The organism is Bacillus cereus group sp. MG16, assembly GCF_040459875.1.
GTDB lineage: Bacteria > Bacillota > Bacilli > Bacillales > Bacillaceae_G > Bacillus_A > Bacillus_A paranthracis.
In genome coordinates, this window is sequence record NZ_JARVHE010000001.1 from 2,857,167 (window position 1) to 2,914,837 (window position 57,671).

Here is a 57,671-nt window from a genome sequence, read left to right on the forward strand (position 1 = left end):
TTCTAACGCACTCCATGAGAAATCATAATTATGCGGTGTAAATTCATTTCCCGCATGACGAACAATAACAACTTTTTCAACAGTTGGGCAATGTTCACAAGCTTTATCTACTTCATCTTTTAATGAAACAACTTTACCTCGGCGTGAAAAACCATCTGCAGTAATAATCATCTTTGATCCTGCTGCTTGCACGCGTGTCATGACTGCATCAGACGCAAATCCTGAGAATATTGGTGAAATAATTGCTCCGATTTTCATTACAGCTAGCATCGCAACAACTGTTTCTGGAATCATCGGCATATAAATTGTTACACGGTCACCTTTTTCAATACCCGCATGTTTCAAACCGTTTGCAACACGACTTACCCAGCTGTCAAGTTCTTCATATGTAAATGACTTTGAAGTTCCATTTTCCCCCTCATACTGAAGTGCTGGTTGTGTTCTTGTTTCATCATCTGCAAGCCAGCGTGATAAAACTGATTCTACAACGTTACATGTTCCGCCATTATACCACTGTGCAAACGGCGTTCCATTTTTTAAATCTAGCACTTCTGTATAAGGTTTCATCCATTGATAGCCAACCGCTTTCTCAGCTTCTCCCCAAAACCAAGCTGTTTCTTCAATAGATTTATTATAAAACGTTTCATAATCTTCATAGCCCAATGATTTCATCCAACCATACAAACGCGTTTTTTCTTTATACTCTTCTGTTGGAAACCAAACTGCTTGTTTCAATGTTTTCCCCTCCTTGACTTTTTGAGCAAGAAAGCCCTAAATAGGGCTTTTAAACTGGATAAACCGGATGTTTACGATCCGTAAATACTTGATATTTACTCATATACATTTCGAATCGTCCTTTTAACTCTTCTCTTAAATTGTTTGGATGAACAATACCATCAATGACCATCTCTGATGCTAAATGGTAAATATCAATATCCTTCTTATACTCTTCTCGTTTTTCAGCAATGAAGCTATCACGCTCTTCTTCTGGTAAAGCTGCAATCTTATTTGCATATACAGCATTGACCGCGGCTTCTGGACCCATTACCGCAATAGAAGCTGTCGGTAATGCTAGGCAGCAATCTGGTTCAAAGGCTGGACCCGCCATCGCATATAAACCAGCACCATATGCTTTACGAACAACGATAGAAATTTTCGGCACTGTTGCTTCACTCATTGCAGAAATCATTTTTGCGCCGTGGCGAATAATACCAGCACGCTCTACTTTTGTACCAATCATAAATCCAGGTACATCTGCAAGGAATAATAATGGAATATGATATGCATCGCATAAATTAATAAACTTCGCTGCTTTATCAGCTGAATCGTGGAATAATACGCCGCCTTTCATACGCGGTTGATTTGCAATAATACCAACTGGCTTACCATCAATACGTGCTAAACCTGTAATAAGTTCTTGAGCAAATAATTTTTTCACTTCATAGAAAGAACCTTCGTCAATAACTCTATTAATGAGATCTTTCATATTGAAAGGAGCATTTTGATTTTCTGGAATGATTTGTTCTAACGTTTTATCGAATTGTTTCGGTTCTTGAGGTGTAAGCAATGGAGTCTTTTCTAAGTAGTTGTTTGGAAAATATGAAATGTATTGTCTTGCTTGTGTAATTGCATCTTCTTCTGTTTTACATAAAACATCTCCGCATCCTGATACAGAGCAATGCATACGAGCTCCGCCCATTTCTTCTAAAGTTACCTTCTCACCGATAACCATCTCAGCCATACGAGGAGATCCTAAATACATAGAAGCATTTCCTTCTACCATCATAACAACGTCACAAAAGGCTGGAATATATGCGCCACCAGCAGCAGAAGGTCCAAATAATAAGCATACTTGCGGGACTTTACCTGATAATTTCACTTGATTATAGAAGATTCTTCCTGCCCCGCGGCGCCCTGGGAACATTTCAACTTGATCCGTAATACGTGCCCCAGCAGAGTCAACTAAATAAAATAACGGAACACGTAATTTTTCTGCCGTTTCTTGAATACGTAAAATCTTTTCAACTGTACGTGCGCCCCATGAACCAGCCTTTACCGTAGAATCATTTGCCATTACGCATGCAGTACGACCATGTATTTTTCCCGTTGCCGTTATAACACCATCAGCAGGTAATCCTGTTTGTTCACAATTTGCAAATAATGCATCTTCTACATATTCACCATTATCAAATAAAAGAGCTAAGCGATCTCGCACAAATAGTTTACCTTTCGCTTTGTTTTGTTCATGATATTTTGGTGCGCCACCTTGTTTAATCGTTTCAACTCGTTCTTCAAATGTATTTGATTGTTGTTTTTGATCTATCATATTTACTCCCCCTTATACATTGGTGTGCGTTTTTCCTTGAATGCCTGTAATCCTTCTAATCTATCTTTCGTATGGATTACACCTTCATACGCTTGTTTTTCCATTTGTAATCCGGTATGTAAATCAACTTGAATACCGTTTGAAATTGCTTTTTTTGCTAATCGAACGGCAATAGGACCGTTACTCGCAATTTTCTCTGCTATTTCAATCGCTTTCTCTTCAAGTAAATGAGGTGGTACAACAAATTCTACTAGACCATATTCTTTTGCTTCTTGTGCTGAAATACGTCTACCTGTATAAATTAATTCTTTCGCTCTACCAACACCAATTAATCTTGGCAAACGCTGCGTACCACCTGCTCCTGGTATAATTGCAAGTGTAGTTTCAGTAAGCCCAAGACTTGCAGTGTCAGAAGCAAGTCTAAAATCACAAGCTAAACTTAATTCTGTACCACCACCAAGTGCGATTCCATTTATAGCAGCAATAACTGGCTGTGGTAATTGTTCAACCATTTCCATAGTAGTGCGAATCATACTAACAGCATGGCGAACTTGTTCTTCATTCATGCCAGCACGTTCTTTTAAATCAGCACCAGCACAAAACGCTTTTTCACCAGCACCTGTTAGAATAACTACACGAGTATTTGACTCTTCATTTATTTGAGTTAAAATGTTTTGTAACTCTTCTAATAAAGCTAAAGATAATGAGTTTGCTTGTCTTTCACGATCTAAGGAAATCTTTACAACGTGCGGTGTTACATAATCAACTGAAATGTTTTGTAATTGTAGCATCTTCTCACCTACTTATCGTTTTATGTTGAAGCGCTCTATACACATGACTCGGTAATTGGATATTTAATTTACTCTGAATAAATTGACTCGCTCTCAATAACTTCTCTTCATCAATATTCGTTTGGACACCTAACTTATGGAGCATATGAACTAAGTCATCAGTTGCAACATTGCCTGATGCTCCTGGTGCATATGGACAGCCGCCAAGACCACCACAAGAACTATCAAATGTTGTAATACCATATTCTAAAGACTTTACTACATTCGCAAGAGCCATTCCGTACGTATTATGGAAGTGCATTGCAAACTGCGAAGCATCATATTTCTTTAATAAATGCTCTAACACTCGCTCTACTTGTAACGGATTCGCTACTCCAATTGTGTCACCAAGAGACACTTCATAAATGCCGTATGAAAATAGTTGATCACATAATTCGTCAACTGCTATGACGCTTATATCCCCTTCATAAGGACATCCAAATACAGTAGACACATAGCCTCTTACCTTTTTACCTTCAAATAACGCCTGTTTTGTTATATCTTCAATTACAACTAATGCTTCTTTAATTGATTTATTAATATTACTTTTATTATGAGATTCACTTGCTGATAAAAAAACATTCACCTCATCTACATTTTGCAAAAAAGCTCGTTCCAAACCATTTTGATTTGGAACAAGCGCTGCATATGTAACATTTGGGTCCCTTTTCAGCTCTGAAAACACATCATTTGCATCTGCTAATGCAGGGACCCATTTAGGGTGAACGAATGAGGAAACTTCAACGTACGATAATCCCGCCTCTGTAAGTAGTTGAATCCATTTTACTTTATCTTTTGTGCCAACAATCTTTTTTTCATTTTGTAAGCCATCACGTGGCCCGACTTCTTTAATGACAGCAAAATTAGGTAGTTTCAATTCGCTTCCCCCTATATCTCCCTATTCAATTTCTAGTAATACATCTCCTTCATTTACAAAATCGCCTTCTTGCACATTAATTTTCATAACTGTGCCAGCTTCTTCTGAAGCGATTGGAATTTCCATTTTCATAGATTCCAAAATGACGACATCTTGTTCTTCCTCTACTGTATCCCCTACTCCTACAACAACCTTCCAAACGTTTCCTGCCATCGATGCATATACTTTCGTCATCATTTTTTCCCCCTTAGTATTGTTAAATCTTATTTTTTAACAAGTTGTTTCGTTACAAAACCCGTTGTATAAATACCACTTTTGAACACATCATCTTCCAATACTTGAAGTAGCATTGGCGTGTTTGTTTTAATACCTTCTACTTTTAATTCTTCTAAAGCATCATGTAATTTTGAAATTGCTTCTTCACGAGTCTCACCATGAGCAATGACTTTCGCAATCATTGGATCATAGAAAGGTGTAATCGTTACTTGATTCTCCAAAAAGTGATCAATACGTACGTTTGTTGGAAGCGTTAAATTTGTAATTTTCCCAGGTGATGGGAAGAAAGTTTTCGGATCTTCTGCATAAATACGTGCCTCAATGGCATGACCACTACGTTTTACATCATCTTGTGTAAAAGATAATTTCTCACCACATGCAATTAGAAGTTGTTGTTCTACAAGATCTAAACCTGTAATTTCTTCTGTAACTGGATGCTCTACTTGTAATCTCGTATTCATCTCTAAGAAATAGAAGTTCTTCTGATCATCTACTAGAAACTCAACTGTACCAGCATTTGTATACCCTAGAGCTTTGGCAGCTTGTACAGCAACTTCACCCATCGCTTTTCGTGTACCTTCATCTAAAAATGGTGAAGGTGCTTCTTCAATTACTTTCTGATTTCGGCGCTGTACTGAACATTCACGCTCCCATAAATACACTGTGTTACCATGTGTATCTGCTAAAAGCTGAATTTCAATATGATGTGCATCTGCAATATAGCGCTCTAAATACATTTCTCCGTTACCGAAGAAGTTTTGTGCTCTCGTTTTGTTGCTTTCAAATGCTTTGGTGAGCGTTTGCTCAGTTTCCATCAACTGCATTCCAATGCCTCCGCCGCCTGCGGATGCCTTCAACATTAATGGGTAACCAATTTGTTTAGCAATTTCAATTGCTTCTTCAGCAGTTTCAATATTTGTAGTAATACCCGGAACTACTGGCACATCTGCAGCTTGCATCGCAATACGTGATTCGATTTTACTTCCCATCTTCGTAATGATTTCTTCTGATGGACCGATAAATACGATTCCTTCTTCTTTACAACGAACCGGAAAAGATGGATTCTCAGATAATAATCCATACCCCGGGTGGATTGCTTCAGCATTTGTCTTCTTAGCTATTTCAATAATTTTTTCAAGGTTTAAATAGCTTTCTTGCACACGTGGCCCACCTACTAAGTAAGCTTCATTTGCCATTTTTACATGCAAGGCATTTTCATCTGCCTCAGAATAAATAGCAACAGTGCGAATGCCAAGTTTTTGACAAGTTTTCATAATACGAACTGCGATTTCCCCGCGATTAGCAATTAATATTTTTTGAAACATAGTGATTCCTCCTTTTTATCTACATCCTAAATGTCTAGCAATTACGAGACGTTGAATTTCAGAAGTTCCTTCACCAATTTCTAATAGTTTTGCATCACGAATATGTCGTTCTACTTCATATTCACGCATATAGCCGTATCCACCGTGAATTTGTACCGCTTGATTTGCAATACGACTAGCAGCCTCAGATGCGAAAAGTTTTGCCATAGCCGCTTCTTTACCGAAAGGTTTATCGTTATCTTTTAACCAAGCTGCTTTATGTACTAAATTACGCGCTAGCTCTACTTCAGTAGCCATATCAGCTAATTTAAATTGAATCGCTTGGAAATTAGAAATTGACTTTCCAAATTGTTGACGTTCTTTCGCATATTGCAATGCACGTTCAAATGCAGATTGCGCAATACCAACAGCTAATGCTGCGATTGAAATACGTCCTCCATCAAGTGTATATAAGAATTGTTTAAATCCTTTATTTACATCACCAAGAATATTTTCTTTCGGCACACGTACACCATCAAGTACGATTTCACATGTATTAGAAGCACGTACGCCCATCTTATCGTAAGGGCTTGAAATCGTTAATCCTTCACTAGTAGTCGGTACGATAAATGCAGAAATACGTTTTCTACCATTCTCTTCAACACCGTTGACAGCGGTTACAATAATTGTATTTGCATACTCTGCATTTGTAATCCAACACTTCTCACCACTAATAACATACTCGTCTCCGTCTAATATAGCTTTCGTTTGTGTGCCACCTGCATCAGATCCAGCATTCGGCTCAGTTAATCCGAAAGCACCTAAAGTTTTGCCTGATGCCATTGGAACTAAATATTTCTGTTTTTGTTCTTCTGTACCGAAATAATAAATTGGAGAAGCACCTAATGAAATTGTTGCAGCGTAACTTAATCCTGTTCCACCACAAGCACGACCAATTTCTTCAACTGCTAACGCGTACGATACTGTATCGCCACCTGAACCTCCATACTCTTCTGGGAATGGGATGCCTAATAATCCTAGTTCGCCCATTTTTTGAAATGTTTCATATGGAAACTCTGCAGTTTTGTCATAATACACAGCTTTCGGTGCGATTTCCTTTTCAGCAAAGTCACGTACCATTTCTTTAATCATTTGTTTTTCGCGAGTTAGAGTAAATTCCATTCCGCTACACACCCCTTATCGAATATTGAGTTTCGACAGCGTGCGAGTTTCTACTACAAACATTACGAATGAAAAGACAAGAACATTAGTTAGATAATTGTTATAATTCTGTCATAATTTAATTTTAAAACAGATTCTGTACTAATGCACAAAAAAATTCCTACATTGTTCTACAACAACATAGGAGTTTCCTTGTCGAATTATGTAATTTTATGTTTAATAATCTCTACCTTTACCTGAATCTGAAATCTCTACTAAAGCTTCAGGATATGGTTCGAAATATGTTTGTCTTAATAAATACTTTTCATCAAATCGAAGAGCCCATGATTTTAAAATTGCAAGTAAGCTACTAAGCGGAATTTTCTTTTCTATATACTTTTGTATTAAATTTAAAAAATGCTCTTTTTCTTGTTTTTTCAGCTTTGTTTTAAAGTATCCAAAAATATGCTCACATACATTTACATTTGATGTATAGCGGGGTGTGCGCATAAATAATTCATATAAAGTCTTCTCATAGTTTTCAAATACAACTTCGATCGTTTCATTTTTTTGATTTGCAATAATACGCCCTAATTCCTTTTGTTTCACCTGATTATATGCCATAAATAAATATTTATTATCCGACTGAAACGATACGAGGTCTTTCATATTTTTATTACGTTTAATCATCTTGTAATATGCGATTGTAAATAACCTTGTAAAGAAATGCTCTCTAATAATAAAATTCGACAATCTGCCTTCTTCTTCAATTGGAAGATGCGAAAATTTTTTTACTACTGCTCCGCCAAATAAGCCAGATCCTTTTCCCTTTGCTGGTGCTTTTTCAAAACCAGAATAAAATTTCACATCACGCATACCACAACTTGGTGAACGATTTTTTAAAATAAAACCATCCACATCTGATAACGTTTGTAAAAATTCATTTGAAAATTGCTCCATTTTTTCAGTGAGGTCTTCTCTTGTAGACGGTTGCACAAGTTTATTCACCCCTTTTTCTTCTACAATGCGTATCGTTTCACGAGGAGTCCCCAATCCAATCTCGACTTCTGGACAAACAGGTATAAATGTAACAAATGGCTGCAAATTTCGTATTGTTACATCCGGAATCATCTCTCCATTATAACGACAAGCATCAAATTCTAAACATTTACTTACAACAATTTTCGGTTTAGCAAATTGCCGCATTTCATTACCTCCTTAGTGCTAGTCCATATGATATAAATTGTACTAAGATTAACATTTTAAGCAAAGTTTGATTCATTTAATTTGTATGATACATATATAGCCAATAATATATTAGCAATCATTCAACTCTATTTTCTATAAATGTGTCCTTTATAATGACGGTTTAGAAACTGTGAAACGAATAATACACACATGCTCTGGAGAAATTAATATGTAAGAAAGGAGGGAGCGTTATGAAGAAAAAATTATCATCTATTTTAAGTGTTTTAGCACTTTCTATTATGTTTTTAGGTACATCTTGAATCGGCTACACTAAGTTGGACAGATACTATAAGGGCTAGTAGACTTAACATACTAACCTAAGGGAGCGTGCTACTATGTCACGTCAACGTCGAACTTTTACACCAGAATTTAAACTTCAATTAGTAAAGCTATATGGAAATGGAAAGTTCCGTGCAGATATCTGTCGAGAATATGAAATAACGCCTTCTGCGTTGGATCGCTGGATTAAGAATCATCAAGAAACTGGGACATTTACTGCTAAAGAAAATCGGACAGAAGAAGAAAATGAGTTAATCAGATTACGTAAAGAAAATCAACGTTTAATGATGGAGAATGACATTTTAAAGCAAGCAGCGCTGATCATGGGACGAAAATAGATGTGATCCGAAATAACACTCACAAATATTCAGTATCAGCAATGTGTAACGTCCTTAACATCGCCAAAAGTACCTACTACTATCACGCCAAGCCGCGTGAACAAGACGCACATGAAAAAGAAGACGTTGAGCTTTCCAACGAAATAGAACGACTCTTTAAAGAAAGCCGTAGTAACTATGGTACTCGTAAACTCAAAGTAGAATTAAAGAAACAGAAGATGGTCGTTTCTAGACGTCGAATCGGTCGAATTATGAAACAATTAGGACTTGTATCAAATTATACGGTGTCACAATACAAGCCGTATAAACAAACCTGTAATGAAGCACCAATCAAAAATGAGTTACAACGTCAGTTTAAACAAGAAGAGCAATTAGCTGTAGTTGTCAGTGATTTAACATACGTCCGTGTTGAAAAAAAATGGCACTATGTATGCTTATTTGTGGACCTTTTCAACCGAGAAATTATAGGTTACAGTGCTGGTCCAAATAAGACAGCAGACCTTGTGTATAAAGCATTAGCGAGTATTAAAGGAAATTTACATAACATCAAGATGTTTCATACAGACCGAGGAAAAGAGTTTGATAATAAACTGATTTCAGAGGCTTTAGAAACATTCAGAATTCAACGATCATTAAGTATGAAGGGCTGCCCCTACGATAACGCTGTGGCCGAAGCGATGTTCAAAGTGTTTAAAACAGAATTCGCAAACGGAGCACACTTCGCTTCTCTTGAACAGCTCGCTCTTGAACTTGATGATTATGTTCATTGGTTTAACAACATTCGAATTCACGGAACACTAGGCTATTTAACGCCAGTGGAATATAAGAAACAGACCTTATAAAAATTGTCCAGTCTAGTGTTGACATTCCATCTGCCCACGCTGAATACGATGGAACTAATATGAATAGAGTTAATAACACTGACATTTCAACTCGAGTGAATGACAATAACTTAGACAGAGTTAATAATGATGTAAGAACTCGAAATGTAAATACAACAAATGATTTAAATGATAATCGTGATAGAAATAATAATTGGGCTTGGCTCGGTTTATTAGGACTAGCAGGATTATTAGGTCTTAGAAGAAGAGACAAAGAAGTACGTTAATTTAGAATGTTTTTAGTAAACAAGTACTTATTTATCAAAAATATAACAAATATAAATCGCCTTTTTAAAGGCGATTTATTATTTTACTTAAATGTAACATATGTAATTCATACTTCGACGATTAATTTCGTGGCGTTAATCCGTACAATATAAACTGAATCGTATTTTCAATTTCAGTTTCATCATCCCATTTTTCTTCAGGCAATAATAAAAACCGTGTTAATAATAAACCTAATACAGCTGATAAAGTAAGTCGTAAAACAGTAGCTGGGGGCATTTCAATAATTTCCCCTTTTTCTTGAAACTTTTCAATCAACTTTTTAAAATGTAAAAGTAATTCTGTTTCAACTAACTGTTGTATTTCATTTTTCAGTTCCGGGTGAAATGGCACTTCTTGAATTAATATTTTTATCATTGGAAAATGCTTTTTTGCAAAGTCAAATCTATTATGAATAACAACTCTTAGAAGCCCTTCATATGATTCATACTCCGATTTAAATATTTCCTTTGCGAATGCTTGTACGAAAAATGGTGCAGCAAACTTCATTAATGTCGGCATGACAACTGCTAACAATAAATCTTTTTTCGTTTTATAGTAGCGGAAGATTGTTCCTTCCGCTACACCAGCCCGTTTTGCAATTTCACTTGTTGAAGTTGAAGCATAACCTTTTTCTCCAAACATATCAACAGCCGCCTCTAATATACGCATTTGACGTTCATTTCGTTTGTCTGTATTTGTTGCGGCAATTAATTCTTCCAGCCAATCCTTCTTCATCTATAATACCCCTTTGTATCATCATTATATTTTTCGATGTTTCTTTAATGCAAATACATTCCCTACTGCAAATAATACTGAGAAAAATAGTAAAACAGTTAAATCTAATGCAATCTCTGTAAATCCTTGATTTCGAATCATCACCTGTCTCATTGCGTCAGCGCCGTATGTGAGCGGAAATAATTTCCCTAACATTTGGAGCCACTTATTCATCGATTCAATTGGAAACAAACCAGAAAAGAATATTTGTGGCACAATGACAAGCGGTATAAACTGAATCATTTGAAATTCATTATTTGCGTATGCTGATAAAAATGTCCCTAAAGTTAATGCCGTTAAAGAAAGCATACATGTAATAAGTAGCGTTAGCCATATAGAGCCAGCTACATACAAGTCTAAAATATAAACTGAAAAACTTACAATTATAATGGATTGTATAAATGCAAAGATCCCAAAACCAATAATATATCCTACAACTATTTCCCATCTTTTAATTGGAGTTGATAATAACCTTTCTAACGTACCGCTTAAACGTTCTCTTACGAAAGACACCCCTGATAAAATAAATACAAAGAAAAATGTAAAGAAACCGATCAATACAGGGCCAAGCCCATCAAACATTGTAAAGTCTTTAGAGCCATGTAAATAATTCACTTCAGGTTTCATTATCGATATATCGTTCTTCTCTGTACTTTTTTGTAATATTTGAAGTACAGCACGATTTTTTGACGAATCACTACCTTCTAATACAATATTCATTTTTCCATTTTCTAAACGAATGACTGCATCTACCTTTTGATTTTCTAGCTCAGACATTGCCTTTTCTGTATTATATTCATAAATTGACGCTTCCTGATTTTTCATCACTTTTACTAACTGAGCGGGCATATCAACAACAGCAATATGCGGTACATAGTCCTTTTGTGTAAACACTAGCGACAATAACCAAAGTAATAACATAGGTGCCCCAAACATCATCGCTAACGAACGTTTATCTCGAAAAAATTGGCGAATAATACGAATGATTACACCGGTAACTCTCATAATTCAGCCACCTCTTCCAACAAAAAGACATCTTCAATCCTTCCTGATGATACCCGCTTTTTCAATTCTTCAGTTGTACCAGTCGCAACTAGCTTTCCTTCTCTAATTAACCCTAGGCGTTCACAAAATTCAGCTTCGTCCATAATGTGTGTTGTTACAATAATGGTAGTGCCTTTCTTTTTCAAATCATAAAATTTTTCCCAAATCGTTTTTCTAAGAAGCGGATCTATCCCCACTGTTGGCTCATCTAAAATTAATATTTCTGGTTCATGAAGGAGTGCTATTGCTAATGATAAACGCTTCTTCATCCCGCCTGAAAAATGCTGCACTTGCTTTCTCATATGTTGTGATAATTGAACAAGATCAAAAACCTTTTCAATTCTTTCTTTTTTATGCTTTCCCTTTAATCCGTACATCGTTGCCATAAAATCTGCATTTTCATATGCTGATAGTTCTTCGTATAATGCATCAGCTTGAGCCATATAACCAATTCTTTTCATTTCATTTAAATTAGGCATGTTCGTGTTGTAAACAAGCACTTCACCTTCCGTTGCTTCGTTAATACCTGCAATCAATTTAATAAGAGTCGTTTTCCCAGAACCTGAAGGCCCAACTAAACCAAATATCTCAGCTTTTTCAACTTGCAATGAAAGATTGTGTAACACTTCTTTTTTTCCAAAACTTTTTGACACGGTTCGTAAAATAATTGCAGGTTGCTGCACGTTTTATTCCCCCTTTTCTAAAAATGAGTGAGTACTCACTTTTATTTTACTCTTGCGTAATTATATGTCAAACTTCATTGATTAGTATGTATTTTCAATCTTAAACAATGAAACAGAGTCGACATTAGAATATCATTTCTTAAAGTCGACTCTGTTTCATTTACATTATATATTTTACTTTACGTTTTTAAATTCATATACTTTCTAATTCTAGCAACATCTAAAGAGTATTCGATAACTAACTGCTGTAACGGTAAAATAACTGTGTCAGGATATAAATGTGCATATTGTAATGTTTCTGCATATTTTTCTAACCTTTTTTCTAAATACTTTATAATTTGATCAGGATGACTAACTAATAAACATTTACAATAATAATGTATTTGTTCCTCAATCGCCGTATACTCTTCAATCTCATATTCTTTATGCATGTGTACACCCCTTTAAGTTTTTTCACATGAGTTACTTATCACATTTTTCACTCGACTAATTTTTAAGTTTTTTGATTATTTACACTATAACAAACTCTTCGGGTCAAATTTTGTTACTTTATGTAACGTAGAAAATTTTTAACAAAATTGTAATGTTAACTTGTATAAAATGCATATTGTCTATTTATTTTTTTATACAAAAAATCGTACAGTTCAATTTAGCTGTACGATTACAAGTACCGGCCTATTAAAAATCCTTTTCGGAATGATACTATTGCCTAATCCTCTACTCACTATCCTATGCGTATTTTGTTTTTCATATAAACCGGCTGTATATGTAGGGAAAACCCCTTGATTTGGAGCAACTAATTTGCTGATAAAACTATATCTATTTGCTCATTAGCATAATTCTGAAAAAATTCAGGTCTATAGAATAAATCATCTATTTCTCCTATTTTAATATACTATCTAAATGTGGTGCTCCTATATATAGATATACTTCTATGTAATCCCAATTTTTCTTATTGGATAATTTAATGGAACTTATTTCCTTATACATTGCGATTACATATTATATATGGAAGTTCTTCTTTTTTCCACGCAAGAAATCCTCCCTTTAAATTCACTACTTCCTTTATACCAGCTCTTTGTAAAATACTAGCTGCTATAGCGGAACGCAATCCGGTTCGACATTGTAAAACGATTGGGCAATCTTTTGGAATGCAATCTAGTTGCTTAGATAGATTTCCTAAAGGGATGTGTATTGCATCATGAAGATGTCCTTCCTCCCACTCCTTTTCACTTCGTACATCGATAACCTTAACTTTTCCATCTTTTATATGCGGATATAATTCAATTGATGTTTTTTCTTTGTAATTTTCAAATTTATCAAGTCTTTGTATTACCTTTAAAGGTACAAAAGCAATAATATTGTCTAGCCCAATAGATTCAAAGTCTCTAATAACCTCCTCCACTCTAACCTCTTCCTCATCTAGTATGATTAAAGTTTCTGCTTTATAATCTAGTAACCATCCACACCACGTTGTAAAAGAATTGTTATAAGGTATGTTAATTGATTTCTCAATATGACCAGAAGCAAAACGCTCTACATCCCTTATATCAACTATTTGTTGAACGCTCCTCATAACTTCTTGAAGTTCTTCTACTGTTTTAATAGCAAAAACTTCCCTCTTCTTTCGAATTGGAGGACCGTACTTATTTAAATTCTTCATTAATGAAAAATACTTTGGAGGCTCTGGCTGTCCCGTCAATAAAGTCGATACAAACTCACCTTCTTCATTACACTGAAATGCCCAATTAAACATCTTTTCATAACCTAATGTAGAAGTTGGAATTGCTCCTAATGCTTTTCCACATGCACTTCCTGCACCATGTGATGGCCATATTTGCAAATAATCAGGGAGTATTTTTATTTTTTGTATAGAATCAAATAATTGTTTCGCTCCTATTTTTGCAGTATCTTTCATACCTACAGCAGTTTCTAATAAATCCGGTCTTCCTATATCTCCTACAAATATAAAATCACCTGTGAATATTCCCATCGGCTTATCATTCGTATAATTATTTTGACTCGTATCAGTTACTAAACAAGAAATACTCTCAGGTGTATGCCCTGGGGTGTGAATTACATTAAATTTTATATGACCTATTTTAAACTCTGTGCCCTCTCTAACCAATTTGTATCGACCTTCGTTAAGATATTGATATTTCCAATCACAATCTCCTTCATCAGATACATATAACTTTGCATGATAAAGATTTGAAAGTTCTTTAGACCCAGAAAGAAAATCTGCATGAATATGAGTTTCAGCCGCAGCAATTACTTCTATTCCCTCTTTCTTAGCAAATTCTATATATTGTTCTATATAGCGACTTGGATCAATTACAATTGCTACGCCTTCCTTCTGACAACCGACTAAATAAGAAGCATGTGCTAATTTTTCATCATAAAAATATTTTAAAAGCATAGCTATTCCCTCCAAATAGTTAATTCAAAATGATTTTCAATTTTCATTACCGCTTTCTCTCTTCTCTTATAGAATCCCTTTCAACATAAAGTTCCAATACATATAGGGCAACATATATCTTTTAAGTAAAAACATACTGTATCGTTCTTTTGCTTGATTGAATGGAAACGTTTCTTGAGGCTCATGTTCATAGTTGAATTCAGCGAGTATAAGACTTTTATATCCTGTAATAATTGGACAAGATGTATACCCATCATATTTAGCCTGTATATCTCTTCCGTTAAATACGTCCATAATATTTTGTTTTAAGACCGGTATTTGTTTTCGAATTGCCGCTCCAGTTTTAGAGGTGGGTAAATTGGTACAATCTCCAATTCCGAAAATATTCTTATACTTTACATGCTGCAAAGTATAAGGGTTTATATCTACCCAACCCTGATGATCACTTATCTCACTCTCTTTAATAAAATTAGGTGGCCCCATAGGTGGAACAACATGGATCATACTATATGGTACTGTTTCTCTTTTCAGTGTTTGCGTATCTTCAAAAATTGCTTCTTTCTTCCCTGCGATAATTTCTACTAAGTTTTTATTATAATTTGTTATTATTTGCTTTCTTTCTAGCACTTGTTCTAATGTATTAGCATAACGTGGAACCTGAAATATGTTAGCATTAGCCGTGTAAAACATTACTTCACTTTTATTCCTTGCACCGCTATTACAAAAATACTCTTCTGCTAAATACATAATCTTTTGTGGAGCACCACCGCATTTAATAGGAGTATTGGGGTGGGTAAAAACCGCATTTCCTCCTTTAAATTTTTCAATTTCTCTCCAAGTAGAATCAACATATTTATAAGAGTAATTGCTACAAACCCCATTAGTCCCAATAGACTCCTTCAAGCCTTTAATACCATCCCAATGTATTTGTATACCGGCTGCTACAATAAGTATTTCATACTCAAGCAGCAGTCCATCATCTAAAAGTAGCTTATTTTCTTCCGGAAACAACTTAACGACACTTTTTAGGAATCCACGTTGCACCTTTTGGAATAAGCAATTCTTGATCACGCATCGTACTTTCCTTTGAAACAATTCCTCCCCCCACTAAACTCCATAGTGGTTGGAAATAATGTTTTTTTGATGGATCAATAATTGCTATATTTTCTTTCAATAAGGGTACATTTCGTAACAAATGTGCAGTAGAAGATATTCCTGCCGTCCCAGCACCAATTACAATAATTTTATAACTATCTCTGGTCTTCATTATCCTCTTCCCATCTAAATTTGATTTTTAAAATAACTAATTCGTAGCCGTATTTTCATTGTAGTAACATTATTATAAGTTAAAAACACCATACATTTATCTGACTAAAATGAAAATTTCGTTAATTTTATCATCAATTTTACTTTATGCGTAAATCCCCTATGCTACTTCCATCTTTTATATTTTTCAATACTAGCCCTTTATCCAATCTTACCTTTATTCCAGTTTCTCTTTACGCTCAAAGCTGCCTTTATCTTCTTTTTCGAAGAATGCTTCGTTACTTGTAATTGGAATTTAAGAGTTAGAATAACTTCCTCAAATATATAAATTTGTATAAACAGAGTAACGAAGATCAGCAGAATACTCTGTAACTGCATGAGTTAATTCATGTGCCACAACATAATGAGAACCAGAAAGTGGAATAAATCCACGATCATCTCCATCGCCATATATCATTTGCTAACCATTCCAAAATGCATTATTTACGTTAACTTCATAATTTTTACTTTTTAAGTTTGTACAAATGTCTTAGCCCTATGTACTTCTATATATAGGTCCACATCAATATATTATTGCATCATATACTGAAGAGATAATTTAAATTATTCTATAAAAAGGATGATGAGGATGAACCTAGAGGATATACAAAAATCCTATGGCCTGATTGTAAGTTTAGGCGGATTGTGCCAAGTTACCAACCAAGTCAAAAGGCACCATTTAAGAACATTTTCTGGACCTTTAGATTGGTTTTATTATCCATCACTTTCAGATGTAAACAGATTACTTCAAAATCGATTTGAAAAATTTATGAAGTTGGAAAATATGGTCATAGAAGGCTCAGAAAGTTATGGTCTTATTGAATCAGAATTTGATAATCAAACGAAATGGGCAGAACGAGTTACCTACTGTATAAAGGACACTTATTATAATTGTTTATCAATGCATGACTTTCCTATTAATCCAGATGAGAATTGGAAAGTAACCTACCCTTCTTTTAAAGCTAAATTAGACACTAAAATTAAACGATTCCTTGAAGAAATAACTAGTAGTGAATCAATTTTATTCATTAGAATTTGGGGAAATCGAGATGAGGCAGTTGAATTACAGAACGTGTTATCCAAAGTTACAAATAAAGATTTTAATATTCTTATTGTAAATTTTAAGGAGGGTATATCTAATATTGTTGAACAAAATTGGGGCATACCTAGGGTTTGTTCAATTGAACTCCCACGTTATCAGGATAGATGGGAAGGTGATGATTCCGATTGGGATTATATTTTAAATAAAATAGCATTAACTTATTAATTTCCTTTTTACTTTTAACATAATTTTGTTTGTAGATTAAAATAGGCGTAGAAAAATAAAATTCCCCTCTGATTAGTACACACTTAATTCATTATCCGTTCATATAATCATTCATAAGTCCTTCTTTATAGGATCAATAGTTCTTTACAAAGTTAATTCCATCACTAGAGCACCTTTATGCGGTGCTCTTTTTTAATTTCTAGAGTTTAAAATGTAATATTTGTTCACTTTTTCTTTAATAGTTAATTTCCTTCGCTATTCTTCTGTTAATTTCTTTGAAATCATTTATACAATCAGCATATTCTGCTTAGGTAGTATATTCACAACTACCAGATTCTATAATTCACCTTATTTTTGTTATAATTTTATCTTCTAATACTTTTAATTACATGCTTCTTCCATTCCCCCAGATTTCCCTCCCCTTCTTTTATCTTACGAACAAGCAATTTCTTTCATTAGTACTATATAAACTAATTTACATACAATTCATGGTAAACTACATTGCGTATTCTCAACATTTAATCAGCATTTTAATTATAAATCTAACATATATTTTTTAGTTGATTGTCATTATGGTACAACCGTGTATACATTTTCCAAACAAACTACATAACTTAAATTAGTAAAATATATAGAGAGGAAGGAAATAGATCTATGAAAGTCATAATTTTGTGTGGCGGAAAAGGGCTTCGGATGCAAGGAATTTTAGAGGACATTCCCAAACCATTAGTTCGAGTTCAAGGAAAGCCTCTCCTCTTGCATATAATGAATTGGTATAGAAAATATGGACATTCTGATTTCATTTTGCCCTTAGGATATAAAGGTGAGAAAATTAAAGAATATTTTATGGACTTTAGCTGGAAAGAGAATGATTTTAGTTTAAATTTTAAAACCAGTCAATATAAGCTACTTCAGGAATTAGAAAATTGGAATATACACTTTATAGATACAGGGATTGATACAATGACCGGGGCAAGACTAAAAAAACTTGAACCTTTTGTTCAGGGTGAAACCTTTTTATTAACTTATGGCGATGGATTAGCCAATATAGATATTGATCAACTGATAGCATTCCATAAAGAAAAAGGAAAAATTGCTACATTAACTGGAATAAAAAAGAATAGTCAATATGGCCTATTGGCGGTTGAAAATGGAATTGCTATTGATTTTAAAGAAAAACCATTACTTGATGAAGTAATTAACGGCGGTTTTTTTGTATTTAACAAAGAAATTTTCGATTATTTATGTAATAGTGATGATTGTGTTCTAGAAGAAGATCCTCTCCGAAATTTAATAAAAGATAATGAGCTGGCAGTCTATGAACACAATGATTTTTGGGCTAGTGTCGATACACCTAAAGATTTAAAAATCGTAGATGAAAGTTGGAATCCTAATAAATTTTAGTGGAGAGGACTGAATACACATTGAGCTTTAATGATAAAAAAACAAGCTTACCTCGATTATATATCCCCTCTAATGAGAAAATAATTAACCCAATTTCAACAGAAATGAAGACTTCAAATCGCTCTCCTAAAAATACTCAAAAACAAATTAACCCTCAATTCTATAACCAACAACATGATTTAAATAATCATTTTTGTGTCATTGTAGGTAGTGAATATATCTTGAAAATCATTGCCTTACAGCAATCATTAATGCAGTACTCAGATAGATTTACATTGTGGATTTGTTGTATAGACCCTTTTGCATATTCATTATTAAAAGAAATGAACCTAATTAACGTAAACCTTTTGCAAGTTGAAGAATTAGAAGATAGTGAACTAAAAGCAATTAAGAGAAAAAGAAAAGTAAATGAATATTGTTGGACTTTAAAACCTGTCTTGATAGAATATTTATTGGTAAATTATCATTTACCATCTATTCTATATTGTGATGGTGATTTATGCTTTTTCTCTAATCCTAATATTATTTTTGAGGAATGGGGTGAACATTCTATTTTCCTTACTCCCCAAAGAGATCGTGATTGGGTAGAAAAAATGTACGGTAAATACCAGGCTGGTCTAATTGGATTTAAGAGTGATCTCTATGGACTAAAGAGTGTAAGGTGGTGGAAAAAAAATGTATAGATTGGTGTAGTGCCGAACCTGAGGAGGGAAAGTTTGGCGACCAAAAGTATTTAGATTATATCCCTATCTATTTCCCGAAAGTTAAAATCTCCAATAACTTAGGTGTAAATGCTGCTCCTTGGAACTGTATATATAATAACGATTACAAAATTGACAAGAGTATAAATGATGTATTTATCGAAAATGATAAACTAGTTGTTTACCATTTTGCATGTATTACTATCTTTACTGAAAATGATTTTGATTTATGGTCCTTGGGAGCAATTTCAATACCAAATAATATATTAAACCATATTTACACTCCTTATTTAGAGAGAATCCAATTTGTCTTAAAGCAATTAAAAGAAAAATTCAATAAAAATATAAAACAATTTTTAAGTAAAAAAGATATAAATGAAGCTCAAACCTTATATAAAGATTCACAATTAAGAAGAAAAATGAATCAATCCAATCATTTTATGAATTTTTCTATGATTATAAGTAAAGAACGATTAATTCAGGGATTGACTTCTTATTATTCCTTAGAAAATCTCGACACTAAATTTACTGTATGGATCTGTTGTATGGATGATTTAACTTACCAAATATTAAAAGATTTAAAATTAAAGCACGCCATACTCATTCCAGTTAAAGATATTGAAAGTCATGAACTACTCAGTATAAAACATGAGAGGAATTTACAAGAGTATTGTTGGACATTAAAAGCACCTCTTTGTCTCCATGTCCTTAATCTTTATCCCGAAGTTGATCACATTATATATTGTGATGCTGATATGTATTTCTTTACAGCACCTAATATCATTCTTGATGAATGGTGGAAATACTCTATATTTCTATGCCCCCAAAGAAGTTCTACTGAAATTGAAAGCATACACGGTATATACCAAGCTGGTTTAGTAGGCTTCAAAAACGATCAAAATAGTAAAGAAATTCTAACATGGTGGAAAGATAAATGCCTAGAATATTGCAAAAATCATTATGATGTTGAAATGAATAGATGGGGTGACCAAAAATATTTAAATCACATTCCTAACATTTTTTCTAATATAAAAATCATGACTCATAAAGGTATTGATGCAGCACCTTGGAATGTAGTTCTAAATAGCAGTTCTATATCAAAACCAGATCACAAGGTTCTTATTGATCAAGATGAATTAATTGCTTTTCATTTTGGAAGTATGCAGATTATTAATCCAAATGAGTTCGACTTATGGAAACATGAAACTTTAGAATTACCTTCAGCGATTTTAGATGATATATATATTCCTTATATTGAACAATTGAACAAGACATGTCATATCCTTCAAAACACTTTTCAAAAATCCCCATCCCCTTTATTTGCTGGCCAAATTGATACAACTACAATAAAAAATTATTTTAAATACTCCTCCCCTCATCACAATTAAGACTGATATTCTCCTTATGTTAAAATAAATGAATGGAATGTCAACACTAGACTGGACAATTTTTATAAGGTCTGTTTCTTATATTCCACTGGCGTTAAATAGCCTAGTGTTCCGTGAATTCGAATGTTGTTAAACCAATGAACATAATCATCAAGTTCAAGAGCGAGCTGTTCAAGAGAAGCGAAGTGTGCTCCGTTTGCGAATTCTGTTTTAAACACTTTGAACATCGCTTCGGCCACAGCGTTATCGTAGGGGCAGCCCTTCATACTTAATGATCGTTGAATTCTGAATGTTTCTAAAGCCTCTGAAATCAGTTTATTATCAAACTCTTTTCCTCGGTCTGTATGAAACATCTTGATGTTATGTAAATTTCCTTTAATACTCGCTAATGCTTTATACACAAGGTCTGCTGTCTTATTTGGACCAGCACTGTAACCTATAATTTCTCGGTTGAAAAGGTCCACAAATAAGCATACATAGTGCCATTTTTTTTCAACACGGACGTATGTTAAATCACTGACAACTACAGCTAATTGCTCTTCTTGTTTAAACTGACGTTGTAACTCATTTTTGATTGGTGCTTCATTACAGGTTTGTTTATACGGCTTGTATTGTGACACCGTATAATTTGATACAAGTCCTAATTGTTTCATAATTCGACCGATTCGACGTCTAGAAACGACCATCTTCTGTTTCTTTAATTCTACTTTGAGTTTACGAGTACCATAGTTACTACGGCTTTCTTTAAAGAGTCGTTCTATTTCGTTGGAAAGCTCAACGTCTTCTTTTTCATGTGCGTCTTGTTCACGCGGCTTGGCGTGATAGTAGTAGGTACTTTTGGCGATGTTAAGGACGTTACACATTGCTGATACTGAATATTTGTGAGTGTTATTTCGGATCACATCTATTTTCGTCCCATGATCAGCGCTGCTTGCTTTAAAATGTCATTCTCCATCATTAAACGTTGATTTTCTTTACGTAATCTGATTAACTCATTTTCTTCTTCTGTCCGATTTTCTTTAGCAGTAAATGTCCCAGTTTCTTGATGATTCTTAATCCAGCGATCCAACGCAGAAGGCGTTATTTCATATTCTCGACAGATATCTGCACGGGACTTTCCATTTCCATATAGCTTTACTAATTGAAGTTTAAATTCTGGTGTAAAAGTTCGACGTTGACGTGACATAGTAGCACGCTCCCTTAGGTTAGTATGTTAAGTCTACTAGCCCTTATAGTATCTGTCCAACTTAGTGTAGCCGATTCATTCTTGACCATTTGGAAATATAGAAAGCATGTAGATTATAGGTAATAAAATAAAAATAAAAGTTGTTTTTTTATCTTATTAGATGCGTTAGTTAACAAAATCACTACCATATCTAAGTATATTATTGTGGTTGAAAAAATAGCAATAATCCACGTCACAAAAAAATCGCATCAAACCTTTCTAAAAATCCCCCTATATCTACTCCTTTTCCTAATTCTACAACTGAATATGCCAATTTACTAACAACAGGTTGCGAAAACACACATATACAAACCAAATAGGTAATAGTATATAGCATTGCTACTAATGTCAATCCACTCACTACATATATTGGAGCTTTTTTAGAATTACTGACTAAGGAATTGTAATATAATACAACATCAAATCCTAAGAAAGCAAAGCCAGCATTCTTTAAACCATTAATATAACCCATTGGAGATGTTTTTATAATTGAAAATAGATGATGCAAATCAATATTATTAATATTTAATAATATTGATAAACCAAGCGCTCCTATAACAACATATAACCCTAAACTGCATAATTGTACTAAAGCTATTCTCGATCCACATAAACCATATGCAACGACTAGTAAAAAACAAAAAGCAATAAATTTAAAGTCTACATTCTCCATCAAATACATATTCACTACTAAAGAGATACTTCTAATTTCATAGGCGGCAACACAAAAATAAATACATATGGCCATTATTGAAAATAGGATTGCTACATATTTTGAAACTAATGTACTTGTATATTCATAAAAGGACATTTGTGGAAAATAAGTAATCAACTTTGTAGAAATCCATCCCCAAATAACAACTACAAGACCTGAAACTAATAATATAACCCATCCATCTGGGAATAAAGTTGTACTTGCAATAGCATTTGATAACGAAAGTAAGCCAATTCCACAAATATTACTTATAACCAAAATTGTCAGTTCTATCAGTGTAAGACTTCTATGATATGGATTAGAATTCATTTTGGGTTCACCAACTTTAAAAGAATATAAGTTAGCTTTTCCTTTTACACAAATATCATCCATACCTCAATTTATTTCTTGTTTCATATATCATGCCTAGCACTCGCAAGTATATATCACATGTCTCCCTTACTCTTGTGTGATTTGTATTGCACGGATGTATGTGTTTTAAATATTCAATTTAAATTAATAATGTACACCTCCAATTGTCTTTCATGTCTAACAATTGGGGTGCACATCAAACAGGACGGCTTTTTCTATTTCACTTCTACCACCAATCTCTACAATCAAGGCGCTCTTTCATAGTATTTAATTAAGCATGTGGCGGACCCCTACTAATATTCTTGCTTTTAAATTATTTTTAGTATATTATATTAATATGGTAATATAAAAATTAAGGTATACAGAAAGGAATCAAATCTATTAGTAAGATTAAAATCCTTTTCAAAGATAAAAACAAAAGAGCCTTACCTATCTAGGCAAGACTCTACTAGTTTAGTTATATAATATTTACGTAGCAACTAAGAAACTAAAAACATATAACACCAAGTAGCAGAAACCTAATATTCCTCCTACAGCTAATACCTGTTTAGCCCAAATTTTAATTTTCAGATTACTGTAAATTACTTGTACTCTTTCCATATTTCCTCCTATTAGTAAAAACCCTTAAAGACTCACTCCTCGATATGATACCATTAAAGAATGACTAATAGAGCCTATTTTTTGTCTAAACGTATAAATATGCAATATTGCATACAAAAATGTATTGTTATAAATGAAAACGCTTACTATAATAAAGTTATAAAGATTCACACATCTTAATACAAAAACAGAGGAGAGAATAATATGGAAATCGCAATGGCAGTTTTAAAATTTATTGGTGGAGCAATCCCATTAATTCAAGAACTTCTAAAAGCATTTATGTAATTTCATTCTTTAGCAATTCTTTATAAATATTATCATACAAATGATCTGTATATCAAAAATGAATTGATTTACAGATTATTTGCGTGAGCAAGGTCTCTTTAACATTATTAAGGGGATTTTTTCAATTTTAAGAACTTCTTAGTCTCATCGTACCCTGTAACAAACCCTAGAATAGATTGATAAGTTTGCAATGTTACTGCCAAACAATTTGTTCTTTCACCTTTAGGCATCTAGGTGCAGCCCTTTTCGATTCCAACCATGCTTTTTTTCTCAGCCAGTTCCTTGTACTTCATACCTTTCATGTAATCTTCTTGAGCTAACACGTGTTTTTGCTTCACTTCATATCACCCACCACTTTCTATACAACTAGGAAGAAATTCGTTTATTTTCCTCTTCGAATAACTTTTTTACAAAGAAAAAAGCCCTGCATTTATGGAGGGCAAATATAAATTAGGGACTTTATTTAGATAAAATTACTGACAAGATTTCATACTACTTATACTTGTGGAGACGGGAATCTTGCGGCTTCAAAATGCGTACTATTTTCTACATTTGAAATAACTCCAGCTACGCTACTTTGTGCAAAAACCTCAACTATATCCCCTGCATTCAATTGAATTATCGATGAAACAGCTACAACATTAGCAAAGTTTATTGGGCCAAAAAAATCATTATCTATTGCAATTGCCGGATTCCCATTAACACGAATTTCTACCCGCGCTCTATAGTTCACGTTTAGAGTATTGGGAATGAACACAATTGTTCCAATAACAGAGTAAACACCTCTTGTCTTTGGTATAAAAATAGATGTTGCTGGGTTATATTCATTTGCTAAATCAAATTGTTCATTTTGGAATAAAACTTTAACAAATGTATTTGCTGGCAAATTTTGATTAACTGTACTCACAGCTCTAAAAGCAGATGCTCTTACAAGATTATATCCGTTATCATCAGAACAACAATTTACTTTTACATTAACCCAAGGCTTTTCCTCATGTTTTTTATCACATTCGTCATAGCTCTTACTGCTTTTATGACAATCACGATATTTCTTTTTGGAATCCTTACAATAATCATCGTAGTAATAAGACATACTAGATTCCTCCTTTCAATTTATTACTACATACTATGTAAGATAGATTAGATAAGTTTGGACGAGCTGTTACTATTTTTAATAGAATTACAAATCTCAGCATAATGGCAGAATACAACTAAAGTAAGCAACTGGAAAGCGATGCTTAGGAGTATAATAACAGTCTTTCTAACATTTTCATTATCTGTATTTTTAGCCATTATTTTGTTTGTGGTATATGGATTAAGTTAAAAAGAAAACCTTTAGGTATCCCTGAATAAACCTCAATATTCCGTCAATAATATAGACAACCCATTTCGAACCATATTCCATGATTGGAGCAGTTAGCTTTTACTAACTGCTCTTTTTTGTAAAAAACGAACTCAATTAACTGCACGCACATATAATATTCAGTGTTCCTTTCTTTATAAAATCGTCTTTACAAAATGAATCTCGTCACGAGAGCACTTTATTATGTGCTCGTTTTTATTTTTAAACTAACACAAAATGAAATTTTTACCACATAGCTAATTGTTAAATATTTTACGCTTATACATTATAATAGAATAGTTATTGTATATTGGCATTAAGAGGAGCGTCCGGATTAAGCGCTTCTCTTTTTTATACTGTAGGGTTTTGGTTAACATTCACTTATCTACCGTAAAATATATACAGATTTGAAACTTTATAGTAAAAACTTCCACACCCTTCATTTTAATTATATTAATATATCAAATGAAGAGTGTGATAAATTAATGGAACAACTTGACTTTAGTGCTTTAGAACAACCACTATTTTTGTTAGCACTTCAATTAGTTGCATTTGTATTGATCATTTATATCGTATATGGAATCTTACACAACACCATATTAAAATTAAATAGCCTAAATGGACTGCCCATGCGGTAGCTACGGTATTTTCCCTCGGTAGTGCCTATCAATCCTTTATGAATTTCATTTAAAAACATTTTTCTTTATTTCTCCCTTTTGTAGAGGAATCTATCCTTTACCGTGCAAAAACGTCAGGCAACTTAATTGGTTGCCTGACGTTTTTGCCGTTAGTTATTTTCAAATAACTATTTTGTTAAGTTTTGCTCCATCCATTTTTTATACGTCTTTCCGCTAAACATATTTGTCCAGAAAATCCTATATTATTGAACAGAATTATCGACTCTCAATTTACAATTTTCACTTTCAATATTGTAACCATCTATAATGGAACTATACTTTTTCAAGGGAGGAATCTAATGTATATATCAAATAGGATTGGCTTATTTAGCTGGATTGCAACTTGCCTATACTTTTTAATTGAACCTTTCTTTATTTTCACTTCTACAGCACCTTATAACTATTTGCATCATGCAATGAGTGACCTAGGTGTAACAACCTGTGGAGAATTCACCTACAAAATAGCGCCTTATGAAATATGCTCCCCTAATCACTTTTGGATGAATTTACTCTTTATTCTTAATGGAATAACATTTTGTATTGGAGTACTATATATTTCACAACATCTAGAAAAAACAAAAATTAATAAAATAGCAACATTTTTTATACTTATAATAGGAGTCTCTACTATAGTTTCAGGATTAATTCCTGCAGATATAAACCTAATTGGACATTCTATTCTAGTTTGGATAGGTATGCTTACTGTATTTCCAGGATTATTTATTTTTGCTAAGAATCTTAAAAAAGCAGGAAAATGGACATATTTCTGTTTACTAAGCTTAATAGTAATAACAATCCTTATCTCACTTGTTTTTCTTTTCCCCTTACCTGCAGGCCTACTACAAAGACTTTTTTACTTGGTTCTTTTCGTTTGGGGAACTGTATCAACCTACAAATTGATAAAATAAAGTTTTTATACAAAAGTGCACATTTATCAGGAACATACGTAAAATAATCATGATCAACTCAGTGGTAGTTATTGAGCACCTTTTATGGTGCTTTTTATTTGCGACTAAATAGGGATTTTATTTAAATTTCATAAAACTTCTCTTTACACAAATAAGTTCAAAATTATCTATTTAGCATATATAATACTTTTAAGCAGTTTAAATTCTATACATAGGTAATGGAGGCATTAAAATGGGGAGTATCCCAAATTCACTACCACAACAATCAATCTCAAAAATACAAATTAATTCTAAAAAGAATCCACAAACGAACAAAAAGCTAAGACGTCGTCTTTTATTAGCACTTGCTTTTATGCTACCTATGGTTATTTCCATTCAAATCTGCATTTATAAGCAAGAACAAATGATTCAAGAAAAACAAATTACACTAAATAAAGAAAAGAAAAAATTGTCTGAATTAGAAATCATAGGACGTTATTATGAAAACGATATTAAAACTTTAACAGAGAGCGAAGAAGGTATTTTAAAGTTCGCAAGGAAATTGTATGGATTCTCTAGACCTGATGAAACTATATTTCAAATAAATGAATAGTTTTTCAAGACATAAGCGATTGTCATTAATCATGAAGTGATTTAATGATAAAAAATACATACAATAAGTACCCTATACATCATATTAGATTAAATCTTATTAAAACAAAAAGGGATGTCCTAGTAACATATCTAGGACATCCCTTTATTTTTACTCATCTTAAAACATAACTTGTCTAAATTTCAAAATTCTATATATCTCTAACAATTAAACAAATATTAGAGATAGCTTCTACCTAAAACATCGTATTATTATTAGCTGCCTCATTTGGAATCTCTTGAATTACATCCCAATGTTCAACAATATTTCCATCTTTTATACGGAAAATATCCACTATAGCAACTCCCATATCTTGAGAATTAGTACGAGAATGTACATGAAGAGCAACTGTATCTCCTTCAGCTACTACACGTTTAATCTCTGCAGAGGAATTTGGATTTTTTACAAAGTCCTCCTTAAAGAAATCCATGAAGGCTTTTCGTCCATCAGCAACAAAAGGATTATGTTGCTTATAATCTTCACTTACATATTTAGGGATAATATCGATATTATGTTTGTTAAAAACTTCATTATAGAAATCAACTACCATCTTTTTATTCTTTTCTTTTTCTGTCACATTATCTTTCGATACCGATGCAGCATTCTCGCCCTTTATTGAATGACCTTTGGTATTACCAGTTGAAGCTTGAAATATCAAAGTTGACACAATTCCTAAAATAAACACAGAAATAATTATTACTATTAAATTTTTCTCTACTTTCATATATACCTACCTCTTCTAATTTTATAATTCATCTTCGTTAACACCTTTGATACAGGAAAAATTTTTCCCATAATGTGATGTAAGAGATATTGTTAGGAACACATTTATTCTAAAAATACTCCTTATACGAGGCAAGTTATAAACTAGTAATCCTAACTTAATACCTCATTAACAGTTGCACTGTCCACAATTTGAATAAACTTCTTAACCTTATCGTTCTCATCAAACTCATAAAGATGACAAAAATCTGCCACAAATGATTTCCCTGTTGTTTTATATGTTCCACTATATTTTCCATACACGATAACAGTATTGTTATTAAAAGCATAAATTTCATCTTTAGCGCTATAGTTATCCCATTCAGTTCCAAGACGTTCATGTACATTTTTCACTACTTCATCAGGACCTATATAAGTGCCTGCATATGGAAATCCAGCAGCTTCTGTTCAAGATACATTTTCACTTAAATACGTTTTGAAAGCATCCATTTTTCCCTCACCTGTTAACACATACGTTTCATGTAATAGTTTTTGATATTTATTCATAGCATTAACCCCAAGGCATTTCTTTTGTTACAACTTTTGCACTTAATTCTAATACACCTTTATTTGCATAGCCTGGATATGCTGCTTCAAGTATTGCTACAAAATCTTTTGAAGTTTTACTTTCCTCAGAAGCTTGAATTGCTGTTCCTAGATAATCCATTGTCGCAGTAAGTGCTTGATTATTTAGGGATTTTTCGATTGATCCATGGCTAGGTACAATTATGTCAGCATGTAATGCTTGTAACACTTTCAAGTTCTCAATCCACGCCTCCATCGCCGCTTTTGAGCTAGTATCCGCTAAGAATACATGTATTTCGTTAAATACATCAATACCACCAATTAATACTTTCAGCTCTTTATTAAATAAGCTAGTTCTGTATTGATCTAAGCCTACTAGTTCAAATGTTAGTCCTTGAAAATCAATCGTTTTTTCATTAAACACTTGAGGTAATACCACATTGCTTGGTGCATTTTCTCCAAGTGCACCTTTCCAAACTTTTAATTTTCCTAATACAGAATGAACAATATTTTCAACCGTAGACTCTGTTGCATATGCTATAGCTTCTGGGTATGCAGCTTTCATACTTTCTAACCCGAAATAGTAATCAGGATCCCCATGGATGATAAAGATTTTATCTAGAGATAAATTATTGTTTGTCAAATAATCCACAATTTCTTTCGAATCAGATTGCGTAAATTTTGAGTTTATTAAAAATGCATGTCCTGCTTTCTCAACTAAGGTTGCAGTGACCATGAAACTTTTTTCGTCTGAACTAAACACCGTCAATTTTACATCTTTTTGATTTGTATCGATTGTTTTAAACATAGAATGTTTCTCTCCTTTTGTTAAAGTTATTAAATAAATCACACATTTTTTCTTGTTCAAATAGAAACTCCCTATTCAATTCACCTGAAAGTGTGACAGCACAAACAATTATTCGGGAGATAAATGTCAGTTGGCGTAAGATAATATGTTTATTACTATGGCCTATAATAAAATTGGACTATTTAAATACAAATTGAAATCAACTATTATAAAAAAGGTTTAGTCCATTTACTTATAGTAGTTTTTCTTAAAACGTTACATGCAATTTACTGTAGCTTAAGATTTTTTAATATAAACTTTTAAAACGCGCTTCGATTTTATCTGGCGTCATTACCCCGCCACCAATAGGAATAATTTGATTATCTTTTTGTAAAAGTAATGAAGGATAACTATTAACACCAAGCTGTCGAACTTTATTGAAATCATTTTGGACATCTATTACTGTTTCTTGAGCGTTTAAGCGGTCTAATACTTGTTCAGGGTCCAAACCATGCTCGATTGCAATCTTACGATATGTCTCAGGATCACTTAGACTTTGTCCCTCATAATAAAACGCTTTTTGCATAGCCGAAGTGAATTCTAACAAACGGTCTGGAGCTAATGAGCGTAATGCCGAAAAACCAATTGCAGCATCTTTCGAATTCATTTTAAAAGTACCTTCTTCCATCAATTTTTGATATGAAGGACCAAATTCCGCACCTGTGAGTTGATTAATTCTTTTATTTCCCTCTTCTATATATGAGAAATTTTTCATTGGTAAATTATCTAAGAATAAACCTCCACATAAAACGGTTAACGGCATTTCAGTGTGGTTTTTGTAAAACCCTTTAATACTTTTTGAAAAGCCATAGCACCATCCACAATAAGCGTCCCATACATAAATAAGGTTATCTTGTTTCGTCTCCATTTAAATCTCCTACCTTTATTTTTATTATCCAGCTCAGCTAAATTTCGGGTTTATATAAGTACATCTTTTTATATCTTGTTCTTTTTTGAGTTACCTTAATATATTTTTCAAAACTAACCCTTTCAAAAAAGATTAAATTTGATTTTTAACAAAAGATAACTGTGCACATTTTTTTCAAAAAACAGACACCATATGTAACTTATTCGATTACACCTTTGTGTAACTATTCTAGTTACAACTAGTATATAAGTCAATTCTTTTTTTACAAAAACATTTAATTTCTATCCTAGAGCTTCCAGAATTCTAGTATCAAATACTTTTCTTCTTGTTCTTAAATTTGTCATAGTCCTTAGTAAATTAATCCCAAAACTTCTCAGAAAGAAACGCTCACTTTTTAATATGCTTTATATAAAAACTACAACATAACATATAATAAAAAACGGCGAACCCTACAGAAGAGGATTATTAACATATAAAGTGACAACCATTTTGTTAAAACCACAGGAATTCAACATTTTTGTTATGCCATATGTATAGTAAAAGGTATAGAGACCATTCATGTCCTGTACAAAAAAGCGAAGTCTTCAACCAAACTTCGCTTGTCATTGTATTATGAATTACAGGAATTATTGCTAAATGCCAAAAGTTTATTTCTTCAAACATAGATCTTTTTTATTTCAGCTAACTTTGCAAAAGAATTTGATCAAATATAATTAATTATTGATTAACCGCTTTAGCCACAAGGACTGCGTATGCTTCTGCACCTACATTGGTTAAATGAACACCATCAGGTGCAAAGTAGTCTTTCTTTCCAGCACTTGCTGCATACCAATCAACTAGAGTTACATTAGGATATTTAGTTACTGTTACTTTCAGTCTCTCGTTCACAATTGATTCCCACGGACGTGGCACTCTCGTATTAATAAATATTATTTTATGTTCGTTTCCAATTAATTTTATTAATGAAACAAGTTGCTCAGTAGTAAAGGCTCCATTTGTACCTAATCCGATAATGACATAGTTTCCTAAATTCCCTTCATTTTTTAACTGTTCAACTACTGGAATCGCTTTTGACAGCTGACGGCCAATTTGCGCATCAATCCTAATATCAGGAAAAGTATTTTTTAAATATGGAGTAATATCAATCATAACGGAATCACCTATCGCAGTAACTGTGAGTGGATTTTTAGGGTGTGCAGAATTTACTTCTTTTGATTCCCCTTGATTTAGAGGCGTTTCTTGATTTTGTTTTTCCCAAACAGCAACTGGATGTGGCGCCGGTTGTGTTTGTACTGCTTCCACCTTATCTTGTTGATAATTCCCCTTAGCCTTACTAGCATTTGATAAGCCTAAAACTGCTATTGACGTAAAGAATAATGAACAAACTAAAGCTAACTTAACACCTAAAGTGACATTTTGAAGTCTTAAGTTCTTAAACTGAATGTTCTGGAGCGCACCTTGTCGGATTGGTTTTTCGATAAACTTCCATGAAATTTGCGCAATCAATATTATTAGAAGAAATTGAAGGATTGCTCTTATTATTGAAAGATCACCTGCATTTACTTTTGGAGTCGTTAATGTCAGAATTGGATAATGCCAGAGGTATATGCCATACGATCTAATCCCTACCCAACGTAAAGGTCTAAATCGTAAAAATTGAGCAATGCGACTAGCTGGATGAGCTAGATTTGCCACTAACAATGCTGTTGCAATTGATAAGAGAACCATTCCTCCCTTGTATAGAAATGGATCATATTGATTGGTCTTCCAAAACATAGCCAAAATAATAATAAGAGCAATGCCACCCACTACATCAAGAATGAAACGCGCCTTCGGGATAATTTTATTAGCAAGCCTATTGCTTGGCCAAACTAAAGCAAGTACCGCTCCAATAAGTAATGAAAAGGCCCTCGTATCTGTACCATAATATATTCTGCTCGGATCAACTCCAGGTTCATACAAAATTGCCATTGCTAAAGCTGAAGCAAATGCTCCTAGACAAATCAACAAAATCATACGGGATTGTTTTTTTATGTAGTAAAGTCCTAAACTAATAATAAACGGCCAGACAACATAGAATTGTTCCTCGACTGCTAACGACCAAAAATGATTTAATGGCGAAATCTGGTTAAAATTATCAAAGTACGATAATTTATGATAAATATACCACCAGTTACTAACATAAAATAATGCCGCTAATGAATCTCCACGCATTTTTTCAAGTAAAGAGCTATGAAAAATCGTAATCCATGCCAATGTCATAACGAGCATAACAAGCATTCCTGGAAGCAATCTTCTTGCCCTACTAAGCCAGAATTTTTTCAAATCAATTCTCTTATTTCTCTTCCACTCCATGGCTAGAATATCTGTAATTAAATAACCTGAAAGTACAAAAAATACTGTAACTCCTAAAAACCCTCCAGGCATCCAATTAAAATTAATATGATACAAAATAACACCTAGTATAGCTAGACCCCTTAGACTGTCCAACCCTACCATATAACGACTATTTTTTTTAAAAGGTTTAGTCATCCTACATTCACCTCTATTTCTTGAAAACTAGGTTAATAATAACGTCATAAAATGCTATTAATTTCCTAAAATTGTATAAGCTATACCAATACAAACATCATTTTGTAAGGCTTTTTTTGATATTTACATGCACAGCAATAAATACTTTATCACGTTATCTGGCTCTGTTGTGAAAATTTTTATAGTAGGTGTTTTTACTCTTCCTAAAAAAGAGAAATTTGCCCATTCAAAAATTTATATACCGTGTGTCTTAAAGTAAAATTTTGATACGTTTTTACAGACATATCAAGGCCTGTGACATTTTGAACATAATCGATAATGCATATGTAAAGGATTTTGCATATAAAAACATTATAAAAAAGAAATATGTATAATTACATATTTCTCTTACTGATAAAGCGCCTTCATAGGAATCTTAACCAGTATAGCTATTGGTAATAATACATATAATATATTTAATTCTTTTGTTACCTGGATTATAAATGTATTCGGAATACAAAAAAGCGATTCTTTTCACATTAAAAAGGATCGCTTTCCAAGTTCATATTTTCAATTACATTACATAAAGAATTGAGAGATTATCAGTTAAAAGCATTAACGACAACTTCAGCCGCCTCTGCAATGAGTTGATTATCATAGGTAGCCCCTTTTTCATCTTTACTAGATAAAATTGCGACGATAATAGGTGCTCTATTTGGTGGCCAAACGATAGCAATATCATTTCTTGTCCCGTAACTTCCAGCTCCTGATTTATCTGCAACTACCCAATCAGTTGGCACGCCTGCACGAATAAGTTTGTCTCCTGTAGCATTACCTTTCATCCAATCTGTAAGAATTTTACGTTTTTCAGCTGGAAGTGCATTTCCGACCGTAAAAGTTTTAAGATTCGTAGCAATTGCTTTCGCTGTACTAGTGTCACGAATGTCTCCTGGAATAGCTTCGTTTAACTCTGTTTCAAAGCGATCAGACATAGTAACCCGATCCCCCATCTGTCTAAGCGCTTTTTCATACCCTTGCGGTCCGCCTATTTTATGAAATAAAATGTTCCCTGCAGTATTATCACTGTAACGAACAGCAGCCTCCGCAATTTCTCCTAGTGTCATTCCAGTATCTACATGTTTCTCTGTAACAGGTGAATAATCCACTAAGTCTTCTTTCGTAAATTTGATAACTTCATTTAATGTATCAATTGAGTTTTGCTGTAGTAATACTCCTGCCGCTAAAGCCTTGTAGGTTGATGCAAAGGCAAACCTTTCGTTAGGTCGATAAGAGATTGTTTGATTGGTACCAATATCAATCGCATATACACCTAATCGAGCATCAAATTTTTTCTCAAGTTGAGAGAACTCTTTATGCGTCGCCTGATTTTTATGTTTTATTTGTCCTTTCTTTTCTTTCGCTTCAACTTGCAGTGATCCTCCTGTAAAAGCTTCTAGGCTTGTAAGACTTAAACCTAATATACCAACGCATATTCCTATTTTTAGCAGCCTCTTGTTTTTCAAAATCATCATTCCTTTCAAGTTCTTAACACTTTTTTACTTACATATAATAGACAATCACCGAAATAAATTTGTTCCATAAACTTAAAAATTTTTATCGCTCGTATTACAGTTATTAATAAAATAAGAGATAACAACTATGACCGCTGCTATCTCTTATTTCACATTTCATCTTTTTACTTATAAATGCCTTTATACAAACAGGGGCTCTTCCCTGAGAAAAGTACACAAATTTTACTAATTTTGATTCGAAGTATCTGTACTAGCAGCTTCATCATGCATACGCTGCTTTTTCAAATCAAAGTATACATCTAAAACTTCCTTTCCAATTATAGAATTAATTCCACTTTTATCATTATGAAGCCACGGAACTACTACTGAGAATGCTACTTCTGGATTATCATATGGAGCATATCCAACTAACGTTAAGTTGTAACATTCCATACGTTCTCCTTTTGCATTTCTACCAATTGGATCATCTCCACCATACACAGTTTGGGCTGTCCCTGTCTTTCCTGCTGGTTTATATGGAGCATTTTTGAAATGCTTTACGCCAGTTCCATCCGCTTCTTGGAATACCCATCTAAACCCTTCTTTTATTCGATCAATATATTCTGTCTTCATATCAATCCGATTTAATACTACAGGCTCTATAGAACGAATAACTTTACCAACCTCTTCTTTAATTGATTGTTCTCGTATTTCTTGTACAATTTGAGGTTGCATTCTATAACCACCATTCGCAATCGTTGAAATATATTGAGCTAATTGCAATGGCGTATACGTATCATACTGACCGATAGAAAAATCTAGTAAAAAACCAGGTTGACTATCTACTTTTCTCGTTTGTCCAATTATTTCATTCGGTAAATCAATACCTGTTGGGACACCTAAACCAAATTGCTTGAAATAATAGCGCATCGTATCAAATGCTCCTTGTTTAATGTCCAATGAGCCATTTGGTACGTAATTAACTCCAGCAATTTTTAAAGCCGTCTGGAACATGTATACATTCGAAGATACTTGCAAAGCACGTAAATCATTAATATTACCAAATCCGGATACATTCCATGATTTCTTGGCTTGTGTACCTTTAAATTTCATCGGTGCATCATAAAATTGATCTCCTGGATGTATTGCTCCTGTCTCATATCCCGTTAATAAAGTAGCACCTTTTACAGCAGAACCTAGTTCATACGAAGTTGTCATGTTACCTAATGCCAAATCCTCAATCTCTAGTACTCCTTCTTTTTCTACAATCTTTTTGCCTGCCATAGATAAAATCTGTCCGTTATTTGGATTCATCATGACGACAAAAGCTCGATCGAGTAGCGGCTCAGAACTCTTAAAAGCTCTCAAGTTTTTCTCTATACTTTCTTCCACTTTCTTTTGTAATTCCATATCAATCGTTAATGTTAAACTTTTACCACTTTTTCCTTTAGAGATTATTTCGGTGTTTATAATGTTTCCTGCTTTATCAGTAACATTTTTCACTTCTTCTTTTGTACCAAGTAATACATCTTCATATCGCTGTTCAATATAACTTTTTCCGACACGATCATTCCGGTTATATCCACGTACTAAGTAAGAATCTAAATTTTCTTTTGGCAAACCTTCTTCGCTACTCGTAATATTTCCTAATACAGAACGAAATAAATTTCCGTTTACATAATTACGTTCCCAATCAACCGTCGCATCTACTCCTGGAAATTTCGCAAGGTTTTCACTTATCCGCGCATACTCTTCATCTGTTACATCCTTTTTAATAATTTGTGGTGTTAGTTGATAACCCGAACTCATTTTACTTTTAATAGCTAACACCTTTAAATCTTGTGCTGTTAATTCTGCCAATTCTCCTTCTGTAACGCGACCTCGCCTTAAGTCTTCTATTTTTTTATCTAACTCTTTTCCCTCTATATCCTTTTCTTTAAACGTTTCTATATCTTTCTTAGTAATCTTTGTCTCCGCACGTTTCGAATTCAACTGCATCCAAAAATCTTTTTTATCGATATCGGTTAATTTATTTATGTCTTGTTCGGGCATTTTAAGTACTTCCGCCAAGTCTTTTGCTGTTTTTAAAATAGCTTCACTCGTAATCCCCTTTACCCTTGTATACGTAATTGTGCGAAGAGGTTTATTATTAACGACTGTTTTCCCTTCTCGATCTAAAATTTGTCCACGTGGAACTGGAATACTAGTTATTGCATTTTGACTACTTTCCACTTGGTTCCTATAAGCCTCTCCCTCCACAATTTGTACTTTCCCTAGCTGCATAATAATAGCTGAGAATAGTAAAAATATGCAAAGGAACATGATATTTAACCGAATAGATATATATGTCTTCTGTTTCTTTCCTTTTTGTTCTTTCATAAATCCTCCATATAATTCTTCCGAAACTCCTCACTAATACTTAAACGTTCCCTATATATTTGAAACCATTATTCGGTTATAAATAGTGTCTTATCTTTTTTTCTAAATCTTTGTAAGTATTAATTCCTTTTTGTATAGCCGCGTAATTAATACATCTCCCTTCCTTTTTTCTCACTTGTTTTTTGTCGCTTGCAATGTGACTCATAATATATTTACACATAGGCTGACTAGTAACTTTTCATACTGATTATTCCTTTCTTCATGCTGTAGTACTTAATAGACAATCTAAATAATAAAGTTGTTCCACATTTACAAAAAAAATAATTAACTATAAGATGAAGTAGGCTACAAAAGGGAGGATTTTATGTTACATACAAAAATAAAAAAATGGGGATTTTTTGCGGTTCTTTCTATTGTAGGTTTGATTTTACTAATTTTATTTAAAATCAACTTCATTTCAGTTACTATCGCAACTTCTTCAGCCGAAAGAGGAAAAATCTTTGATCAAAATGGTGTAATACTAGCTACAAATAAGAAAGTTAAGTCTCTATATTGTACTTCTAATGATGAAAAGCTATCGAAACAAGATATATCAAACACATTAGCTTTTTTCGATCAATTTTCAAGTAAGTTTCAACATGATACTTCTTCAGAGAGCATAAAATCTCAATTACAACAATCTTGTAAAAAACAGACTATGCATGATATACCGTTATACTCTGATATAGCTGAGAATGAACTTGCATTCATAAACAAAAACAAACCGAATAATGTAATAATTAAAGATGAATGGATTCGATATTATCCTAAACATGAAATTGGTTCACAGGTAATTGGGTATGTAGAAAATAACCTTAATTCAAAGCATATGCCGGTTGGAAAAAGTGGGATTGAGCTGCAATATGAAGATGATTTAAAAGGAAAACCGGGTAAAACTCTTATTTTTAAAATGAATAACAAAGAGTTCTTATGGAACATTCAAAAAGTACAAAAAGGTAAGGATATCAGGCTAGCTTTAGATTCTAAATTGCAACAAAAATCAGAGGAAGCATTACGATCACAAATTAAGAAATTACCTGATGCTAAAGCTGGTTATGCTGTAGTGAGCGATACAAAAACTGGCACGATTTTAACTATGGCCAATTCAGCAGTTTTTGATCCAAATATATTACATACACATGTAACAACTAAAATAAATAACATAAAATCACTTTCGCAAAATAAAGCAATTCAAAAATTAAAATATGGTGAATCTTATGTAAATATGGCTTCTACTATAAAGCCACTTACTATTTTAATTGGATTAAACGAAAAGCTTTTTCAACCTGAAGATACGTATTTAGATAACGGTACTTTTGAGTATGATAATCAAAATAACATTACAAATGCACCCGGAACACCAACAGGTGAGATTACACCGAGGCAGGCTATCATTAATTCATCTAACACATTTATGACAGCAAAAGTAGCTCTTCCATTATTTAACCAACATAATGGCAATATAGAAAAAGTGGCACATATATGGACAGATTATTTAATGCAATTCGGCCTACGTTCTAAAACCGGGATTGATTTACCCTTTGAAGAAGACGGTCAGTATGAATTCCATCCTTCTAATAAGTTTGAAAATGGAATCTCCGCTTTATTAAATGCCTCGTGGGGCGGAAATGAAGTGCATACTCCTCTTCAACTCGCTCAATATGCAGCAACTTTAGCAAGTAAAGGTGATAAATATAAACCACAAATGGCAAGTGCTATTATTGGTCAAGATGGTAAAGAAACAAAAAAGTTTAAACCAATTTTAGAAAGTTCAAATCGTTACCCGACGAACTTTTGGAGTGTCGTACAAGGTGGAATGAGTCAAAATATAGAGGAGATTAAAAAGTTGCCCTTCGACGTCGCTGGTAAAACAGGTATTACAGGTTTTCCGAATGAGCAAGCAAGAATGATCAATCATTCTCTATTCATTGCATATGCTCCTACCGAAGATCCACAGATTGCCGTTTCTGTCGTTATTCCTGGTAGTAATTCAGAAAAAAACATTGCTGCTCTCGTTACATCAGAAATTTTAGAGTCCTGGAATACTCTTCAAAAAGAGAATAAAAACAAAAAGGAAGGTTCATTAAAGTGAACCTTCCTTTTTTACCAAATAGAATCTATATTTATTATTTTCCATTCACCTTCATTATTCTTTTCAAACATAAATGAGTATTTAATGTCAGTTAAAACATACTCTTTTTGTACATATCCAGTATTACCGTTAATTGTCGATATTTTTATATATTCATCCTTCTGCGCTTTTTCTGGAATCCAAGCTTTTACCATTTCATTAGATACTTCATATAAAACTTGTGATTCTCGCTTTGGTTCAGCTAAAATTTTCGTTTTATTTCCAGTAACAGTTGCATATATAAAATGAGGTTGCTTTGGTTGGTTACTTTCTGTCAATCCACTTGGTATTTTATATACATGTTTTGTATCATTTGCAAATTCTCCCCCCATTGTAAGTGCAACTTGCAACTCATGAAAAATATCTTCATCAAACTTCAATTCATCCTTCTTATAACTCTTCCCTTTAAATTGAACTTCATCGTTTAACGCTTTATACAATTCATTTTTATTTTTTACATTTGTACTTTGATATAACTCATTCATGAATTGTTTTAATGTTGGATCTTGAGCAGACTCATCTTTTGTTTTAGGCTTAATTTGTGTACTACTTTGTACCGGTGATTTATTATCATCAAGCCAAGGTTGTTGAACAAGAAAAAATAAAAATGTACAAGCTAAAACCACAACAATTGGCAATGCTTTTTTACGAAATCTTCTTGTTTGTTTTAGAGAGCCTCCCTCGTTACTTTCATATATAGATTGCTTTATTTTATAAATATATTCTTCTTCGTTTTTACGGTGTTCCATTGGGCCTTTTTTTAATTTTCTATACCAGTCAGGATTTTGTTTATTGTTCATCACTACTACCCTCCCCTATTAATTTTGAAACCTTACTTCTTGCTCTACTTAATCTAGATTTTACAGTTCCAATGGATACTCCTAGTGTTTCAGCCATTTCTTCATAAGATAATTCATATTTTGCGTCCAATATTATTATTTCGCGGTGCTTTTTAGGTAGTTTTAATACAACTTTCCAAACATCATTCATTTCTTCTTGCTTAAAAAATTCTTGTTCTGCCGACTGGGATTGCTTATCGTCACTAAAAAAACCTATTAAAGATATTCTTTTAAAATAAGATGATTTCAAATAGTTTATTGCCGTATTTCTTGTGATTTTTAATATCCACGTTTTAATAGATGACTCCTTTCGAAATGAATTCCAATTTTTAAATACCTTTATAAATACATCTTGCGTAATATCATCTGATAAGTGTGGATCTTTCGTAATAATAAATGAATAATTCCATACATCTTGCCAATAGTCTTTTATAACATCGTCCAGCTCATCATGATTACACTTTTCAATAAACGTCTGTTCCATTTCCACACCTCAAACTTATTTGAATAAACGTAAAACTACCCTCACTTTTATTATGGTTTCAATATATAGACAAGATACAAGTTTCATTTGTTCCATTTAGTTCGAGTTCTCCAATTGTATCTTTTTTAGATTTTTGATACAAAAAAGAACCCTTATACTAAGGGTTCTGCAACAGAAAATATGAAAAGCCCCCTGCGCAAGGGATTAGTTCATTCAAAAGCTTATTTAGAAGCATCATGTACAGGCAAACTACTAAAGATCAGTTCAGCAACTTTTACATATCCTTTTGAGTTTGGATGAATGAAATCCTTAGACCAAAGCGTATTGTCATTAACTAACTGATGATTCCAAAAGTCAATATGATGAAGCTGATGCTCTCTACTCAATGAAAGTATAACTTCATTTGCCTCTAATAATTGTTCTTTTAACACTTGTTTTTTTTCTGTAGAAAATGGAAGTCTGACTGTAAAATCTGGAAGGTTTGCTATCATAATATCAGCACCTGTTTTACTTAATGTATCTATCATACATTTCATATCTTCCTTATATGCATAATGATTCCAACGTCCTTTTAATACGTCGTTTGCACCTGCAATGAGGCTAACCAAATCTGGATTAAAAGTTAACGCCTTTTCCAATTGTTGCGAGCGAATTTCTCGCGTTACTAACCCACGCTTTGCAAAATTGGCATATTCTATATCGTTTACACACAGTTGAACAAAATGATCTACCCAGCTTTTTAATGCTATACCCTCAACTTCATCCCCTATCCCCTCTGTAAAACTATCACCAATCGCTACAAATCGCTTCCACATATGTATTCCCCCTTTATTATGAACCATATCTCTACTATACAATAGCTCGCAACGTCATTTGCAGCATGGAGTGCAATTTTTACGACTTTAATCGGAGCGATATCCGGAGCAATCTTTGCTACAATCTCTTTTAGAAATAAAAGCAAAAATGAAATACTTACATAAAAACGAATTTCTAATAAAACTCTATACAAAAAAGTAGCCTATAAAATTTTATAGGCTACTCTTCATTTTATGAATATTATTTAGCTAATTCTTTCGTACCTTTCATTACATCAACGAAGAATCCCCAGTTATTCACAACAGAAGAAATACTAATATGTTCATCTGGAGTATGGACGTTGAATATATCTGGACCGAATGAAATTGCATCTAATTCAGGCATCTTTTGAACGAATACACTACATTCAATCCCAGCGTGTACAGCGAAGATTTCAACATCTTTATTGTATTTTTCTTGATGTACTTTTTCAAATAAATTACGAATTTGTGAATTCGGATTGTATGGCCATTCTGGATACTCTGACTCTATTTCAAATGTTGCGCCAACTAATTCCGCAATACATTTAATCTCATCTGCAATATGTTGTTTTAAACTACTTACAGAACTTCTCACTTCGTTACGTAATTTAATTTCATCTTGCAACGTTTCAATAACACCTAAATTTGTTGAGCTTTCTACTAGACCTTTAATATCCATGCTCATACTTTGAATGCCGTTCGGAATTAAGAATAATGATGAAATAAGTTGCTTTTGTGCTTCTTTAGCGAATACTTTTTCTACTTTCTCATCTAATTTTGTAAGTGTAACATGAACATCTGGATCAACAGCACGCATTTCTTCTTGTAATACTCGTGTCCATGATTCTAACTTTTCTTCTACCTTCTCTACATCTTCTGTACGTAATAAAATTGTAGCTACACTTTCACGCGGAATTGCATTCGTTTTTAATCCACCGTGAACTTCACTTATATCAAATTGAATATTTACTGATAAATCATGTAATACTCGTCCTAATACTTTGTTCGCATTACCACGTTGTTTATCAATTTCCATACCAGAATGTCCGCCTTTTAGACCGCCAACATATAAACGGTATGCATCCATATTCGCTGGTGCTTCATCCCAAATTACTGGAATCGTTTCAACAGCTTTCGCACCACCTGCGCTACTTACAAGCAATTTATGATCTTCTTCAGAATCAATATTAATAAAAATCTTTCCTTCAAAATGATTTGAATCAACAGCGAAAGCTCCGCCCATTGTCGTTTCTTCTTCAGTAGTAATAACTACTTCTAGTGCTGGATGTGGAAGGTCTTTTGAATCTAATAAAGCTAATGCATATGCAACTGCAATACCATTATCAGCTCCTAAAGTCGTTTGATTTGCATATAACATGTCCCCGATAATTCTTAATTCAATTGGATCTTTTTCAAAATCATGTACGGTTGCTTGATTTTTTTCGCAAACCATATCCATATGACCTTGAATGATAATAGCTGGTACATTTTCATAACCAGCAGTTGCTTCTTTTTTAATAATGACATTTAATGCTTCATCTTGAATCACTTCTAAATTACGCTCTTTCGCAAAGCCAACTAAAAAATCACTAATTTCCTTTTCATTACCTGATCCTCTAGGAATCTTTGAAATTTCTGCAAAATGATAAAATACAGGGTGCTTTGTTAATTGTTCTAAAGTAGAATACATTTTTAAGCTCCTCTCAAAATAACAAAATAATATGTAAGTCTTTTATCATTATACCATGATTCATAATTTTACTTTTCTTTTAACTTTTAATATGATGTTCATTTTATGTACAACACTATTACAACATTGTAAGGATGTTGTAATCTATATCGATTTTTCTCATTTCACAATAATCATATACTGTGTAAAGAAACAAATTGAAGGAGATAAAGAAAATGAAACAGTTTGTAGCAATTATTACACTATGTTTATTATTTTCTAGTTTTACTATTGGCTGTGAGAGAGCATCACTAAATCGAATTGGTACAGATGTATATTACGTACAGATACAAGGCGAGGGAACTATCGAAAAAGTTGAAGGTAAAAACTTAAGAAACTACACACTGCCTGCTTATGACGAAGACGGAGTAAAAAAACAAATTACATTTAGAAGTAAGAAAGCATCAAACGAACAGAAATTAAATGAAAATGCATTTTTATGTCTTTATGTAAATCAAGATGATAAGAGCAAAAATGAAATCTCATCAATTGAAGTGAAGTCATATGAAGAGGTTCAGGAAGCTGAGTTACCTGCAAAAGTAAAAGAAAAATTAAATGCTAAATAAAAAACAAAAGAAAATGCTCTATGCATTTTCTTTTGTATTTTTCACCCGTATATATTTTGAACTGCTATTATTCATCAGTTTCTCTAATCGATTTATATTTTCCGTTAATGCACCTTTCACAAGAGAGAAATCTGTATTCGGTTCTTCTTTTTTTTCTTTAAAAAACGAAGACTTTTGTACATTTACTTCAGCCATCTCTTCTCCCCCTCTTCAAAAATATACAATCTTCTATTTATATTATATCGTAAATGTAAACAGCATGTACAAGTATCATTTTCTTTTTAATTCATCTTCTAATTCTTCTACTTGCTGTAATGTATCTCCTTTTATTAACGAGAAATCTGTTGTATCTTCATTATCTTCTTTAAAAAAATCATTGTCATCATTTTTTATCACTACAATCACCTCTACGTGTTAGTGTAGGAATGATTGTCCGATTTTATACAAGTTTGTCTAAATTCGCTTTACCTTTATGTATAAGTGAAAAGGACAGAAAAAATTTCTGTCCTTATTTACTAAAATAACTATGATGTATTGTTAAATTATATACATTTTCAAAATCTCGATCTTGCAGGTTATTTTTCTTTCCATCAATAACAATGAAAACATCACTCACTATTTTTGCTGGTATAATTCCGACATTTTCTACTTGTACTGCTTTCTGCTCATTCAATTGCTCAATGTACTCTAACGGAATCATAGTACTAAATTGAGAACGGATACCACGAAAGTTTGTATTTAATTCCTTTGCCGCTTCAAATACAACAATTTTTGCTCCAATCTTTTCCCCATACGAATCTAAAAATGCGTTTAAGCTTTTTGTGTATTCTTCCTCCGTATGCCATTCCATCGTACCGAACACTGCTGGATTGACATTTTGAATGATTGTTGTGTATATTTCTCCCCTTGCTTTAGAAGCAATTAATGACCGTTTTATCGATTGAACCGTCTTGCCGATATCGCTAAATTTCGCTCCCCATATTTCTGAAATATTAGGTGTTAAAATAAATGCAATATCAACGAAAATAACCATTGCAGTGAACATTAAAAGATTTTTCCAGAGGGTTAAATCAATTCCTTTTATCATGAAATACACGGTGACTGATATTATAAACAACCCATACCAAGTCTTTCTAATACGTTGCTTCTTCTCCTCGTACAACTCTTCGTTTTTCCAATAAAAGAAAACAAGTACTAGAAAAACGATTGCTAAAATAAATAAGCCGATTCGAATGTTAGAGATCACCAATGACATCACCCTCCATTCAAAAACTACTCACGATATCATTACATGCACAAGCAACTCTCTTTATGACAAAAGACGTGGACAAGCTTCTAAATTTAGTTACATCGCATATACATTAGAAGGTACCACGTCTTTTACCTTGAATCTACATTGTATATGTAGACAAGCATGTGTTTCAAATTTTCATGTTAAAAAGAAATATGTTTCGGAATTTCCCCTTCAGGTACTTCTCCATCCATACTTAAGTAATAATGACGAATTGGACGTAAATCATCGTCTAATTCATACACGAGTGGTATGCTCGTTGGAATGTTTAATGAAACGACACCATCGCTTGAAAGGTTATCTAAATATTTTACTAGCGAGCGAATTGTGTTACCATGTGATGAAATGATTACTTTGTTACCATTCTTTAATTTCGGCGCAATTTCTGAATGCCAATAAGCAAGTACTCTTTTCTCCGTATCCACTAAACATTCTGTCAATGGAAACTCACCTTTTTTCAGTGCTTTATATCTTGGATCATTCATTTCATACCTGGGATCATCCTCAGTAAGAGCCGGTGGTCTTACATCAATACTTCTTCTCCAAATATGAACTTGCTCCTCACCATATTTTTGCGCGGTTTCATCTTTATTCAAACCTTGCAATGCACCATAATGTCTTTCATTTAGCTTCCAAGATTTATGTACTGGCACCCAGGCAAGATCCATCTCATGAAGTACAATCCATAACGTCCGAATTGCTCGTTTTAATACAGATGTATAAGCTACATCAAAAGTATATCCGTTTTTCTTTAATATCGCTCCTGCTTCTCTCGCTTCACTTAATCCATTCTCTGATAAATCTACATCTGTCCATCCAGTAAAGCGATTTTCAAGATTCCATAAACTCTGTCCGTGACGAATAAGTACAAGTTTTATCATAATAATTCCCCTTTCGGAAATGTGAATTTTATTGTTCCATTGCGTACACGTATAAAGTATCTAGTAATGTATCTTTTTATCCATTCACTCTATGACCAAATCATAGTTGCCAAATGTATGGATAAAATTTGTTCTTTTTCAAACGATAAAAACAGAAGTTTTTTCATTATTTTTGATCGACTGGTATTTCCCGTTTCGATATCCAAGCGTCAAAACCTGATCGGCTATTTGCCATTTCATTCATAACTTGATGCCAATTTTCTTCACACGATTCACCAAATTTTGAAAAAATAGCACCCATTTGTTGCCTTTGTACATCGCTCAGTTTTTTCTCTAAATCGGTACCTTTTTCTGTTAAAGATAACTGTTTCACACGGCGATCATGTGTAGCTTCATTACTCTCAATTAAGCCCTTTTCCACAAGTTGTCGTAATGGTCCGTGAAGAGCTTGTTTACTTATTTCTAGTAGTGATAATAACTCATTTACACTTATCCCTGGAAAGCGTGCGATAAAAAATAAAATTCGATGATGTACTCTTTGAATACCATACTCTTTTATAATTTCATCTGGCTTTTCAGTAAATGTTTTATATGCAAAGTAAAATAAGGCTAATGCTTCATTCATCTGTTCTTCTTTATGTTGTGTCATCTACTTTCCCCCTGTATGTAAATTATACCACATTCTCGTAATGAATTTTTAAATCCATACTCTAGAGCTACTTTCGTTTATTACAAGACAGCAAAACAACGAGGAGATGATTCACTTGAAAACGCAATATACTGTTAGTACTTATTTATTAGACCGACTAAGCGAATTAGGAATTGAACATATTTTTGGTGTCCCTGGTGATTATAATTTGGCTTTTTTAGATGATGTAATAGCACATGAAAATGTAGAGTGGATTGGCAATTGTAATGAATTAAATGCGGCATATGCTGCAGATGGATATGCTCGTATAAAAGGAATCGGTGCTCTTATTACCACCTTTGGCGTTGGGGAATTAAGTGCCATTAACGGAATTGCTGGTTCATATGCTGAAAATGTACCCGTTATAAAAATAACAGGTACGCCAACAACAACTGTAATGGAAAATGGAGAGCTCGTTCATCATACGTTAGGCGACGGAAAGTTTAATCACTTTTCCAATATGTATCGAGAAATTACCGTTGCACAAACTAATTTAACCCCAGAACATGCTGCTGAGGAAATTGACCGTGTGTTACGTGCATGTTGGAATGAAAAACGCCCTGTTCATATTAATTTGCCGATTGATGTGTATAATAAACCAATTAATAAACCTACAGAACCAATTTTACATAAACCGATTTTAAGTAATAAAGAAACACTGGATAAAATGCTTCTACATGCCATTTCAAAAATAAATAGTGCAAAGAAACCTATTATTTTAGCTGATTTTGAAGTGGATCGTTTTCATGCTAAAGAATATTTATATCAATTTGTAGAAAAAACAGGGTTTCCTATTGCAACGTTAAGTATGGGAAAAGGAATATTTCCAGAAAAACACCCTCAATTTATAGGGATTTATACTGGTGATGTAAGTTCTCCATACTTGCGTAAAAGAATTGATGAATCTGACTGTATTATTAGTATTGGTGTGAAGTTAACTGATACTATTACAGGTGGCTTCACACAAGGTTTTACGAAAGAACAAGTTATTGAAATTCATCCCTACACTGTGAAAATTACAGATAAAAAATACGGGCCAGTTGTAATGAAAGATGTTTTACAACAGTTAAGTGATGTAATTAAGCATCGAAATGAAGAAACGCTTGATATTAAGCCATTTATTTCAGAATCACTACCTATAACAGAAGAGTTCAATCCAAAAGCACAAATGGTTACACAAAAACGTTTTTGGCAACAAATATACCATTTCTTACAAGAAAACGACGTCTTACTTGCAGAGCAAGGAACACCTTTCTTTGGTAGTGCCGCTATCCCTTTACCAAACAATACTACATATGTAGTGCAACCATTATGGGGATCGATCGGCTATACGTTACCTGCTCTACTTGGTACACAGCTCGCTAATTTATCGCGGCGCAACATTTTAATTATTGGTGATGGTTCTTTCCAATTAACTGTCCAAGAGTTATCGACCATGCTTCGTCAAAATTTAAAACCAATTATATTTTTAATTAATAACAATGGTTATACTGTTGAACGTGCAATTCATGGTCAAAACGAACCGTATAATGATATACAAATGTGGGAGTACACAAAACTAGCGAACGTATTCGGAACAGAAGAAAAAAGCCTAACATGTAAAGTAGAAAATGAAACAGAGTTACAAGAAGTCTTAACTAAAATAAGTATTGATAAGGATCAACTTACCTTTGTTGAAGTTGTAATGAGCCAAGGGGATCAGCCTGAACTGCTAGCTAAACTTGGGAAAAGATTCGGCCAACAAAATTCTTAATATAAAAAGCATAACCTAATTATATAAAAGGAAAAGAATGGAAAGTTCCACCCTTTTCCTTTTATATATACTATTTTAAGAACCTTCTTCGACTAACGTCTCGTGTGACAAGTCAAAATTCTTAATCAACCTTTAACTTTATAGCTTTTGTAGCAATAAATGTTTTAATATGCTTATCTAATATCCTTGTTCCACCAAAATCATCCTCATAAAAACCTGTTATAATAAAACCCGCTTCAATTTGGCCTTGGATTTGATCTTCTAGTGTATGCGCATATTCTATTGTTTGATTTGAATCGATGTAATCTTGAACTTCATCCTCTGGTAAATAATCCAATGTCGATGAAGGGATTGAATGTTTTACATCAAGAATACCTTTTTGTTCTTGATTATCATCAAAAATCCATAGTAACGGATTTGTAAATCCAGAAATGAGAATACCTTTATTCTTTAAAACCCTTGAAACTTCATTCCATACAAGATGTACATCTTGTACAAATAAATTAGAAACAGGATTTACAACAATATCAAAATATTCATCCTCAAAATCACTAAGGTCTGACATATCTCCTTGAACTGTTTTTAAAGTTAACCCATCCCGTTCTGCTACCTTTTTATCTTGTTCCAACTGCTTTCTTGATATATCAGTAACTGTTACATCCGCCCCAGCAGCAGCTAGAACAGGTGCTTGTTGCCCTCCACCTGACGCTAAGCAAAGTATCTTTAATCCATCTAATGATTTTGGAAACCAATCTCTAGGAACTGATTTTTCTGTGGTAACTGTGATTTCCCATTCACCTGATTTACTTCTTTCAATAACCTCGCTACTTACAGGTTGTGTATATCTAGAACCTTCTTCAACCTTTTTATCCCATGCATTACTGTTTTGTTGAGTTGTATCCATTATAACTATTCCCCCTAGCTATCTTGTTACATTTTAAGTGTAAGATCATTTACTATTTATGCTTTTTTCTATTAACCTAACCAATAATTAATACATATTTTTCTATATTTATATTAACAGATAAAAAGTAGTAAGAAAAATGAAATATTCTAAATAGAAAAAATACAAATTCATTTAAACAAATAAAAAGGCATTCCAAACTTGTTGACGGTTGGAACACCTTTTTATTTGTTATTTAAATTTTCAACCTCTTAACTACACCCATTAAACAAATCAATTACAATTTATTCCGCAAGCGTTAACTGCCAAGACACACCATACTTATCATTTAACCAACCAAATCTTTTGCTAAACGGATAGGCACCTAAAGGCATAAGTACTGCTCCATCCTCCGCTAGTTTATTAAAAGCTGTTTCAATTTCTTCTTCCGTATCACAAGTTACATAAAGAGACATAGCTGGAGTGAACGTAAAATTATGATTTACATAACTATCAATACACATAAACTCTTGGCCATTTAGCGTAAACGTTGCATGAATGACAGTACCCTCTTTACCAGGTCCGTTTTCATCGTAACGAGAGATATTTACAATTTCTGATTGATCGAATAGCGACGTGTAAAAATTCATTGCTTCCTCAGCTTTTCCTTCAAACATTAAAAACGTAGTAATTTTTTGATTTGTGTTACTCATTTAGAGACAACCCCTTGTTATGTATTTATGCAAAATATACATCGGTTAACAAAAACGAACATACATTCTCATGAGTATATTGTCTATAAAAACGATGAGTTTGTCAATTATCTACTTTCTTATTTCTTCTTAAATAATGCTGTCCAAAGAAATGATTCTCCAAACATAGTACTTGGTTGTTCAATCTGTTCCATCTTTCTAATTTCAATCACTTCAAATCCTTTAAATATCTCTCTTAGTTTTTCTTCCGAATAAGCAAGACCTCCTTGTAGACTCCATCCTCTATATACGTCCCAATCTGTTATTTCTGAGCCATTTCGCTCATCTAAATCGCCTGCCGCAAAACATGTTAATCCGAAATAACCACCTGATTTCAATGCGTTTTTAATTAAATCCACATAATTTATTCTTCTATGTGGTGGAATATGATGTAAACAGCCCGAATCGTATACAAAATCAAATTCATTTTGAACCTCTAAATTAAAAATTGAATCACAAATAAATTCAATTTCTACTCCTTTTGCTAACGCCCTCTCTTTCGCCCAGCTAATGCCTTCTATAGATAAATCTACTGCTGTTACATCAAACCCTTCATGTGCTAGATAAATTGCGTTTCTACCCGGACCACATCCAAGTTCCAGTACTTTCCCTTTTGAAACCCGTTTTTTTTGTATATACGAAACTAGATTCTCATCTGGAACATTTTCAAAAAACGGAACATCTTTTTCTCTATTCGCATAAAATTCATTCCAAAATGGTTCTGCTGGTCTTAATAATGAATCCAGCATTTTAATAATATCTTCTTGCGTGTGCAACGTTTCATTTTTCATTTGCACCCCTCCAGTTTTAATATTCAGAAAATTATTATATATCTTTTAGAACTTTAAGACAAAGAAAAAACTCCTACATTCAATAGGAGTTTTTCTCTTTAAAATCCAAGTACAGCTAACCAGTTTAACAACTTCTCTTCTCGCGCTTTTAAATCATCGTTCCTAAGCTTACCTAACTGTATTTCACTCACAATTTCTCCGTCCGCCATAAAAAGAATTCTTTCTGTTTTTGCTGCTACTTTCACATCATGAGTGACTAACATAATGGTCGTTCCATCACGATTAATATTTAATAATATTTGCATTACTTCTTCTGTTGCTTTTAAATTTAAAGCACCAGTCGGCTCATCTGCAAAAATAATATTTGGATTATTAATGAGCGCTCTACAAATAGAGACTCTTTGTAATTGCCCCCCAGATGCTTCGGTTATATAATGAGACGCTATATCACTTATCCCCATATTCTCCATTAGCTCTAGAGCACGTTTATTTACTATTTTCTTACTCTCACATTTCGCTAAATATGCTGACAAGATGATATTATCAAATAGGTTCAAGTTTCTAAGAAGGTTGCTCTGCTGAAAAATAAATCCTATTTCAGTAAGGCGTAATTTTGCTAACGCTTCTTCTTTCATACATGATAATTCTGTACTATCAATTTTTACACTTCCTGATGACATTTGATCCATTCCACTAATATTATATAGTAACGTCGATTTCCCAGAACCAGAAGGCCCCATGACTGATACAAATTCTCCCTCATAAATCTCTAAATCTATATTTTTTAACACGTGATAATTTGTATTTCCATCCATTGAATATGTTTTGTTTACTTGCTTTACTTCTAAAATTTTTTTCAAGTGATACACCCCTACTCCCCATTTGGCTTTACATCGTTTGTTTGCTTCATAGTAAAACTACTGAAAAGCGTTGTTGCAGTCACACATATACATAATATAGCTGGACATATTACATAAGAAACGATAGGATTCACGACAAACTTTATATGAGCAGCTCCCATAAAAGACCCTAACCAACTTACTAACATTTCACCAAACGTAGCAGCTATACATGTCCCTATCACAATGCCTAATAATACAATGACGATAGAACGTGTTATATACTGTATACGAATATCTTTACTAGAAAAACCGATATTTTTCATAATTAAAATTTGCGAAGAATCTTTTGCTAATAACATTTTGAAAAACATTGCAGTAATTAAAACTGATATCAATATCGCAATCAAAATAGCCACTTGAGTCACGAGTCTTAATTGTTTAATTGTTTCTCCTAAAGTTTGCGTTAAATAATCATCCGTATCTGTTATTTTTGCAGAACTAAATTTTTGTTTATACTCCTTCACTTTTTCTTGCAAATCAACATTAGACTTTAAATCTACATTTACTACATACCATAATATGTTTTCGTTATTATAAGAAAAGCTCGCTTTAGCTGTTTTCCCGCCATTTGTTACATCTTGATACATACCACTAATCGTTAGTGTTTTCTCTTTCCCATCAACAAATAAAACGATATGATCCCCTACATTCTTTTTTAATTCATTTGCGTTCATATAAGAAAGAGCAATTTCATTTTCATTTTTTGGTGCCCTACCTTTGATATAGTCTAATGGAAATTTAGTGAAGTCTCCCATTTCTACATTTAAGTTTTCATGTGTACCATCAGCGTTTACCATTTTAAATGTACTCGTAATAAATGTTGCATATTTTTCTACTTCTTTATCATTTTTTACATATGAAATAACACCCTTAAAACGTTTCTCTATATTTTCAGTTTGCTGTAAATCTATTCGAATATCACTTTTTCCTGTCCCCATATAATTTACAAACTTCGGTGACTGAATCGTATACAAAAAGTTAACAGGTACAACAATCATAAACACAGCTATTATTAATACGATACTTAATACGCGATATAACTTAAATCTTTTTATAACATCTTGTATACCAATAAATATATTCACATTTGTAATTTTAGTTTGAGAAAGAGAAAAAGAACTTTTCACCTTCCTCTTTCCTAGATTATCTCTTGATCGTAAAGCATCTATTGCCGTAATTCCCCTGAAATCCCGCAAAATAATACGACATAAAAGGATGACGGTTAGAAATAATAGAGTTATGACTATTAATGGTACAACAAAATGTAAAACACTTGTATTTGCTATCCCCATATAAAGTGAGATATTAGCGGTAAATATTTTTGTAACAAATAATGAAAATATATATCCACAAATACATCCGCTAGCAGCAATAACAATATATTTTGTTACATATAATTTTTGAATCTCTTTACTTGTAATACCGATAGCTTTCATAACACCAATTTCCCGATAATCTTCTTCCATAGATGTTATAATCGTAAATCTAATACATAACATTGCAATTAACATTAATAATGCACTTATTATGATAAGTACTGCAGCTATTATTCCATCTGTTAATGAATTGAGTGTTTTAAATAGTGAATACGTAATAGAGGGACCTTTTTTTGGTAAGTTCGATGACTTATATAGATTTTCAAATTCATTTATTTTATTTTCGTCTGTTAGCTGGAATTCAATAAGATATTCGCTTTCTCCAAAATTTCTTTTTATTCTTTCAAAATCTTTATTGCTTATTACAAATCGTTTTGAACTAACGATTGATGGGTTCATTTGAACATCACGAACAAATGCTGAAATCGTAAATTCTAGTTCATTATTATCTTTAATAACCCATATTTTATCTCCCATACGCAAATTATATTTTTGCATATAATAAATGGGTACACCTATTTCCCCTTTCGTAACATCGACCACTTCATTATTTAAATTTAATAAAAAATCAAACTTACTATTTTGTTTCACGAAACTAATGTCCATTACACTATTATGTTCTGCTTGATTTTTCTTTTTAATAAAAATGTTAGATCCATTTATTTGAACCATCTCAGCCGTTTGCTGTTTTTTTACAAACGGATTTTTTTCTACAAAGGAATCAATTGACTTTTGATTTACTTCTCCGGCATGCATTTGTACGAAGTGCGGTGCGTTTGATACTTTAACCAATTGATCCATTGAGTTCAATAGATTTATAACATTACTTGAAGCACTAGCCATTAAAAGACTTGATAACATGATAAACATAAATAAAATAGTAATTATCATTTTATTTTGAGAGAAATCTCTTTTTAACATTCTCCTAATCATATAAAGCTAGTTCCCTTCATTGGATAGTATTTTCTTCGTCACAACTGCTATTAATAACATTATGAAACTAATAACTAATATAGGTAAATAAATTTTCATACTGAATTCTTCAAACATAAAACCATAAACGACTTGCCCAATCGGTGCCATGCATTGGGATACCGCTGTTATAATTGCCATTACTTTTCCTAAGTTCTCATTTGGTGTTTTCTTTTGAACTACAGTAATCACATAGATGGATACAATTGTCATGATCATTGCAATTAAAATAGAAGAAAGTATAAAGAGGATAAATGGTGGATAGTGTCCTAAATTAAGAATAAATGGTGTGACCGATAGCGCCACCGGTATTACTAATAGAGCTATAATAAGCATCCAATAATATAATGTTTTCATCTGTAACTTTTTAGCAAAGAAACCGATTGACAATGCACCTAATATGGTGGCAAAATCAATTAACCCCATCCCGATTCCATACATCGTATCGCTAATCTGCATAGTTACTCGTAAAATAATAGGTCCTCCAACAATAAATAACGGTGTCAAAATTAAGTTTAGTAAAGCTGCAAGTAACATAGCCTTCAAAATAAATGGTTGCTTTAAAACATATATAAACCCTTCTTTCATATCCTTTACAATTGTCGGTATGATATGGCTTTCTTGCACTCTCTTTATAAAAGGTATTGTAATAAACATTTCTAAAATCGCAGATAAAAAGAAAGCAAGACAACTTATTATCAAGAGCATTTTCAAACCAATTATGCCGTACAATATTCCTCCTAATACAGGAGCAACTATATTAGATAATGCTTGCACACCATTTACGATACCGTTCGCTTGTTCTAATTTTTTCTCTGAAACTAATTGCGGAATACTTGCCATTACAACTGGTGCGTACATTGCATTAACGATTGCTAGTAAAAACATAATTGTTCCAATCAATAGAATAGATACAGATCCAGTAAATAACAAAACTATAAAGCTTAATACAATCGCAGTATTTATAAAATCAAAAATAACTATTACATTACGGCGATTGAAACGATCTGCTATCGCTCCGCCAAGAGGAGCTAGCAAAAACGGAATACTCGTTATCGCATATAATCCTGCGAATATATCAGCACGCCCTGTTAAATCTAGCACATATAATGACAGAGCAAAACGTAAAAGTGTTGAACCCAAAATAGTAATAATTTGCCCACTCACCATTAAATAAAAATCTTTCATCGAAGGTTTTATACTAATAGACATTATAATCACACCTTTAATTTAGACCGACTGTCGGTCTATAATAAACAAACAGAAAAGCATTATTTCTGCTTCATTAAAACCTCCACCATATAATCAAAGGATCCTTCTTTCGCTCCAACAGATACTTCCATCATTTTAATATAAGCTTTCGCTCTTCTCATCATTTCTTCTGGCTTCCATTGGAATAACCCATCATCAAATATGACTTGCGCTGAAGAGAGTAATAATTCAATCGTTTCTTGTGGGTATGGTGTAGAAAATACACCTTCATCAATTCCTTGTTCTAAAATCTCTGCTAAAACAGGAGATAAATGAATAATGGATTGCACTATACTTTTTTGGTGCATTTCCGCATTATCTGGTTGATGAAATTGCTCAATCATTTTATCTTTTACATCCCCTGATTTTGGAGATTGCTCCATTAAAACTCGAAATAACTTTTCTAATACTGGTATATTTGGATTAGAGACAATTACTTTCGCTTTAGCAACATCTTCTTTAATAATCCTCATAATAATCTCATCCATTACTTCTTCTTTCGATTTAAAATAGTGATAAAAAGTCCCCTTTGCTATCCCTATCTCTTTTAAAATGTCATTTACTGTTGTTTTCGTATAACCTTTCGTAAGAAATAATCGTTCAGCTGTTTCTAAAATTTCTTTTCTACGCTCCTCATACTCCTTAATTATTCGCATTCACGTTCTCCTTCCCGCTAGACCGACTGTCGGTCTATTTTAATTATATGTTTAATTAGTAAAAAGTTTCCTGTTATTGTATATATACAACACCTTACTTTCTATTTCCTTTATAAATTTTTATTTTTTAACTTCCGTTTAATTTGTTTAAAACGTATCTCACGTTTCTTATCATCACCTTTCATTTTAAGAAAAAGAAGGTTTTCGTATTGGTTAACACCACAAATTACATTGATCAAACAACTACTTATATCTTTACGAAAAAATAGAACAGCATGTACTATCATCCAAAAGTAATTCGAAAAACTTTTAATTAATCACAAAGCTTAAAAGATTACATATATTATCAAATATTTTTTAATATTGTTGTGATCGAAGAGCATTCCCTTAGGTACTCTTTAATTTTAAAATAATGATTTGATTAAGCCTTTTCACCTTTTAATTGGACAAGCATATATTATTCTATGGAGGAATCCACTCATAAAAATCTACTTTTCTTGTCAAAGAGTATGCTTATATGCGTGCTCTTTTTTATTTGGTTTTCTTTCATTTCTAAATAACATTTTCAACTCTATTCATACTATTTTTTCAACTTTAGGTTACAAACTATTTCTGTAAGCGTAGTGTTTCTTTTGTACTATAGGCAGTTAGTTTTATCCATAACAGTACACCTCTGCACTATTCACTATAAATTTTCATATATTATATTGTGCTTGTCCAAAACATGTGGTTATTACTCACGAGATCTAAATGAAAGAAAGGAGTGAAAATATGCGATCATCTAGTCGTAAGCTCACAAACTTTAATTGTAGAGCACAAGCCCCCAGTACACTACCAGCTCTCGGTTTTGCTTTTAATGCTACTTCACCTCAATTTGCAACACTATTTACGCCACTACTACTACCTAGTACAGGCCCAAATCCAAACATTACTGTCCCTGTAATCAATGATACAATTAGTACAGGAACTGGTATTAGAATTCAAGTAGCTGGTATTTATCAAATCAGTTATACATTAACAATCAGCCTCGATAATGTTCCAGTAGCCCCGGAAGCAGCGCGCTTTTTCTTAACACTAAACTCATCAACTAATATTATTGCAGGATCTGGAACTGCAGTCCGTTCTAATATTATTGGCACTGGTGAAGTAGATGTATCCAGCGGTGTCATTCTAATAAACTTAAACCCTGGTGATTTAATTCAAATTGTACCCGTTGAAGTAATTGGTACAGTAGATATTCGTTCTGCCGCTTTAACAGTTGCACAAATTCGTTAATAAAAACAATATGCTTAACTAATTAACATTCAACATTTAATATTCCTTATACAGTCCAAAATATATGTTATAGATTTAACACACATTTATATTAAACAAGCATATTTTATTGTATGGTGACTATGTAGTCACACAAATCTAAAGCGTTCATAAAAGCACACTTATATGTGTGCTTTATTTTTTATGAAAATCAAGCTTTAATATAACTATTTTGTATCACTTTATACTCATCACTCTTTTAAACATTTACCTTTTTATTGTTATATTTGCTCATTGTTTTTCTCTTTGTTTTACTAATTAGCTGATTAATTTCACAACACCATTTATTAAACATGTTTCTTCACCCCTTGAATATTTTTCAAATAAAAATACATACTATTTTCAAGCCGCCGTGTCCACGGCTAATACTTCTTTCTTTTGTTACAGCAGAAGCAGGTAGGTTCTTCACTTATCTGCTTTCTCTGTATATTTTTTAAGAAATCGAAAATAATACCAACAAGCTGTTTGAACTAGCAGCTTCACTCTTCTCGTAATGGGGATGCAAATTATCACAATTAGCTAACTCATTGAACTCACTGGCAGACAACCAAAATCGTTGTCTGCTTTTTGTATGAGATTTTTTGTTTTACATATACTACTTTTGAACCTGCAGACCAATACGAGCCAT

The 57,671-nt window shown here is 32.9% G+C and carries 48 protein-coding genes and 10 pseudogenes (1 of these 58 only partly in view); 15 read left to right on the top strand and 43 right to left on the bottom strand.

What is annotated here, in order from left to right; all coding sequences use genetic code 11:
• From QCI73_RS14785 to QCI73_RS14820, 8 genes are all read right to left on the bottom strand, one after another.
• Positions 1–735, bottom strand: partial view of an AMP-binding protein gene (locus tag QCI73_RS14785; protein ID WP_353823240.1) — the 5' end (the start) only. The gene continues 1,206 nt to the left of window position 1, outside the view; the window shows 735 of its 1,941 coding nt (coding positions 1–735); its start codon is at positions 733–735; its stop codon lies beyond the left edge, outside the window.
• A 49-nt stretch (positions 736–784) separates the two neighbouring features.
• Positions 785–2,326 carry an acyl-CoA carboxylase subunit beta gene (locus QCI73_RS14790; protein ID WP_353823241.1) on the bottom strand — a complete coding sequence of 514 codons (1,542 nt, stop codon included), beginning with the start codon at positions 2,324–2,326 and terminating at the stop codon, positions 785–787.
• A gap of 2 nt (positions 2,327–2,328) precedes the next feature.
• Entirely contained in the window at positions 2,329–3,117 is a 789-nt protein-coding gene (locus QCI73_RS14795) for an enoyl-CoA hydratase (RefSeq protein ID WP_327924820.1), read from the bottom strand.
• A 4-nt stretch (positions 3,118–3,121) separates the two neighbouring features.
• Positions 3,122–4,033, bottom strand: coding sequence for a hydroxymethylglutaryl-CoA lyase (gene mvaB / locus QCI73_RS14800; RefSeq protein ID WP_000775434.1), 912 nt, complete (start codon positions 4,031–4,033; stop codon positions 3,122–3,124).
• Between the two features lie 21 nt (positions 4,034–4,054).
• Complete coding sequence (locus QCI73_RS14805; protein ID WP_353823242.1) at positions 4,055–4,270, bottom strand: acetyl-CoA carboxylase biotin carboxyl carrier protein subunit; 216 nt, start codon at positions 4,268–4,270, stop codon at positions 4,055–4,057.
• A gap of 26 nt (positions 4,271–4,296) precedes the next feature.
• Positions 4,297–5,634: an acetyl-CoA carboxylase biotin carboxylase subunit gene (locus QCI73_RS14810; protein WP_000486740.1), complete on the bottom strand. Its 1,338-nt coding sequence runs from the start codon at positions 5,632–5,634 to the stop codon at positions 4,297–4,299.
• Positions 5,635–5,649: 15 nt separating this feature from the next.
• Positions 5,650–6,795, bottom strand: coding sequence for an acyl-CoA dehydrogenase (locus tag QCI73_RS14815; protein ID WP_000397274.1), 1,146 nt, complete (start codon positions 6,793–6,795; stop codon positions 5,650–5,652).
• Positions 6,796–7,011: 216 nt separating this feature from the next.
• Positions 7,012–7,980: a YbgA family protein gene (locus QCI73_RS14820; RefSeq protein WP_262726117.1), complete on the bottom strand. Its 969-nt coding sequence runs from the start codon at positions 7,978–7,980 to the stop codon at positions 7,012–7,014.
• Positions 7,981–8,213: 233 nt separating this feature from the next.
• Here QCI73_RS14820 and QCI73_RS14825 point away from each other — a divergent pair.
• The 3 genes and pseudogenes from QCI73_RS14825 to QCI73_RS14835 form a co-directional block, all read left to right on the top strand.
• Positions 8,214–8,279 (top strand): annotated as a pseudogene (locus QCI73_RS14825) (WGxxGxxG family protein); the annotation flags it as partial.
• Between the two features lie 78 nt (positions 8,280–8,357).
• Positions 8,358–9,481 (top strand): IS3 family transposase gene (locus tag QCI73_RS14830; RefSeq protein ID WP_353823243.1). Its coding sequence is split into 2 segments (ribosomal slippage): positions 8,358–8,604 and positions 8,604–9,481, totalling 1,125 coding nucleotides; the frame shifts between segments, so codons are not numbered across the junction.
• A 29-nt stretch (positions 9,482–9,510) separates the two neighbouring features.
• Positions 9,511–9,747: pseudogene (locus tag QCI73_RS14835) on the top strand (WGxxGxxG family protein); the annotation flags it as partial.
• Positions 9,748–9,868: 121 nt separating this feature from the next.
• Here QCI73_RS14835 and QCI73_RS14840 read toward each other — a convergent pair.
• From QCI73_RS14840 to QCI73_RS14875, 8 genes and pseudogenes are all read right to left on the bottom strand, one after another.
• A complete protein-coding gene (locus QCI73_RS14840) occupies positions 9,869–10,522 on the bottom strand; it encodes a TetR/AcrR family transcriptional regulator (protein ID WP_000711168.1) in 654 nt (217 codons plus the stop codon).
• A gap of 24 nt (positions 10,523–10,546) precedes the next feature.
• A complete protein-coding gene (locus tag QCI73_RS14845; protein ID WP_001266746.1) occupies positions 10,547–11,566 on the bottom strand; it encodes an ABC transporter permease in 1,020 nt (339 codons plus the stop codon).
• The gene (locus QCI73_RS14850; RefSeq protein WP_353823244.1) at positions 11,563–12,288 is read right to left on the bottom strand and encodes an ABC transporter ATP-binding protein; all 726 of its coding nucleotides are present in this window, start codon (positions 12,286–12,288) and stop codon (positions 11,563–11,565) included. The genes QCI73_RS14845 and QCI73_RS14850 overlap by 4 nt, the downstream gene beginning before the upstream one ends.
• Positions 12,289–12,467: 179 nt before the next feature.
• The gene (locus tag QCI73_RS14855; RefSeq protein ID WP_000548621.1) at positions 12,468–12,719 is read right to left on the bottom strand and encodes a hypothetical protein; all 252 of its coding nucleotides are present in this window, start codon (positions 12,717–12,719) and stop codon (positions 12,468–12,470) included.
• A 213-nt stretch (positions 12,720–12,932) separates the two neighbouring features.
• Positions 12,933–13,156: pseudogene (locus tag QCI73_RS14860) on the bottom strand (metallophosphoesterase); the annotation flags it as partial.
• Positions 13,157–13,270: 114 nt separating this feature from the next.
• Positions 13,271–14,707 (bottom strand): MBL fold metallo-hydrolase, encoded by a 1,437-nt coding sequence (locus QCI73_RS14865; RefSeq protein ID WP_353823245.1) that lies wholly within the window; start codon positions 14,705–14,707, stop codon positions 13,271–13,273.
• Between the two features lie 66 nt (positions 14,708–14,773).
• A pseudogene (locus QCI73_RS14870) lies at positions 14,774–15,974 on the bottom strand (NAD(P)/FAD-dependent oxidoreductase).
• A 342-nt stretch (positions 15,975–16,316) separates the two neighbouring features.
• A pseudogene (locus tag QCI73_RS14875) lies at positions 16,317–16,475 on the bottom strand (peptidase M4 family protein); the annotation flags it as partial.
• A gap of 126 nt (positions 16,476–16,601) precedes the next feature.
• On the opposite strand from QCI73_RS14875, the gene QCI73_RS14880 reads away from it, so the two are divergent.
• From QCI73_RS14880 to QCI73_RS14890, 3 genes and pseudogenes are all read left to right on the top strand, one after another.
• Positions 16,602–17,279 (top strand): papain-like cysteine peptidase, encoded by a 678-nt coding sequence (locus tag QCI73_RS14880; RefSeq protein ID WP_306183038.1) that lies wholly within the window; start codon positions 16,602–16,604, stop codon positions 17,277–17,279.
• A 654-nt stretch (positions 17,280–17,933) separates the two neighbouring features.
• On the top strand, positions 17,934–18,683 hold the full coding sequence (locus QCI73_RS14885) for a sugar phosphate nucleotidyltransferase (RefSeq protein ID WP_306183039.1): 750 nt from the start codon (positions 17,934–17,936) through the stop codon (positions 18,681–18,683).
• Positions 18,684–18,703: 20 nt separating this feature from the next.
• Positions 18,704–20,772, top strand: a pseudogene (locus tag QCI73_RS14890) (glycosyl transferase).
• A 62-nt stretch (positions 20,773–20,834) separates the two neighbouring features.
• Here QCI73_RS14890 and QCI73_RS14895 read toward each other — a convergent pair.
• The 3 genes from QCI73_RS14895 to QCI73_RS14905 form a co-directional block, all read right to left on the bottom strand.
• Positions 20,835–21,958, bottom strand: a protein-coding gene (locus QCI73_RS14895) for an IS3 family transposase (RefSeq protein WP_085964333.1) whose coding sequence is annotated in 2 segments (ribosomal slippage) — positions 20,835–21,712 and positions 21,712–21,958 — 1,125 coding nt in all. Because the reading frame shifts where the segments join, the coding sequence is not laid out codon by codon here.
• Between the two features lie 232 nt (positions 21,959–22,190).
• Positions 22,191–23,021 (bottom strand): GerAB/ArcD/ProY family transporter, encoded by an 831-nt coding sequence (locus QCI73_RS14900; RefSeq protein WP_353823246.1) that lies wholly within the window; start codon positions 23,019–23,021, stop codon positions 22,191–22,193.
• 510 nt (positions 23,022–23,531) lie between these two features.
• Complete coding sequence (locus QCI73_RS14905; RefSeq protein WP_327924239.1) at positions 23,532–23,663, bottom strand: hypothetical protein; 132 nt, start codon at positions 23,661–23,663, stop codon at positions 23,532–23,534.
• Positions 23,664–23,762: 99 nt separating this feature from the next.
• Here QCI73_RS14905 and QCI73_RS14910 point away from each other — a divergent pair.
• Positions 23,763–23,948: pseudogene (locus QCI73_RS14910) on the top strand (hypothetical protein).
• A gap of 496 nt (positions 23,949–24,444) precedes the next feature.
• On the opposite strand, the gene QCI73_RS14915 reads toward QCI73_RS14910, so the two are convergent.
• Positions 24,445–25,041 (bottom strand): complement C1q domain-containing protein, encoded by a 597-nt coding sequence (locus QCI73_RS14915; protein ID WP_353823247.1) that lies wholly within the window; start codon positions 25,039–25,041, stop codon positions 24,445–24,447.
• A 734-nt stretch (positions 25,042–25,775) separates the two neighbouring features.
• Here QCI73_RS14915 and QCI73_RS14920 point away from each other — a divergent pair.
• The 3 genes and pseudogenes from QCI73_RS14920 (at position 25,776) to QCI73_RS14930 (ending at position 27,467) form a co-directional block, all read left to right on the top strand.
• Positions 25,776–25,981, top strand: a pseudogene (locus QCI73_RS14920) (hypothetical protein).
• Between the two features lie 285 nt (positions 25,982–26,266).
• Positions 26,267–26,875: a DUF998 domain-containing protein gene (locus tag QCI73_RS14925; RefSeq protein WP_048554411.1), complete on the top strand. Its 609-nt coding sequence runs from the start codon at positions 26,267–26,269 to the stop codon at positions 26,873–26,875.
• A gap of 232 nt (positions 26,876–27,107) precedes the next feature.
• Positions 27,108–27,467, top strand: coding sequence for an FtsB family cell division protein (locus QCI73_RS14930; RefSeq protein ID WP_353823248.1), 360 nt, complete (start codon positions 27,108–27,110; stop codon positions 27,465–27,467).
• A gap of 235 nt (positions 27,468–27,702) precedes the next feature.
• On the opposite strand, the gene QCI73_RS14935 is transcribed toward QCI73_RS14930, so the two are convergent.
• From QCI73_RS14935 to QCI73_RS14955, 5 genes and pseudogenes are all read right to left on the bottom strand, one after another.
• Positions 27,703–28,230 carry a nuclear transport factor 2 family protein gene (locus QCI73_RS14935; RefSeq protein WP_000861923.1) on the bottom strand — a complete coding sequence of 176 codons (528 nt, stop codon included), beginning with the start codon at positions 28,228–28,230 and terminating at the stop codon, positions 27,703–27,705.
• A gap of 152 nt (positions 28,231–28,382) precedes the next feature.
• Positions 28,383–28,775: pseudogene (locus QCI73_RS14940) on the bottom strand (nuclear transport factor 2 family protein).
• 4 nt (positions 28,776–28,779) lie between these two features.
• A complete protein-coding gene (locus tag QCI73_RS14945) occupies positions 28,780–29,601 on the bottom strand; it encodes an MBL fold metallo-hydrolase (protein WP_306183052.1) in 822 nt (273 codons plus the stop codon).
• A 286-nt stretch (positions 29,602–29,887) separates the two neighbouring features.
• Positions 29,888–30,508: a DsbA family protein gene (locus QCI73_RS14950; protein WP_353823249.1), complete on the bottom strand. Its 621-nt coding sequence runs from the start codon at positions 30,506–30,508 to the stop codon at positions 29,888–29,890.
• A gap of 717 nt (positions 30,509–31,225) precedes the next feature.
• Positions 31,226–33,040, bottom strand: a complete 1,815-nt coding sequence (locus tag QCI73_RS14955) for an acyltransferase family protein (protein ID WP_353823250.1) — start codon at positions 33,038–33,040, stop codon at positions 31,226–31,228.
• A 406-nt stretch (positions 33,041–33,446) separates the two neighbouring features.
• On the opposite strand from QCI73_RS14955, the pseudogene QCI73_RS14960 reads away from it, so the two are divergent.
• Positions 33,447–33,614 (top strand): annotated as a pseudogene (locus QCI73_RS14960) (undecaprenyl-diphosphatase); the annotation flags it as partial.
• A 7-nt stretch (positions 33,615–33,621) separates the two neighbouring features.
• Here QCI73_RS14960 and bla read toward each other — a convergent pair.
• Together bla and QCI73_RS14970 are read right to left on the bottom strand one after the other, a co-directional pair.
• Complete coding sequence (gene bla / locus QCI73_RS14965; RefSeq protein WP_412676132.1) at positions 33,622–34,548, bottom strand: class A beta-lactamase Bla1; 927 nt, start codon at positions 34,546–34,548, stop codon at positions 33,622–33,624.
• Positions 34,549–34,776: 228 nt separating this feature from the next.
• On the bottom strand, positions 34,777–36,909 hold the full coding sequence (locus tag QCI73_RS14970; RefSeq protein WP_353823251.1) for a peptidoglycan D,D-transpeptidase FtsI family protein: 2,133 nt from the start codon (positions 36,907–36,909) through the stop codon (positions 34,777–34,779).
• A 364-nt stretch (positions 36,910–37,273) separates the two neighbouring features.
• Here QCI73_RS14970 and QCI73_RS14975 point away from each other — a divergent pair, with 364 nt between their 5' ends.
• Positions 37,274–39,040 carry a peptidoglycan D,D-transpeptidase FtsI family protein gene (locus tag QCI73_RS14975; protein WP_353823252.1) on the top strand — a complete coding sequence of 589 codons (1,767 nt, stop codon included), beginning with the start codon at positions 37,274–37,276 and terminating at the stop codon, positions 39,038–39,040.
• An 11-nt stretch (positions 39,041–39,051) separates the two neighbouring features.
• Here QCI73_RS14975 and QCI73_RS14980 read toward each other — a convergent pair whose 3' ends face one another.
• From QCI73_RS14980 to pepD, 4 genes are all read right to left on the bottom strand, one after another.
• Positions 39,052–39,879: an SH3 domain-containing protein gene (locus QCI73_RS14980; RefSeq protein WP_327924246.1), complete on the bottom strand. Its 828-nt coding sequence runs from the start codon at positions 39,877–39,879 to the stop codon at positions 39,052–39,054.
• A complete protein-coding gene (locus QCI73_RS14985) occupies positions 39,869–40,402 on the bottom strand; it encodes an RNA polymerase sigma factor (protein WP_000438318.1) in 534 nt (177 codons plus the stop codon). The genes QCI73_RS14980 and QCI73_RS14985 overlap by 11 nt, the downstream gene beginning before the upstream one ends.
• A gap of 221 nt (positions 40,403–40,623) precedes the next feature.
• On the bottom strand, positions 40,624–41,217 hold the full coding sequence (locus tag QCI73_RS14990) for an SGNH/GDSL hydrolase family protein (RefSeq protein ID WP_098924752.1): 594 nt from the start codon (positions 41,215–41,217) through the stop codon (positions 40,624–40,626).
• A gap of 241 nt (positions 41,218–41,458) precedes the next feature.
• Positions 41,459–42,928, bottom strand: a complete 1,470-nt coding sequence (gene pepD, locus QCI73_RS14995) for a beta-Ala-His dipeptidase (RefSeq protein WP_327924248.1) — start codon at positions 42,926–42,928, stop codon at positions 41,459–41,461.
• A gap of 215 nt (positions 42,929–43,143) precedes the next feature.
• Here pepD and QCI73_RS15000 point away from each other — a divergent pair, with 215 nt between their 5' ends.
• Positions 43,144–43,533 carry a YxeA family protein gene (locus QCI73_RS15000; RefSeq protein WP_327924249.1) on the top strand — a complete coding sequence of 130 codons (390 nt, stop codon included), beginning with the start codon at positions 43,144–43,146 and terminating at the stop codon, positions 43,531–43,533.
• Positions 43,534–43,551: 18 nt separating this feature from the next.
• On the opposite strand, the gene spoIISB is transcribed toward QCI73_RS15000, so the two are convergent.
• From spoIISB to QCI73_RS15025, 5 genes are all read right to left on the bottom strand, one after another.
• Positions 43,552–43,728: a stage II sporulation protein SB gene (spoIISB, locus tag QCI73_RS15005; protein ID WP_353823253.1), complete on the bottom strand. Its 177-nt coding sequence runs from the start codon at positions 43,726–43,728 to the stop codon at positions 43,552–43,554.
• Positions 43,729–43,803: 75 nt separating this feature from the next.
• Complete coding sequence (locus tag QCI73_RS15010) at positions 43,804–43,929, bottom strand: D-alanyl-D-alanine carboxypeptidase (RefSeq protein ID WP_327924250.1); 126 nt, start codon at positions 43,927–43,929, stop codon at positions 43,804–43,806.
• Between the two features lie 112 nt (positions 43,930–44,041).
• Positions 44,042–44,779, bottom strand: a complete 738-nt coding sequence (locus tag QCI73_RS15015; RefSeq protein ID WP_353824112.1) for a type II toxin-antitoxin system SpoIISA family toxin — start codon at positions 44,777–44,779, stop codon at positions 44,042–44,044.
• A gap of 188 nt (positions 44,780–44,967) precedes the next feature.
• Positions 44,968–45,705 carry a 2,3-diphosphoglycerate-dependent phosphoglycerate mutase gene (gene gpmA / locus QCI73_RS15020; RefSeq protein WP_001980023.1) on the bottom strand — a complete coding sequence of 246 codons (738 nt, stop codon included), beginning with the start codon at positions 45,703–45,705 and terminating at the stop codon, positions 44,968–44,970.
• Between the two features lie 166 nt (positions 45,706–45,871).
• Complete coding sequence (locus tag QCI73_RS15025) at positions 45,872–46,354, bottom strand: MarR family winged helix-turn-helix transcriptional regulator (RefSeq protein WP_000191902.1); 483 nt, start codon at positions 46,352–46,354, stop codon at positions 45,872–45,874.
• 106 nt (positions 46,355–46,460) lie between these two features.
• Between QCI73_RS15025 and QCI73_RS15030 the strand changes: the two genes are divergently transcribed.
• Entirely contained in the window at positions 46,461–48,146 is a 1,686-nt protein-coding gene (locus QCI73_RS15030) for an alpha-keto acid decarboxylase family protein (protein WP_327924252.1), read from the top strand.
• A 121-nt stretch (positions 48,147–48,267) separates the two neighbouring features.
• Here the strand turns inward: QCI73_RS15030 and QCI73_RS15035 are convergent, their stop codons facing one another.
• The 7 genes from QCI73_RS15035 to QCI73_RS15065 all read right to left on the bottom strand — a co-directional run bounded on the left by QCI73_RS15035 (position 48,268) and on the right by QCI73_RS15065 (position 55,729).
• Positions 48,268–49,050, bottom strand: a complete 783-nt coding sequence (locus tag QCI73_RS15035) for a class I SAM-dependent methyltransferase (RefSeq protein WP_353823254.1) — start codon at positions 49,048–49,050, stop codon at positions 48,268–48,270.
• A 284-nt stretch (positions 49,051–49,334) separates the two neighbouring features.
• Entirely contained in the window at positions 49,335–49,742 is a 408-nt protein-coding gene (locus QCI73_RS15040) for a VOC family protein (RefSeq protein ID WP_044791804.1), read from the bottom strand.
• Positions 49,743–49,861: 119 nt separating this feature from the next.
• Positions 49,862–50,572: a class I SAM-dependent methyltransferase gene (locus QCI73_RS15045; RefSeq protein WP_262725283.1), complete on the bottom strand. Its 711-nt coding sequence runs from the start codon at positions 50,570–50,572 to the stop codon at positions 49,862–49,864.
• Positions 50,573–50,670: 98 nt separating this feature from the next.
• A complete protein-coding gene (locus tag QCI73_RS15050; RefSeq protein WP_070806027.1) occupies positions 50,671–51,432 on the bottom strand; it encodes an ABC transporter ATP-binding protein in 762 nt (253 codons plus the stop codon).
• Positions 51,433–51,443: 11 nt separating this feature from the next.
• Positions 51,444–53,783 (bottom strand): ABC transporter permease, encoded by a 2,340-nt coding sequence (locus QCI73_RS15055; RefSeq protein WP_353823255.1) that lies wholly within the window; start codon positions 53,781–53,783, stop codon positions 51,444–51,446.
• A 6-nt stretch (positions 53,784–53,789) separates the two neighbouring features.
• A complete protein-coding gene (locus tag QCI73_RS15060) occupies positions 53,790–55,037 on the bottom strand; it encodes an MFS transporter (protein ID WP_327924262.1) in 1,248 nt (415 codons plus the stop codon).
• A 56-nt stretch (positions 55,038–55,093) separates the two neighbouring features.
• Positions 55,094–55,729 (bottom strand): TetR/AcrR family transcriptional regulator, encoded by a 636-nt coding sequence (locus QCI73_RS15065; protein WP_353823256.1) that lies wholly within the window; start codon positions 55,727–55,729, stop codon positions 55,094–55,096.
• 771 nt (positions 55,730–56,500) lie between these two features.
• Here QCI73_RS15065 and exsF point away from each other — a divergent pair.
• Entirely contained in the window at positions 56,501–57,004 is a 504-nt protein-coding gene (gene exsF / locus QCI73_RS15070) for an exosporium protein ExsF (RefSeq protein ID WP_001257912.1), read from the top strand.
• The last annotated feature ends 667 nt before the right edge of the window (positions 57,005–57,671 follow it).

Bases quoted from the DNA above. Each gene is read 5' to 3' on its own strand.
- QCI73_RS14790 (WP_353823241.1), bottom strand. From the start codon at position 2,326: ATGATAGATCAAAAACAACAATCAAATACATTTGAAGAACGAGTTGAA.
- QCI73_RS14795 (WP_327924820.1), bottom strand. From the start codon at position 3,117: ATGCTACAATTACAAAACATTTCAGTTGATTATGTAACACCGCACGTT.
- QCI73_RS14805 (WP_353823242.1), bottom strand. From the start codon at position 4,270: ATGATGACGAAAGTATATGCATCGATGGCAGGAAACGTTTGGAAGGTT.
- QCI73_RS14810 (WP_000486740.1), bottom strand. From the start codon at position 5,634: ATGTTTCAAAAAATATTAATTGCTAATCGCGGGGAAATCGCAGTTCGT.
- QCI73_RS14815 (WP_000397274.1), bottom strand. From the start codon at position 6,795: ATGGAATTTACTCTAACTCGCGAAAAACAAATGATTAAAGAAATGGTA.
- QCI73_RS14820 (WP_262726117.1), bottom strand. From the start codon at position 7,980: ATGCGGCAATTTGCTAAACCGAAAATTGTTGTAAGTAAATGTTTAGAA.
- QCI73_RS14840 (WP_000711168.1), bottom strand. From the start codon at position 10,522: ATGAAGAAGGATTGGCTGGAAGAATTAATTGCCGCAACAAATACAGAC.
- QCI73_RS14845 (WP_001266746.1), bottom strand. From the start codon at position 11,566: ATGAGAGTTACCGGTGTAATCATTCGTATTATTCGCCAATTTTTTCGA.
- QCI73_RS14855 (WP_000548621.1), bottom strand. From the start codon at position 12,719: ATGCATAAAGAATATGAGATTGAAGAGTATACGGCGATTGAGGAACAA.
- QCI73_RS14865 (WP_353823245.1), bottom strand. From the start codon at position 14,707: ATGCTTTTAAAATATTTTTATGATGAAAAATTAGCACATGCTTCTTAT.
- QCI73_RS14880 (WP_306183038.1), top strand. From the start codon at position 16,602: ATGAACCTAGAGGATATACAAAAATCCTATGGCCTGATTGTAAGTTTA.
- QCI73_RS14885 (WP_306183039.1), top strand. From the start codon at position 17,934: ATGAAAGTCATAATTTTGTGTGGCGGAAAAGGGCTTCGGATGCAAGGA.
- QCI73_RS14900 (WP_353823246.1), bottom strand. From the start codon at position 23,021: ATGAATTCTAATCCATATCATAGAAGTCTTACACTGATAGAACTGACA.
- QCI73_RS14905 (WP_327924239.1), bottom strand. From the start codon at position 23,663: ATGGAAAGAGTACAAGTAATTTACAGTAATCTGAAAATTAAAATTTGG.
- QCI73_RS14915 (WP_353823247.1), bottom strand. From the start codon at position 25,041: ATGTCTTATTACTACGATGATTATTGTAAGGATTCCAAAAAGAAATAT.
- QCI73_RS14925 (WP_048554411.1), top strand. From the start codon at position 26,267: ATGTATATATCAAATAGGATTGGCTTATTTAGCTGGATTGCAACTTGC.
- QCI73_RS14930 (WP_353823248.1), top strand. From the start codon at position 27,108: ATGGGGAGTATCCCAAATTCACTACCACAACAATCAATCTCAAAAATA.
- QCI73_RS14935 (WP_000861923.1), bottom strand. From the start codon at position 28,230: ATGAAAGTAGAGAAAAATTTAATAGTAATAATTATTTCTGTGTTTATT.
- QCI73_RS14945 (WP_306183052.1), bottom strand. From the start codon at position 29,601: ATGTTTAAAACAATCGATACAAATCAAAAAGATGTAAAATTGACGGTG.
- QCI73_RS14950 (WP_353823249.1), bottom strand. From the start codon at position 30,508: ATGGAGACGAAACAAGATAACCTTATTTATGTATGGGACGCTTATTGT.
- QCI73_RS14955 (WP_353823250.1), bottom strand. From the start codon at position 33,040: ATGACTAAACCTTTTAAAAAAAATAGTCGTTATATGGTAGGGTTGGAC.
- bla (WP_412676132.1), bottom strand. From the start codon at position 34,548: ATGATTTTGAAAAACAAGAGGCTGCTAAAAATAGGAATATGCGTTGGT.
- QCI73_RS14970 (WP_353823251.1), bottom strand. From the start codon at position 36,909: ATGAAAGAACAAAAAGGAAAGAAACAGAAGACATATATATCTATTCGG.
- QCI73_RS14975 (WP_353823252.1), top strand. From the start codon at position 37,274: ATGTTACATACAAAAATAAAAAAATGGGGATTTTTTGCGGTTCTTTCT.
- QCI73_RS14980 (WP_327924246.1), bottom strand. From the start codon at position 39,879: ATGAACAATAAACAAAATCCTGACTGGTATAGAAAATTAAAAAAAGGC.
- QCI73_RS14985 (WP_000438318.1), bottom strand. From the start codon at position 40,402: ATGGAACAGACGTTTATTGAAAAGTGTAATCATGATGAGCTGGACGAT.
- QCI73_RS14990 (WP_098924752.1), bottom strand. From the start codon at position 41,217: ATGTGGAAGCGATTTGTAGCGATTGGTGATAGTTTTACAGAGGGGATA.
- pepD (WP_327924248.1), bottom strand. From the start codon at position 42,928: ATGTATTCTACTTTAGAACAATTAACAAAGCACCCTGTATTTTATCAT.
- QCI73_RS15000 (WP_327924249.1), top strand. From the start codon at position 43,144: ATGAAACAGTTTGTAGCAATTATTACACTATGTTTATTATTTTCTAGT.
- spoIISB (WP_353823253.1), bottom strand. From the start codon at position 43,728: ATGGCTGAAGTAAATGTACAAAAGTCTTCGTTTTTTAAAGAAAAAAAA.
- gpmA (WP_001980023.1), bottom strand. From the start codon at position 45,705: ATGATAAAACTTGTACTTATTCGTCACGGACAGAGTTTATGGAATCTT.
- QCI73_RS15025 (WP_000191902.1), bottom strand. From the start codon at position 46,354: ATGACACAACATAAAGAAGAACAGATGAATGAAGCATTAGCCTTATTT.
- QCI73_RS15030 (WP_327924252.1), top strand. From the start codon at position 46,461: ATGATTCACTTGAAAACGCAATATACTGTTAGTACTTATTTATTAGAC.
- QCI73_RS15035 (WP_353823254.1), bottom strand. From the start codon at position 49,050: ATGGATACAACTCAACAAAACAGTAATGCATGGGATAAAAAGGTTGAA.
- QCI73_RS15040 (WP_044791804.1), bottom strand. From the start codon at position 49,742: ATGAGTAACACAAATCAAAAAATTACTACGTTTTTAATGTTTGAAGGA.
- QCI73_RS15045 (WP_262725283.1), bottom strand. From the start codon at position 50,572: ATGAAAAATGAAACGTTGCACACGCAAGAAGATATTATTAAAATGCTG.
- QCI73_RS15055 (WP_353823255.1), bottom strand. From the start codon at position 53,783: ATGATTAGGAGAATGTTAAAAAGAGATTTCTCTCAAAATAAAATGATA.
- QCI73_RS15065 (WP_353823256.1), bottom strand. From the start codon at position 55,729: ATGCGAATAATTAAGGAGTATGAGGAGCGTAGAAAAGAAATTTTAGAA.
- exsF (WP_001257912.1), top strand. From the start codon at position 56,501: ATGCGATCATCTAGTCGTAAGCTCACAAACTTTAATTGTAGAGCACAA.